This is a genomic window from uncultured Parasphingorhabdus sp. (assembly GCF_963975555.1).
GTDB lineage: Bacteria > Pseudomonadota > Alphaproteobacteria > Sphingomonadales > Sphingomonadaceae > Parasphingorhabdus.
The window spans coordinates 345,019-402,689 of sequence record NZ_CAXBHH010000002.1; the positions used below are offsets into that span (position 1 = coordinate 345,019).

General features: G+C 55.0%; 45 protein-coding genes, 1 pseudogene and 1 riboswitch (2 of these 47 only partly in view). Of the genes and pseudogenes, 18 read left to right on the top strand and 28 right to left on the bottom strand.

Features of this window, described 5'->3' with window-relative positions:
* The 3 genes and pseudogenes from AAC060_RS07045 to AAC060_RS07055 all read left to right on the top strand — a co-directional run.
* Window positions 1-26: pseudogene (locus AAC060_RS07045) on the top strand (alpha/beta hydrolase) (its annotated part extends 390 nt beyond the left edge of the window); the annotation flags it as partial.
* 197 nt (window positions 27-223) lie between these two features.
* On the top strand, window positions 224-478 hold the full coding sequence (locus AAC060_RS07050; RefSeq protein ID WP_339824338.1) for a hypothetical protein: 255 nt from the start codon (window positions 224-226) through the stop codon (window positions 476-478).
* A gap of 21 nt (window positions 479-499) precedes the next feature.
* Entirely contained in the window at window positions 500-715 is a 216-nt protein-coding gene (locus tag AAC060_RS07055) for a hypothetical protein (protein ID WP_339824340.1), read from the top strand.
* 83 nt (window positions 716-798) lie between these two features.
* Here the strand turns inward: AAC060_RS07055 and AAC060_RS07060 are convergent, their stop codons facing one another.
* On the bottom strand, window positions 799-1,467 hold the full coding sequence (locus AAC060_RS07060) for a CerR family C-terminal domain-containing protein (protein ID WP_339824342.1): 669 nt from the start codon (window positions 1,465-1,467) through the stop codon (window positions 799-801).
* Window positions 1,468-1,550: 83 nt separating this feature from the next.
* Between AAC060_RS07060 and AAC060_RS07065 the strand changes: the two genes are divergently transcribed.
* Entirely contained in the window at window positions 1,551-2,894 is a 1,344-nt protein-coding gene (locus tag AAC060_RS07065; protein ID WP_339824343.1) for an oxygenase MpaB family protein, read from the top strand.
* A gap of 48 nt (window positions 2,895-2,942) precedes the next feature.
* Here the strand turns inward: AAC060_RS07065 and AAC060_RS07070 are convergent, their stop codons facing one another.
* Complete coding sequence (locus AAC060_RS07070; RefSeq protein ID WP_339824344.1) at window positions 2,943-3,896, bottom strand: Coq4 family protein; 954 nt, start codon at window positions 3,894-3,896, stop codon at window positions 2,943-2,945.
* Window positions 3,897-3,996: 100 nt separating this feature from the next.
* On the opposite strand from AAC060_RS07070, the gene AAC060_RS07075 reads away from it, so the two are divergent.
* Window positions 3,997-4,656, top strand: a complete 660-nt coding sequence (locus tag AAC060_RS07075; RefSeq protein WP_339824345.1) for a TetR/AcrR family transcriptional regulator — start codon at window positions 3,997-3,999, stop codon at window positions 4,654-4,656.
* Between the two features lie 17 nt (window positions 4,657-4,673).
* Here AAC060_RS07075 and AAC060_RS07080 read toward each other — a convergent pair whose 3' ends face one another.
* Window positions 4,674-6,110 (bottom strand): MFS transporter, encoded by a 1,437-nt coding sequence (locus AAC060_RS07080; protein WP_339824347.1) that lies wholly within the window; start codon window positions 6,108-6,110, stop codon window positions 4,674-4,676.
* 10 nt (window positions 6,111-6,120) lie between these two features.
* Window positions 6,121-8,607, bottom strand: a complete 2,487-nt coding sequence (locus AAC060_RS07085; protein ID WP_339824349.1) for a TonB-dependent receptor — start codon at window positions 8,605-8,607, stop codon at window positions 6,121-6,123.
* 655 nt (window positions 8,608-9,262) lie between these two features.
* Between AAC060_RS07085 and AAC060_RS07090 the strand changes: the two genes are divergently transcribed.
* The 4 genes from AAC060_RS07090 (at window position 9,263) to AAC060_RS07105 (ending at window position 14,534) form a co-directional block, all read left to right on the top strand.
* Window positions 9,263-10,720, top strand: coding sequence for an alpha-L-fucosidase (locus AAC060_RS07090; protein WP_339824351.1), 1,458 nt, complete (start codon window positions 9,263-9,265; stop codon window positions 10,718-10,720).
* A gap of 49 nt (window positions 10,721-10,769) precedes the next feature.
* The gene (locus tag AAC060_RS07095) at window positions 10,770-12,194 is read left to right on the top strand and encodes an aldehyde dehydrogenase family protein (RefSeq protein ID WP_339824353.1); all 1,425 of its coding nucleotides are present in this window, start codon (window positions 10,770-10,772) and stop codon (window positions 12,192-12,194) included.
* 177 nt (window positions 12,195-12,371) lie between these two features.
* On the top strand, window positions 12,372-12,536 hold the full coding sequence (locus tag AAC060_RS07100) for a DUF1328 family protein (RefSeq protein ID WP_339824355.1): 165 nt from the start codon (window positions 12,372-12,374) through the stop codon (window positions 12,534-12,536).
* Window positions 12,537-12,614: 78 nt separating this feature from the next.
* On the top strand, window positions 12,615-14,534 hold the full coding sequence (locus tag AAC060_RS07105; RefSeq protein ID WP_339824356.1) for an AsmA family protein: 1,920 nt from the start codon (window positions 12,615-12,617) through the stop codon (window positions 14,532-14,534).
* A 44-nt stretch (window positions 14,535-14,578) separates the two neighbouring features.
* Here the strand turns inward: AAC060_RS07105 and putA are convergent, their stop codons facing one another.
* The 5 genes from putA to AAC060_RS07130 form a co-directional block, all read right to left on the bottom strand.
* Complete coding sequence (putA, locus tag AAC060_RS07110) at window positions 14,579-18,058, bottom strand: bifunctional proline dehydrogenase/L-glutamate gamma-semialdehyde dehydrogenase PutA (RefSeq protein WP_339824357.1); 3,480 nt, start codon at window positions 18,056-18,058, stop codon at window positions 14,579-14,581.
* 234 nt (window positions 18,059-18,292) lie between these two features.
* Window positions 18,293-19,204, bottom strand: coding sequence for an outer membrane beta-barrel protein (locus tag AAC060_RS07115; RefSeq protein WP_339824359.1), 912 nt, complete (start codon window positions 19,202-19,204; stop codon window positions 18,293-18,295).
* Window positions 19,201-21,030: a glycosyltransferase family 2 protein gene (locus AAC060_RS07120; protein ID WP_339824360.1), complete on the bottom strand. Its 1,830-nt coding sequence runs from the start codon at window positions 21,028-21,030 to the stop codon at window positions 19,201-19,203. The genes AAC060_RS07115 and AAC060_RS07120 overlap by 4 nt, the downstream gene beginning before the upstream one ends.
* Complete coding sequence (locus tag AAC060_RS07125; RefSeq protein ID WP_339824361.1) at window positions 21,027-22,592, bottom strand: hypothetical protein; 1,566 nt, start codon at window positions 22,590-22,592, stop codon at window positions 21,027-21,029. The genes AAC060_RS07120 and AAC060_RS07125 overlap by 4 nt, the downstream gene beginning before the upstream one ends.
* 24 nt (window positions 22,593-22,616) lie before the next feature.
* Window positions 22,617-23,882, bottom strand: coding sequence for an NAD-dependent epimerase/dehydratase family protein (locus AAC060_RS07130; protein WP_339824362.1), 1,266 nt, complete (start codon window positions 23,880-23,882; stop codon window positions 22,617-22,619).
* A 315-nt stretch (window positions 23,883-24,197) separates the two neighbouring features.
* Here AAC060_RS07130 and AAC060_RS07135 point away from each other — a divergent pair, with 315 nt between their 5' ends.
* Window positions 24,198-25,334 (top strand): endo-1,4-beta-xylanase, encoded by a 1,137-nt coding sequence (locus AAC060_RS07135; RefSeq protein WP_339824363.1) that lies wholly within the window; start codon window positions 24,198-24,200, stop codon window positions 25,332-25,334.
* A 153-nt stretch (window positions 25,335-25,487) separates the two neighbouring features.
* A complete protein-coding gene (locus AAC060_RS07140) occupies window positions 25,488-26,612 on the top strand; it encodes a TIGR03032 family protein (RefSeq protein WP_339824364.1) in 1,125 nt (374 codons plus the stop codon).
* Between the two features lie 58 nt (window positions 26,613-26,670).
* On the opposite strand, the gene AAC060_RS07145 is transcribed toward AAC060_RS07140, so the two are convergent.
* On the bottom strand, window positions 26,671-27,018 hold the full coding sequence (locus AAC060_RS07145; protein WP_339824365.1) for a hypothetical protein: 348 nt from the start codon (window positions 27,016-27,018) through the stop codon (window positions 26,671-26,673).
* A 220-nt stretch (window positions 27,019-27,238) separates the two neighbouring features.
* Window positions 27,239-27,450: riboswitch (cobalamin riboswitch) on the top strand.
* Between the two features lie 77 nt (window positions 27,451-27,527).
* Here AAC060_RS07145 and AAC060_RS07150 point away from each other — a divergent pair.
* Window positions 27,528-29,420 carry a TonB-dependent receptor gene (locus AAC060_RS07150; RefSeq protein ID WP_339824366.1) on the top strand — a complete coding sequence of 631 codons (1,893 nt, stop codon included), beginning with the start codon at window positions 27,528-27,530 and terminating at the stop codon, window positions 29,418-29,420.
* Window positions 29,421-29,449: 29 nt separating this feature from the next.
* The gene (locus tag AAC060_RS07155) at window positions 29,450-29,995 is read left to right on the top strand and encodes a hypothetical protein (protein WP_339824367.1); all 546 of its coding nucleotides are present in this window, start codon (window positions 29,450-29,452) and stop codon (window positions 29,993-29,995) included.
* 206 nt (window positions 29,996-30,201) lie between these two features.
* Here the strand turns inward: AAC060_RS07155 and lpdA are convergent, their stop codons facing one another.
* The 3 genes from lpdA to AAC060_RS07170 are packed head-to-tail and all read right to left on the bottom strand — an operon-like array spanning window position 30,202 to window position 33,329.
* A complete protein-coding gene (gene lpdA, locus AAC060_RS07160) occupies window positions 30,202-31,614 on the bottom strand; it encodes a dihydrolipoyl dehydrogenase (protein WP_339824368.1) in 1,413 nt (470 codons plus the stop codon).
* A gap of 21 nt (window positions 31,615-31,635) precedes the next feature.
* On the bottom strand, window positions 31,636-32,019 hold the full coding sequence (locus AAC060_RS07165; protein WP_339824369.1) for a hotdog domain-containing protein: 384 nt from the start codon (window positions 32,017-32,019) through the stop codon (window positions 31,636-31,638).
* Complete coding sequence (locus AAC060_RS07170; RefSeq protein WP_339824371.1) at window positions 32,016-33,329, bottom strand: pyruvate dehydrogenase complex dihydrolipoamide acetyltransferase; 1,314 nt, start codon at window positions 33,327-33,329, stop codon at window positions 32,016-32,018. Before AAC060_RS07170 ends, AAC060_RS07165 begins: the two co-directional genes overlap by 4 nt.
* Before the next feature lie 136 nt (window positions 33,330-33,465).
* Here AAC060_RS07170 and AAC060_RS07175 point away from each other — a divergent pair, with 136 nt between their 5' ends.
* The gene (locus AAC060_RS07175) at window positions 33,466-33,921 is read left to right on the top strand and encodes a universal stress protein (RefSeq protein WP_339824372.1); all 456 of its coding nucleotides are present in this window, start codon (window positions 33,466-33,468) and stop codon (window positions 33,919-33,921) included.
* On the opposite strand, the gene AAC060_RS07180 is transcribed toward AAC060_RS07175, so the two are convergent.
* The 15 genes from AAC060_RS07180 to pgi all read right to left on the bottom strand — a co-directional run bounded on the left by AAC060_RS07180 (window position 33,918) and on the right by pgi (window position 54,112).
* On the bottom strand, window positions 33,918-34,448 hold the full coding sequence (locus AAC060_RS07180) for a peroxiredoxin-like family protein (protein ID WP_339824374.1): 531 nt from the start codon (window positions 34,446-34,448) through the stop codon (window positions 33,918-33,920). The genes AAC060_RS07175 and AAC060_RS07180 overlap by 4 nt on opposite strands.
* Before the next feature lie 73 nt (window positions 34,449-34,521).
* Window positions 34,522-36,816, bottom strand: coding sequence for a ribonuclease R (gene rnr / locus AAC060_RS07185; protein ID WP_339824376.1), 2,295 nt, complete (start codon window positions 36,814-36,816; stop codon window positions 34,522-34,524).
* Window positions 36,816-38,351, bottom strand: coding sequence for a proline--tRNA ligase (gene proS, locus AAC060_RS07190; protein ID WP_339824378.1), 1,536 nt, complete (start codon window positions 38,349-38,351; stop codon window positions 36,816-36,818). Before proS ends, rnr begins: the two co-directional genes overlap by 1 nt.
* Window positions 38,352-38,384: 33 nt before the next feature.
* Window positions 38,385-39,002, bottom strand: coding sequence for a polyhydroxyalkanoate synthesis repressor PhaR (gene phaR, locus AAC060_RS07195; protein ID WP_339824379.1), 618 nt, complete (start codon window positions 39,000-39,002; stop codon window positions 38,385-38,387).
* A 177-nt stretch (window positions 39,003-39,179) separates the two neighbouring features.
* On the bottom strand, window positions 39,180-40,235 hold the full coding sequence (gene alr / locus AAC060_RS07200; RefSeq protein WP_339824381.1) for an alanine racemase: 1,056 nt from the start codon (window positions 40,233-40,235) through the stop codon (window positions 39,180-39,182).
* A 19-nt stretch (window positions 40,236-40,254) separates the two neighbouring features.
* Window positions 40,255-41,892 carry an MFS transporter gene (locus tag AAC060_RS07205; RefSeq protein ID WP_339824382.1) on the bottom strand — a complete coding sequence of 546 codons (1,638 nt, stop codon included), beginning with the start codon at window positions 41,890-41,892 and terminating at the stop codon, window positions 40,255-40,257.
* Window positions 41,893-41,918: 26 nt separating this feature from the next.
* Window positions 41,919-43,889 carry an acetyl/propionyl/methylcrotonyl-CoA carboxylase subunit alpha gene (locus AAC060_RS07210; RefSeq protein WP_339824384.1) on the bottom strand — a complete coding sequence of 657 codons (1,971 nt, stop codon included), beginning with the start codon at window positions 43,887-43,889 and terminating at the stop codon, window positions 41,919-41,921.
* A 3-nt stretch (window positions 43,890-43,892) separates the two neighbouring features.
* Complete coding sequence (gene bioB / locus AAC060_RS07215; RefSeq protein ID WP_339824385.1) at window positions 43,893-44,918, bottom strand: biotin synthase BioB; 1,026 nt, start codon at window positions 44,916-44,918, stop codon at window positions 43,893-43,895.
* Window positions 44,915-47,050 carry a methylmalonyl-CoA mutase gene (gene scpA / locus AAC060_RS07220; protein ID WP_339824386.1) on the bottom strand — a complete coding sequence of 712 codons (2,136 nt, stop codon included), beginning with the start codon at window positions 47,048-47,050 and terminating at the stop codon, window positions 44,915-44,917. The genes bioB and scpA overlap by 4 nt, the downstream gene beginning before the upstream one ends.
* A gap of 110 nt (window positions 47,051-47,160) precedes the next feature.
* The gene (locus AAC060_RS07225) at window positions 47,161-47,943 is read right to left on the bottom strand and encodes an enoyl-CoA hydratase-related protein (RefSeq protein WP_339824387.1); all 783 of its coding nucleotides are present in this window, start codon (window positions 47,941-47,943) and stop codon (window positions 47,161-47,163) included.
* A gap of 88 nt (window positions 47,944-48,031) precedes the next feature.
* Window positions 48,032-48,466: a methylmalonyl-CoA epimerase gene (gene mce / locus AAC060_RS07230; protein WP_339824389.1), complete on the bottom strand. Its 435-nt coding sequence runs from the start codon at window positions 48,464-48,466 to the stop codon at window positions 48,032-48,034.
* A 126-nt stretch (window positions 48,467-48,592) separates the two neighbouring features.
* Complete coding sequence (locus AAC060_RS07235) at window positions 48,593-49,537, bottom strand: DUF808 domain-containing protein (protein ID WP_339824391.1); 945 nt, start codon at window positions 49,535-49,537, stop codon at window positions 48,593-48,595.
* Between the two features lie 55 nt (window positions 49,538-49,592).
* Window positions 49,593-51,119, bottom strand: a complete 1,527-nt coding sequence (locus tag AAC060_RS07240) for an acyl-CoA carboxylase subunit beta (protein ID WP_339690666.1) — start codon at window positions 51,117-51,119, stop codon at window positions 49,593-49,595.
* A 127-nt stretch (window positions 51,120-51,246) separates the two neighbouring features.
* The gene (gene gor, locus AAC060_RS07245; protein ID WP_339824392.1) at window positions 51,247-52,596 is read right to left on the bottom strand and encodes a glutathione-disulfide reductase; all 1,350 of its coding nucleotides are present in this window, start codon (window positions 52,594-52,596) and stop codon (window positions 51,247-51,249) included.
* A gap of 10 nt (window positions 52,597-52,606) precedes the next feature.
* On the bottom strand, window positions 52,607-54,112 hold the full coding sequence (gene pgi / locus AAC060_RS07250) for a glucose-6-phosphate isomerase (RefSeq protein WP_339824393.1): 1,506 nt from the start codon (window positions 54,110-54,112) through the stop codon (window positions 52,607-52,609).
* A 152-nt stretch (window positions 54,113-54,264) separates the two neighbouring features.
* Here pgi and lepB point away from each other — a divergent pair, with 152 nt between their 5' ends.
* The 4 genes from lepB to AAC060_RS07270 form a co-directional block, all read left to right on the top strand.
* Window positions 54,265-55,068 (top strand): signal peptidase I, encoded by an 804-nt coding sequence (gene lepB / locus AAC060_RS07255; protein ID WP_339824394.1) that lies wholly within the window; start codon window positions 54,265-54,267, stop codon window positions 55,066-55,068.
* Window positions 55,065-55,733, top strand: coding sequence for a ribonuclease III (gene rnc, locus AAC060_RS07260; protein ID WP_339824395.1), 669 nt, complete (start codon window positions 55,065-55,067; stop codon window positions 55,731-55,733). The genes lepB and rnc overlap by 4 nt, the downstream gene beginning before the upstream one ends.
* Window positions 55,730-56,623: a GTPase Era gene (era, locus tag AAC060_RS07265; protein WP_339824396.1), complete on the top strand. Its 894-nt coding sequence runs from the start codon at window positions 55,730-55,732 to the stop codon at window positions 56,621-56,623. Before rnc ends, era begins: the two co-directional genes overlap by 4 nt.
* A gap of 183 nt (window positions 56,624-56,806) precedes the next feature.
* Window positions 56,807-57,671: the 5' portion of a diguanylate cyclase gene (locus tag AAC060_RS07270; RefSeq protein ID WP_339824398.1), read on the top strand. Its footprint extends 608 nt past the window's final position; only the first 865 of its 1,473 coding nucleotides appear in the window; it begins with the start codon at window positions 56,807-56,809; its stop codon lies off the right edge, out of view.

Genomic DNA, 57,671 nt, shown 5'->3' on the forward strand with positions numbered 1-57,671 from the left:
TCAACCCCGATCTGTTGGCGTTTATCTCGGAAGACGCCACGGCAGGCGAAGCGACCACGGCTGAACCAGGCGCTCTCCTGACCGACGAAGCTAGCTGATTCGGCATGTCGAGGATCTGCGACCATGTTTCGGGTGTCAGAAAGGTGACACCAAGCGCGCTGGGGTGTGAGGACTGTCTGAAGATCGGGCTGTTTACGCCGGTTCGGAGGGTCGGTCGGTACTCGTGCTCGATTGCCGCTCCTTCGGCGGTCAGGCTGGGGCTTCGGCGAGAATCGAGAATTATCTCGGTTTTCCCACCGGCATCTCGGGAATGGTGTTGATGGCCCGGGCCTATAATCAGGCTCAGAAGTTCGAAGTCGAAATGGTGACCCCGGATGAGGCCCTGAAACTGGAATGCAGCGCAAGCCCGCTTCGGCTGAAGCTGGATTCAGAAGAGGTCGTCCAGGCACCGGCTGCGGTCATCGCCACCGGCGCGTGATGTCGAAGCCTCAGTGTCGAGGTGCTTGAACGTTTTGAAGGTAGTTCCGTCGATTATGGGGCTTCGCCACTTGAGGCAGCGCTGGTCGAAAATGAGGAAGTCGCGCTGGTTGGAGGTGGAAACTCTACCGGTCAGGCCGCGGCGGTGGGAGATGGTGCACAGGTGGTTGCTGCCCTGCACGCAATGTTTGCGTCACAGGAACGTGAGCGAAATCTGGTTGAAGCAAATACCAACTGAACGCCCCGCAGTTTCCTCAATACTCAGCTAGACGATTTCCCGACGTCAGAGACGAAGAACTTCGCGGACGGTCAGCCGCTTTGCTATAGTGAATCAATCTGCCCATCAAGCGCCGCGATGACGAGTGCCAGATAGTCGGTTTTCCCCGCTGCACGCGCAATCACTGGGAGCCCCGACAAGAAACCTGTGAGACTGGATATCATGAGAACCGCTCTTATTTGCGCTTCAGTCTCGGAGAGACTTCCGCCGGACACCTGCATGATCAGGTTGGTCACCAGTTCGATACCCGGACGCCAGAGCTCTGCATAAAGAATTTCGAAGGCCGGTCCGGGGCTCGCAATCTCGCGCTGGACGAACAAGGCGGGATTTTGCGCTCCCGGCGTAGAGAGCAGGAAACGGGCCAACTCCGCGGACAGGCGCTTGAGCAAACTACGCGCCTCCTCCACTATCAGCGGCGAGCGCAATGTTGCGTAATATACTTCGGCAACCGGAGCCATACCGTTGCGATAGCTCGCGACGATCGCATGTGCGCAGGCCAGATAAAGGCCGCGCTTGTTTCCAAAATAATAAGTGAGCGCGGGGAGGTTTACTCCCGCTTGCTTCGCTATTTCTCGCGTTGTTACGCCCGAGAAGCCGCTGTTACCGAACGCGGTCAGCGCAACATCAAGAATGCGCGCGCGCGTCTCTTCGCCTTTGGCATAGCCATCCACGGCGGTCCGGACAGGCGAGGCGGAGGATGTGGTTTCGGTCATCAGTAAATGCTCGGTCGAATTGCTTGAAATTATATCAAATGATATATATGAAACTGCAACAAGTCGAGAGAGGAATATAACCGATGACACGCGCGGCACATGAGAGCCTTTGGAACAAAGTGGAGTCGCAGCGGGAGCGCGTGCCCGCCATGTATGGGAACATAGATTTCAGCCTCATACCCGAACGATTTACGACGACGCCGGGCGACCCTACCGCGCTTTCAGGAGAATATGATTCCGCGCGGGTCGCGTTGCTCGCAGACGCAGAGCGCGTCGATTTTATCCGCGCCTATACGATGACCGGTGATGTGGCCGCCGATGCCTATGCCAGCCTGATGCGCGATTATAGCTTTCGCGCCCTGGTCGACATGCTGACCCTGGCCTGCGACCAAGGCGTAGAAAATGTACCCGACGCTCCCCCTGAACTGATCGAATTGATCCGGGAAATGGAAGCTAGTCCCGCGTGGGTCGACATGGAGCTTGTCGAGGAAGGCGCGCGCCTCGACCGGAATTCAGCCGCCAACTTTGGCCCGTTCATCATCCGCGGCGCGTTCATAGCGACCTTCATGAACAAATATGCTGCATTGCCGATGGCGATCACGGGCACGTTAACGACCCAGACGGCTGCCAGACGCGTCAAAGATACCGCGACTTTTTTCACCACCTCGCTGTTGCCAGGCGCGCTGGAACGCTATGGTCCGGGGTTCAAATCCGCCGCAATGGTACGGTTGATGCATTCCATGGTGCGCGCGAACGTGTTGCGCCGTCCCGGCGAATGGGACGTCAGCGTTTACGGCATCCCTATTCCGCAAGTCGATCAGATGCCCGCGGGGCTAATTTCCATCTTTCTTCTATCGTATAAAATGATCGCGGAGGGACGGGAGCAATTCACGGACTCTGAGCGTGCGATGGTAGAACTGGCGCGCTATCGATGTTTCCTGCTTGGTCTTCCCGAAGACCTGCTCGCCGACACACCGCAGGGGATCGTGGATCTTATGAACGCGCGCAGCGGTACTTTGCTCAGCGGATATGATGATGATACATGTGGCGTATTGTTGCGGGCAACCATGGCTGCAGATTTACGGCCGAATGAGTCGCTGCGCGCACGCACCCATGAAACGTTCGAACGTGCTTTCGCGAAGCTGTTTTTCGTCAAGAGCTTCATGGGCAACGACAAGGAGAAAGCCGCGTCGATCGGGGTGAAGCTTACATCCGGGGATATTTGCCTCGCCGCTATAGCGGGTCTGTTTATCTATGCCAGAATGCGCCTCTACGCGCTTGCCGCACATATTCCCGGCCTGCGCGGGATAGCGGATCGCCGCCTGGTCGCCAAGCTTAAGGCCCAGCTGGCTGATTATGGTCATGCAGAGTTTACGACCGACGCGCGGCAATATCGCCCAACTACTACACCGGCGGCTGCGGATTAATCCGCAGCCGAACGGCTTCTTTCATTCAATCATTCCGGCAATCGCTATTCAAGCAGCCGGCATAAGGGCGTCCATCATCCGCATTGCGTTACTGTCGATCGGATGAATTCCCATATCCGTGCGGATTTTACTAATCGGATCGGCAATGCGCTCGTGCCATGGTACCGCAATCAATTGTCTCGTGGCGCGGCCATGACGCCAGCCATCGAACGTAACGGACAGGAACATATCCATCACCATTGGCGTATGGTTGGAAAACTTGGTCGCGACAGTCGCCAAAAAGCGCGTCGAGTAATTTTGTCCGAACTGTGCCATTTGAAAGCCCGAAATCGCCACTTCGCCGGGTCCCGTAAACCCATAGCCTCCTACCAGGTGCCAGATATCGTGAAGTTGAAGGATACGGCGGTTGGTCCTGTTTTGCGCCGGATAGTCTCCCGGCAGAACCACGTTATCGGCATCAATCACCTCGATATCATATCCGTTCGAATTCAACATCGTTAGCAATTCGGTCGCCAGCGTATCCGTCGGGTATTTTTCCAGATCGGCAGTGGTGAGCCGCACTTCGGGTTGGGCAATCAGGTCGTGCACCCCGTCAAATTCAAGAAGTGCCTCTTCGCAGCAATCCAACATCCGATCGTCGTAAAGATCGCCCAGCGCGACAACTTGCAATGTCAAATCCAGCTCGCCATCGGTCAGCAAAGGCGGCGCTTGAACAATATTCCAGAATCCGTCCCATAATGGCCGGGGCAATGCGATACGCGGCTTTCCGGTTTTTACCCATGGCAATGCCTCGGTAATTTCAGCGGCGCGCTGGGCGCTGTCGTTGCTGGCTAAAGTCGCCGCGGCGATGGCGTCGAAGATCGGCACCTGGGCAACCGGATCGACAAACGCAGCTGTCGTCATCAGCGCAGCAATCCCCAGTATAGGTTGCTCCTCGAGCGGCGGCTGGCCCGTCTCGACCCATGTTTCGAATTCATTCTGCATTGATAGATCCATCGTCATAATCACTCTCCTAAAATCCCTTTTTTTGGAGATAACACTATAAAGATAGAATGATCAAGTTAGAACTGGCGCTCCCCTGTTTATTGACTATAATGGGGCTATGTCAGAACCAGCTAAAACCAGTTTTCCGAGGCGGACCGCGACAAAAGCGCGCACACGCCAGCGCATTGTCGATGCCGCCCGGCGCCTTTTTGTCACCCACGGTTATGCCGACGCAACAATGGCGGCAATTTCCGAGGCTGCCGATATCCATATAACCACTCTGTTCACGCATTTTTCGTCAAAGCGTAAACTCGCTGCCGAGATCGCTGTTGTGGCCGGCACCCGATTTCAATCCGTGATCGAAACGCAGCGCGAACAGGGTATCCCGGTGCTGATGTTTTGGCGGAACCAGGTAGCGCGAATTGCCCATGCTTATGAGCGCGACGGTGACGGACAGATCAATCTGGGACGAGCCATTGCCGGTGAACCGGAATTATTGCCCGTCTGGTTCGCCCATCAACGCCTCCAGATTACTTTGATGACGGATTATATAGCTGACGAACTCGGGATTGATCCGGTGGAAGATCGTCGCGCGCAAATGGTCGCTGCGATGTTGGTCGCGGGTGGTCGAATGGCGTTCGACCACTGGATCGAAAGTGGCCGTGCCGGAGACCTCGTTGCAGAAAACGAGCGGTTACTGGACGCTGCCGAAGCCGTGCTCGCGAACGGCGTGCCACTGATCAAACGCGGCACAGCGGGATCCGTAGATCCCGCCTGACAACACGATCCGGGCTATCATAACGTATTCTCGCCCAGTTGCCGGATATTCTCGATATGACGCGACCGGTTGATCGGATAATATGCGAGACAAATGATCGCGAGTATCGTCGCCAACAATGTCGTGCAGATATAGACGCCGGCAAGGCTTCGCAGAACGTCATCACCGACGAGTCCGGGTTGAGCATTATCGGGGAAATTGACGAAGGCGAGCAATAGGCCCGCTAATAAAATTCCCATGCCGGAGACAGCTTTGTTGACCATCGTCGAGGCGGAAAAGAGCAGCCCCTCGGACCGGTGCCCGGTTTCCAGCTGGATTTGGTCCGTGACATCCGCAACCATTGATACCGCCAGGATGCCACCTGCGATAGTGGCCATCATCGTGAAAGCGAACTGGCCCATCAACAGCCATAACAACATCGGTTCACCATTTGCTGGAAACAGATCCGCCAGCCGCAAAATCAATGGTGTTACATTGGAAACCAGCGCCAAACTGAACATCAGCAACGCAGACGATTTTTTCCCGAAACGTACAGACAGAGGCAGGACGACGACGAAAGCGAAGACTATGCCGATGACGCTGGTAGATGCGACCATGGCGATCTGGTTTGCGCTCAGTTCCCATAGATAGGTAGAGAAATACATTTGCAGAGCCATGTTGATACCGGAGGCGATGGCAAAAAACAGGCTGGCGAGAAGGATGGAAATATAAGAGGGGTGCACCAATATGCTCAACATTTCCTTCAGCATTTGTGATGTTGATATCGCTGCGCGGGGCGGCGGTGCCGGGCGCTTCAGCACTTCTGTTTGCGTGCCCAACGACGATATGAGGACCGATACCACCATGATGGCTGCCGCGACCCAAGCGTAGACTGCATAGCCCCCGGCGTTTAGGTGACCGACCGGTTGCTCCGGCGTCGGCTGCAGAAAATAGCCGAATGTCACGACTGTCATTCCAAGACCACCGCAAACGCCAAAGAAGAAACGGGCAGCGACGAGTTTTGTGCGTTCGTCATAGTCGCTGGTGAACTCGGCGAGCAGAGCGGTAGATGGAATTTCGTAAAGGCTGATAGAGAAGCGCACAAAAATTGCGGTCGTTACTAGCCATGCAAATTGTATCGTATTTGAGGCGTCGGGCGGCGACCAGAGCAACAGGTAGAAAAGCCCGATAGGCAAAGCGGCGGCATACATGAAAGGGTGCCGCCGCCCCAGACGGGAGCGGAAATTATCAGAATATTGCCCGAGCAAGGGATCGAAAAGTGCATCTGCGATCATGGCAATCATGATCGCAGATCCTACCCAGGCAGCCGGAAGACCAATGACCTGATTGTAGAATAGCATCAGAAGAGCGTTGAATCCGTGATCCTTGACGCCAAACGCTATAGTACCCGAGCCATAAAGAAGCCGTGTTGAAATTGGCAACTTGCCTCCGGTCGCCGAACTGGTTTGTGACACCCGCCGCTACCTATCGGAAGCGAATTTCGAGTTGAACACCGAAGGTTCGGGGTGGCGTCAACGAATATGACTGCGCCACCTCCAGTGTAGGCGAGGAAGCGAGAAGATCGCCCGTAGCGCTATCGTAACCCACGCTGTCAAAAACATTCTTTACGAATGCGATAACCCGGAAACGATCGTTACGTTCAGTCCAAATCGCACGCAGGTCAACCTGATCATAGGATGGCATACGGTTATATTCGCGGTTAAAAATGTTGCTATATGCCGCGCTGCGCCAGACATAATTGCCTGACAAGGATAACGTACCCGGGTCGAAATCGATGTTATACACCGCATTCACCGCAATCTTGTGACGCGGAGCGTTCGGCAGGCGCGCACCATCAACACTTTGCGGCTGCTGTCCTGCTACGATTGCACCCGACGGCTGAGCGCCGGGCTGGATAGCCAAGGGGTCCTCGCCATCCACAAAACAGCATCCGCTGTTAACACTTGAATCACCAAAGCCGTAATTCAATCCCAGTTGCAGAGCATCGGTCGGTTGCCAAGCCAGCTCTACTTCCGCTCCGTAGCTCTTTGAACTGTCCAGATTGAAAAATTCGGTAAGCTGTGCGCCCCCGGGCTGCGAAACCGTCAGTGGAACCTGAAGTCCCTGATAATCGTAATAAAAGCCAGCCAGATTGATCCGCAATTTTGTCCCAAGCGTCCGTTTATACCCTATTTCGTACGCATTCACATGCTCCGCGCCGGTTTGTGGTAGCGCCGAAATACCGCCCGCGTTGAATCCGCCCGATTTATATCCCCGGCTGTAGCGCAAGAATGCCAGTTCATCGTCTGTCGGTTGCCATTGGGCTGCGACAGTGCCGGTTACGGCATCCCAGCTGTTGGACAAGCCGCGGCTTGCGATACCGGTCGCCGGGTCGATCGTGGCAGCAGATGCGACGCCCGGTGCGGCGGCTAATGAAATTTGCGACGCAGTAATGTCGAGCGCTGGCGTCGACGTGCCGTAGAGATCGGGTGAGAACCCACCGCACCCTAAACACAGGAGGCGGAAGAATTCAGTGCCGCTTTTCTTGTCATGGGTATACCGCAGCCCGCCTGTCACTTTAAAATCGTCGGAGATCTGATAGTCGATCTGGCCGAACGCCGCCATCGATTTGGTGGTCAACGTCGATGCTGCATATACGAAATCACTAGACGGGTTGGCCGGTCCATTGGCCGGCATTTGCAATTGCACCTGATCGGGCGCGCGGAAGTGCGTTTCCTGCTTCAGCGTTTCCTGATAATAATATACACCGGCGACCCACTGGAGAGGTCCGTTGGTGTTTGAGGTAAGATTGAGTTCACCGCTGCCGAACGACTTTCTGTTGTTCAGGTCAACTTGTGACGACGGGAATACTGTCAAAGGGGCGCATCCGGGAATAAAAGCGCAGATCCCCCCACCTGCTGCAAGCGGGAATGTATAAGATATCACGCTGGTGTCATCGAGCTCAAAAGTGTTTTCGGTAAGATATTCCTGGTAGCCGCCGAGCAGGCGAACGTCGAAGGTCGGCAATGTCCAGTTTATGTCGCCGGTCACACTAAAATTGTCGCGCAAGCGCTCGGTCTGGGTCGTGTCGGCACTGAAGCGCCTGATGTCGTCCGCACCTGGTGGTGAAGGATTCGGATTCAGAGTAACGACCCCTGGAATTAAATAGCCAAAGGCAGCACCCGGGGTGATTGCTCCCGAAGGATAAGGTGAAAAATCATAGTCGCCAATGCGGTTGATCGTGCGCGGATTGAGGTCGGTACTCGCAGTGGATAGCTTGAGCCAGCCAACCACGTCCGGGCCAAGATCGGCTTCCAGTTGCAACTCGACATAGCGGCGCTCGCCCCGTCCTCCTTCACTGACTTTGGCAGCTTCATTTTTGAAATAGCCGGTATCCTGGTTGTGAAATGCGCCAGCCAGCCGCGCACGAAGTCCCTTGACTATCTCGCCTGACGCGGAAGCTTCCAGTGTATAAAGACCGTAATTCCCAACCGTGCCGCGCAAATCCGCGGTCAGTTCTTCGGTCGGTCGCTTGGAGATCGCGTTGATAGCGCCACCGATGGAGTTCCTTCCGTAGAGCGTCCCTTGCGGGCCACGCAATACTTCTACGCGTTCGATGAAAAAGTCTGATGCGGCGATCGAGTTGGTCGAAGCATCATATATTCCATCGGTATAGGTCGAGACGCCCGGATCGCTGCCGTTCGTATCCGTTTGCCGGCCGATGCCGCGGATAAAAACACGGTCGTTGCTGGCCGAATAGCTGAGCCCGGGTGTAAAATTCGCAAAATCCTGAAGTGTATTTATACCCGCGATCTGTCGCGCATCAGCTGTATAGGCGGATATCGGCAACGGCACGTCCTGAAGATTGACACTGCGCTTTTCAGCCGTGACGACGATTTCTGCGAGGCCGGAAGCGGCTGTTTCGTCGGCCGGCTGATCTGCCCCCGGCGCCGGCTCCTGTGTTTGTGCCACAACTGGCGTCCCTACAAATGCAACACTCGCAAGCATCCATGAAATGTTTCGCATAGCCATCCTCTCCCCTCGCCAGCGATCCGCTGGTCGATACCTAGAATAGTGATCCCGCTTGATACGGGTCTCACAATATTTGTCTCCGAACATGCCTTCTCGGCATCTCCTGAAACAGATGTTATAGTAGATTTATATATTAGTCTATAATCATATAATTATCTTGATAGATAAGTGATAATACGGCGGAATTCTGCGGGACATACGCCGTCTATTCCGCAGAAAAATCAGGATATCCATTGATATTGGTTTCGAAATTAATGCTGCTGCTGCGCTGCAATTTCGGGGAAATGAGAATCCCCTCTAACCGTCAACAGTTGAACTATAAGGCGGCACAGGTTGGCGCCTCTGATTTCGACCTTTACCTATATAATAGTTGTCGGATAGATTTTTATATGACAGTAGAATTAAGTGTCTCGATGTGTTTCATCACACCGACAGCGATCAAGCCACCACAAAGATGGAGGCAGAAAATGGGGATTGGAAAAATGGCTCGACAAATGCGCCAGATGAACTGGCCGAACATATCTCAAAAAAGAAAAATAGCGGTGATGCCAGCGCGTGTTCAATATTGCTCAACGCGATTCCGGGAGACCTTAACATGAGCTCATCGTCCTCCCTCGCGGAACTTTCTGCACGCAATCTACCTGAATGGTATGATGATGCAAAATTCGGGATATTCATCCATTGGGGAGCTTTCGCCATCCCCGGCTTTGCCCCTCGCCTGGGTTCGATTGGCGAAGCATTCGCCAAAGATTATGACCGGGCCGTTGCGATGGTCCCGTATACCGAATGGTATTGGAACGCGACCAAGGTTGAGGGATCTCCTTCGGCCGAGTTTCATAAAGCGAATTACGGTGACGCACCTTATACAGATTTCAAGCAACAGTTCGAAGACGGGTTGAAGGACTGGGATCCGGCTGCTTGGGCCGAGGCATTCCGTGATTCAGGCGCTCGCTATGTCGTCCTCGTAACCAAGCATCATGACGGCCTGTCACTCTGGCCCTCGGACATTGAGAACCCGCACGAAAAGAACTGGCACACGAGCCGTGACATCGTCGGTGAACTGGCGGCAGCGGTCCGCGCAGCCGGGATGCGGTTTGGCGTCTATTATTCGGGGGGCATTGACTGGACATTCAATCGTCGACCGATACGCACGCTTGGCGACTTTTTATCCTCAACGCCCGGAGGTGACTATCCGGCCTATGCAATGGCCCAAGTTCGCGAATTGATCGATAAATACGAACCCTCCCTGCTCTGGAATGACATATCGTGGCCCACTCCTTCCAAATCACTCTATCAGCTATTTGCCGATTATTATTCGGCTGTTCCTGACGGCGTGGTCAACGACCGCTGGGTCGCCGCCAGCCTTCCGCGAAATCTGCTCAAAATTCCGCTGGTACGGAAACTGATCGATTGGAAACTGAAGTCCGTCTTGAGTAAACGGAGCGGAGAGGAATCCAAGGGTATCATCCCGCCGCCAGTCCCGCACAGCGATTTCCGCACACCGGAATATGCGGCATTTGCCGAGATTCAGGTCAAGAAGTGGGAAGCTACCCGTGGCATGAGCCATTCTTTCGGTTTCAACCGCAATGACACCGAAGCCGATTATGCCAGCGCCGAGGAACTTCTTCATGATTTTATCGATGCCGTATCGCGCAACGGAAACCTGTTGCTGAACGTCGGCCCTCGCGGGACTGATGGAGGGATCCCGAACGAGCAGCTGAGACGCCTCAAGCAATTTGGTAAATGGCTACGGGCAAATGGCGACGCAATTTATGGAACCCGGCCGTGGACTCAATCGGATGGAGAGACCGAAGCCGGCCAGGCCGTGCGTTTCACCACCTCGCCCGGACGCGTCAACCTGATCTTCAAGGGCCCCGTTTGGTCCACCCAGTTGCTGGTGAAAGATCTGAAATTAGCGGGTGAGGCATTGCGACTGGATGATGCCAGCCCCGTTACGCTGGAACAGCGGGGAGCGGATATGCTGCTTACATTCAACAGCGCATGTTCCAACAAGATCGCTACCGCAGTCTCTGTGGCGGTTTCAGGTTCTTGAGACGCGCTGATAAATTCCTGCCAGAAATATGATGAACCGGAGACGATGAATGAAAAGCTATGAGCAAAACTACATAAACGGAAAATGGATCAGTTCAGATGGCGGCACTCCGCATCAGGTAATCAATCCGGCCACGGAAGAACCGTGCACAAACATTGTGTTAGGCTCGGCAGCAGATGTTGATGCCGCCGTTGCCGCCGCCACAGTAGCATTGAAAAGCTTCAGCCAGACTTCTCGTGAAGAACGATTAGCGTTACTCGGACGGATTGTCGAAGAATATCAGAAGCGCCTGCCCGATATCGCAAAGTCACTGGCAAGTGAAATGGGCGCGCCTGTCGGCTTGGGCATGGCGGCGCAAGGGCCCGCCGGTCTTGGTGGATTTTTGGGCACGATAGAGGCTTTGAAAGGCTTCCAGTTTTCCGAACAGCACGGTCCGAACACGATAATGTACGAACCCATCGGCGTGATCGGAATGATCACGCCGTGGAACTGGCCATTGAACCAGATTGCATTGAAAGTGGCTCCTGCCATTGCCGGCGGCAATTGCATGATCCTGAAGCCTTCCGAGGAATGCCCGGGCAACGCAGCCATATTGGCGGAAATCATGGACGCCGCTGGCGTTCCGGCGGGCGTCTTCAACCTTGTGCAGGGCGACGGTCCGACGGTTGGCGCTGCTATGTCAGCCCATCCTCAAATCGACATGATCAGCTTCACCGGATCGACGCGAGCCGGTATCATGGTGGCGAAAGCTGCAGCGGATACGGTGAAACGCGTGCATCAGGAACTGGGCGGCAAATCTCCCAATCTTGTATTGCCAGGCGCGACCCTCGAAGAGGTACTGCCGCCTACTATCAGCGGCGTGATGATCAACTCCGGTCAAAGCTGCATCGCACCGACCCGGGTGCTTGTTCACCGCAGCCAGAAAGCCGATGCCATCACTTTGGTGAAAAATATCGTGTCTGGTCAGGAAGTCGGCGATCCGATGTCCGAGGGCGCGCATATCGGTCCGGTGGTCAACAAGGCACAATATGACAAAATTCAGGACCTGATCCAGTCTGCCATTGACGAGGGAGCAACATTGGAAACCGGCGGCACCGACCTGCCGTCGAACGTCAATCGCGGATATTATATCAAGCCTACGTTATTCAGCGGAGTGACGCCGGATATGCGTATCGCCAAGGAGGAAGTCTTCGGCCCCGTTGTCACCCTGATGGACTATGACGATCTTGACCAGGCAATCGCGATAGCGAATGATACCGAATATGGTCTTTCCGCGGTCATTTCCGGTGATCCGGCAGAGGCTGCCAAAGTCGCGCCCAAACTTAAAGCAGGTATGGTCATAATTAACAATTGGGGCCCCGCGCCGGGTGCACCATTTGGTGGTTACAAGCAATCGGGCAACGGACGCGAAGGCGGTGTTTTCGGCCTCAAAGAATTCATGGAAGTGAAATCTGTCTCAGGCCTTCCAGCCTGATTTGAGCGCAGGATGATAGAGGGGAGAGGTCGCTGGCCGACAGCTGGCTTGCAGAACAATCGAATTCAAGATCATGCGGCACTGTGATTTTCGTCGCGATCGGCTGAAAAAACTCTTTTGTTGCAACCATCTCCCGGGGGATGCGTAACATAGCAATCCAATAGGTAGGAGATTGATATGTTACGCTACGCCATTATCTTCCTTGTAATCGCCGTTATTGCTGCCCTTCTTGGCTTTGGCGGCATTGCTGGTGCGGCTGCCGGAATCGCAAAAATAATATTCTATATATTCCTGGTGCTATTCGTTGTCGGTCTTGTCATGCACTTGGTCCGACGGGTCTAGGCCAGTTTCTGGATATTCCTATCGTCACATCTTTTTAGACATCAGCTAGGATATTCCGTTGCTCAGCATTCGTCCGATATGAACGTCACACGCCCGGCTTTTCGAAACAAGCGATGGCTGGCTATTATCGCCGTCATAATAGTGGCGTGTGGCGTTCTCTTGGTGCTCGCATTGGGAGCGGTTCCCGCTTCCATGATCCGGGGCCTGGTCACCAGCGAGTTGCGTGGAGCATCCGACCGTCCCGTCGAAATCGGGGTGTTAAGCAGGGATAGTTTTTTCTCTTATTCCCCTGTCATCACCGTCCACGATCTGCGGATTGGACAGCCGACTTGGGCGGGAAAATCGGATTTTGTGAAACTGCAGGCGATATCGGCGCGGGTTAATGTGTTCGATATAATAGCCGGCAAAAACAGTCTCGATAGCGTCACGATAGACGGCCTGGAAATATCTCTTGTCCGTGACAAGGACGGTCGCAAAAATTGGGAGTTCGGCGGTGACGGCGGCAATGCGTTGGAGTTTGCCGACGTTGTTGTCACAAACTCCCAGTTCAGTTTCAAAGACGAAAAACGGGACCTTGTACTCGCTGGCCCCCTAGCGATTGATGCTGAAAAGGGAGTGCGGATGACTGCAAGCGGCACTTTCCTGAACAGCAAAGCGGACTTCCAGTTCACCGGGCCCGCCCTCACGGGTGACAACCTAGATGCCGATTACCCTTTTACTCTGTCACTCCGATCGCCAGCACTGGATTTAACGAGCACCGGAAAGATGGCGGGAGGCCTGAATTTAGACCGCTTTACGGCGTCGCTTTCCGCCCGCGCACCTACGCTCAAAAATCTGGATAAAATTATAGAAGCAGGACTTTTCGGCACCCAACCGATTGACCTCCACGCCACTATACGTCACCAGAATAAGGACTGGTACATCGATGAATTAAACGGCTCGATCGGGCAATCCCGGCTTACCGCCAAAGCAAATATCTTGAAACGCGACGGTCGCACGAAAATTGATGCCACGGTCCATGCATCCCGCATGGACTTCGATGATTTGGCCGACGATGAGGGTCTTGCAAGAGCGGCCGCAGAGAAGAGGCGGATAGGCCCCAGGGTTCTTCCAAATACCAAAATTAATCTGTCAAAAATGGGCCCGACGGACGGTCAAATTGACTTCACCATTGCCCGGCTTATCTCTGGCAGAGACAGTGTCTTCCGCAGCCTGAAGGGCAAGCTGACGCTGGACCACCGCATCATCAACATTACCAATCTGGTCGCCGGAATGAAAAGCGGCCAACTTACAGGCAGTGTGCGACTGGATCATCGTAGCGGAGCACCCAAACTATCGACTGACTTGACCCTTGATGGCACTTCAATTGCGGATTTGATCGGCGATGATGATATTATCTCGGCAAAAATGCGGGGCCGGATAAAATTATCCGGCAGCGGCGACACAATCAGGGCAGCTCTTGAGAAAGCGAATGGCAAGGCGACGATGGTTGCCAGCGGTGGCAGCGTGCGGGCGACCGCGGCCCATGTTCTTGGCCAAAATCTCGGTGGAGCAATCGAAAAAATAATCGATGACCCAAAAGCGCGTGTTCCGCTGCGCTGTCTGGTGGTCAATTTCAGCGCAAATAATGGTATATTGACCCCCTCGCCGGTTGCCGTCGATACGACCGTGTCAATGGGACGCGCCGAAGGCAATATTGTTCTCGACGGTGAAAAAATTGCCCTGATCATGCGTGGCGGTGCAAAGGGCAAAAGCGCGCTGCATATCGTTGACCCGATCAGGATATCGGGAAGCCTGAACGCACCAACCGTTTCGGTTGCTGGTCTGGGACTTGCTCAGAAAGCCGAGAAGCCATCGCTTGGCGATGTCTTAACCGTCGCGACCAAATCTATTGGCAGCGCTCTGGGCATCGGCAAAGACGACAAGCAGGACGCAGCCTTTATCCGGAAACCGAAATCACTGAATTGCGATGCCCTTATTGACAACGCGATGCAATAATTGCCGGCATCGGCTCGTTATTCAGCCAGTGATGTCAAAACCCATTACGTCAAAAGCGAAACATTTCCGCCTGCAGCAGTTGTATCAATGCAAACATGTCGTTCAACCAAACAACGGTGGCCAAACTTCTCTTCTGTGATGATCGGGATCAGCGCCCCGTCGCGTTTGGCAAGCGCCCCACGGATCGCACGGATATCTTCGATTTCACTCCAGCAGACAACCGCATCTATACCCGTCAACGTGGACAAAGCTTCCCGAGGTATGAAGCCGTCAAGAGCATTTTCTCCGGTAACACCGGGCACGCAGATCAGCGATACACAACCTTGCTCCTGTGTCGTCTGCGCCTGTTTTGCGGCATCTTCCGGCGTTGGCCCGAGGCACAATATAGTCCCGCGCGCATAAGCAAACAGCTCGTTCGATTCCCCGGTTGGCCCGGGCATGATTTCAGAGCTGCGCGGCCGCGTATCAACAGCCGGGAGTTTGTCGAGAGCCGCTTGAACGGTTTCGAGCTTCAATTCGTCGCCGCTATTGACCAGTGATACGGGCCGGGAGCTTTGATAAAAGCGCGGCAGGTAATGTGGCCCGCCAGCCTTGGGACCGGTGCCGGAAAGCCCTTCTCCGCCAAAGGGTTGCGAACCGACAACTGCGCCGACCTGGTTCCGATTGACGTAAATATTCCCGACCTTCATCGCACTGGTCAGCTTGTCGATACGGCGCTCGATCCGGGTCTGCAGACCAAACGTCAGCCCATATCCGCGGCCATTAATATCGGTGATCACCTTGTCGAGCTCGCCGCTCTTGAATGTGGCAACATGCAGGACTGGACCAAATATTTCTTCTTCCAGATCGTCAATGCCACTGACCTTGATGACCGCCGGTCCGACAAAATAACCATCATCGGAATAGTCGAGCTGTTTCAGCAGCCTGCCCTCGGCCTTTGCGGCGGCGATATGCGTGCTGATCTTGTCATGGGCCGCCTGATCGATGACAGGCCCGATATCGGTCGACAGCCACCAGGGATTGCCCATCTCCGTTGCGTCCATTGCACCATATAGCATGTTCAGAAATGGCTCGGCGACATCCTCTTGCAGATAGAGCACCCGCAAGGCCGAGCAACGTTGCCCGGCGGACTGGAATGCAGAGGTGATAATATCGCGAACCGATTGTTCCGGCAAAGCAGTCGAATCCACGATCATGCAGTTGAGACCACCGGTCTCAGCGATCAGAAGCGAGTCCGCCTGACCATTTTTCGCTATATTTCGGTTTATGGTCTGTGCGGTGGCGGTTGAGCCAGTGAAAACTACGCCTTGAACGCGCGGGTCTCCACTGATCGTGGCGCCCACTGTCGCACCGGCACCCGGCAGCAACTGGAGGGACTCCACGGGCACACCAGCTTCGTGCAGCAAATTGGTCGCGAGGGCTGCAATAAGGGGAGTCTGGTCCGCCGGTTTCGCCAGTACCGCATTGCCCGCGGCAAGCGCCGCAGCCACCTGACCGGTAAATATCGCCAGCGGGAAATTCCATGGAGAGATGCAGCTGATTATTCCGCGCGGCTTGCCATCGACGTATTTCTCCGCTTCCTTGGCGTAATAGCGTAAAAAGTCGACTGCTTCGCGCAATTCCGCGATCGTATCGAACTGTGTCTTTCCCGCTTCCCGTGCCAGCAACGCAAAAATTTCGCCGTGATGATGCTCGTAGAGGTCGGCAGTTCTCCGCAATATTCTGGCCCGTTCGGCTACCGGAGCATCCCAGACGCGCGCATCTTCTATGGCTGCAAGCGCCTGGCTTTCATCAGCCTCGATCACTTCGCCGACCTGACTGTCCACCCGTGCCGGATTGAATATCTTTTTTGAGGTTCCGCTGGTAACTGGCCGCACAGTTATAGCTGACGAACGCCATAGCTTCTCGGCGAACGGCGCGCGCTCTGCAACATATTCATTCATATCGGTGCGATTGGCCAGATCCCAACCGCGCGAGTTGACGCGCTCCGGCTGATACAGATCAGCAGGCCTGATGATCTTCGACTGGCTGGATTGCTGATCGGCCTTCAGCGTCTCGAAAGGATCAGTTGCGATCAATTCGGCGGCGACCGTATGATTGGCCAGCTGGTTGACAAAAGACGAGTTCGCGCCATTTTCTAGCAGGCGCCGCACCAGATAGGCGAGCAATTCACGATGCTTGCCGACCGGCGCATATATCCGTGACCGGACTTTTTCGTTGCGAAGCAATGCATCATGCAATGTTTCGCCCATGCCGTGCAGTCTCTGGAATTCGAAATCCTGATTGTTGCCCGCCATTTCCAATATGGCCGCAACGCTGTGGGCATTATGGGTAGCAAATTGTGGGTAGATGCGATCGGTCATTTTCAGCAACTGGGACGCGCAGCAGATATAGCTGATATCGGTCGCCGATTTTGTCGTGAATACCGAAAAATCGGGCACGCCATCCATTTGCGCCCGCTTGATCTCGCTGTCCCAATAGGCGCCTTTGACCAGACGAACCATGATCTTTCTGTCGAGTTGGGTCGCCAGCGAATAAAGCCAGTCGAGTACGAAGCTGGCCCGTTTGCCAAAGGCCTGGACAACAACGCCCAGGCCGTCCCAGCCGGTAAGACGCGGATCGCTCAGCACCATTTCGATCATGTCGAGCGATATGCCAAGTCGGTAAGCTTCCTCGGCATCGATATTCAGGCCGATATTGGCGTCGCGCGCAGCGCGTGCCAGTTCACCGACACGTTCGGCAAGATCGGGAACAGCCTTGGCCTGCTGACTCATCTCGTAACGGGGATAGAGAGCCGATAATTTGATCGAAAGACCGGGATTTTCCCGCAAGTCATCGGAATCCGCGACTTTTGCGATCTCCCTGATCGCATCGGTATAGGCGGCGAAATATTCATCCGCGCCTTCCTGCGTGATCGCGGCCTCTCCCAACATATCATAGGAATAGGTGGCGCCCTTGGCCTTCCACTTCTCTGCCCGCTTCAGGGCAAGCTTCATATCTTCCCCGAGCACGAATTGATTGCCCAGCTCTTTCATCGCCTGACGCACAGCGACGCGGATCACAGGTTCGCCCAAACGTTTGATTGCACCCCGGAGAGCGTCCAGCGGCCCGCGGCTTTCGGGCTTGTTGATCACACTGCGCGTCATCTCAAGCGCATAGGTGGACGCATTGACCAGCGAGCTTTCCGACTGGCCGATATGGTCGCGCCAGTTGGATGGGCCGATCTTGTCTTCGATCAGCGCATCGATCGTCTGATTATCCGGCACGCGCAATAGCGCCTCTGCCAGTGTCATCAGAGCCAGGCCCTCGTCTGTAGACAGACCATATTCACCCAGAAAGCTCTCGGTCAGCGTCGGCCCCGAAGCACTCCGCACGTCCCGGACAACCTGTATCGCGCGCTCCTGAATACGCTTGCGTGTCTGCTCGTCCGGACCGTAATTCGATATCAGATGCTCGAGAATCTCGGCTTCATCGGTGCGATGATGCGTGCGGATTTTTTCCCGGTAGTCCATCAGAGTGTTCATGGGGCGAAGCCTTCCTAACAAATTTACCTACGTGGTTTTCGGATCGAGGGGTTCGGATATAATTGTGTGAGCAGCCGCGGATCACCGGCGGCGCCGTGTGATTCCTAACTGAGAAGAAGCTGCTATCGCATTTCCAGTTTCAAACGCAACCTTTGTCACGAGATCGGCAATAACTTGCGCATATCCAATAGTGCTGCCGGTCCGTGATATTCTCGTCGCGATCGACGCACGAACCTATCTGTTTCCCAAGATAAAGCGGAGGCCTACCCGGCCGACAAAACCGTCAAAGTCCCGAACCGGCACATTGGACGCGTTGCTGACATATCCCGCCTCGCTAAATATCGAAACCTGATTCCAGACCTGATAGTCGAGACCGGCGGTAGCCCGTATATGCGTATCCGAGCGGCGCACGGGGTAAAGCGTCGAAAAATCGTCTTCATAATCGCGCTGCACGACGGAGAAACGGGCGACGCCGGTCAGCTTGTCAGCCAGTGGCGTGCTGCCCACCAGACGAAAACCATATCCGGTATAGCTGAAGCGGCCGTCATCGGCATCATGCTTCATTCCGAGCAGTGACATATTGATCGATGTTGGGCCACCGTCAGGACGCCAGTTGTGACGCAATTCGGCAAGCCATTCGGATTGATCGAAGCCGGTAAAGCGATCCTCCGACTGGTTGCGGAAGCCGTAACGCAAGCGGCCCGTAGTGGTATGTTCTCTGGAGTGGCGATGGATTATCTGCGCTTCGGCCCGCGGCCGGTCAAACACGCGTCCGTCGTCACCCAGAACATATTGATATTCAGCGCCGAGCCGCAATCGCATGGCCCCCTTGTTTGCCAAAGGAAAGTCACCGCGAATGCTGGGACCGAATGCGTAGCGATTGAAGCGGCTGTCCTCCGGGTAGACAGCGATTTCTGCACCAAAATCGACCAGCAACGCCCCTAGATCATAGCCCAGCCGGACCTCGCTCTCGATGGCGCTGGCAATGCGGTCTTGATCGCTCCCATTTTCGATGATGTCGGCCGGTACGACGTCTCGCCCTGCCAACAATTCTGCGGTGGCAAAAAATTCGTTGTCTTTTGCCTTCGCAGCACTGCTTGCAGGAACCGCCAGGGCTAAAGTCATGAGCAGAACAGATATTTTCATTGGCTTGCATCGCTTTGTGTCGAGAGAGAGGGTTTGCGGAAGGATTTGGCCGTCCGAGTAATCGGAATGGTCAGCACGGATTCCAGAGTGAACCACGCGCGCATGACGCGAAACAGCACATATTCCGGTATCGCCAATAATGCATCGGGCCTCCGGTTGATCAGAACCGCCGCGACCGCGACCAAGACCGGGGCGCCGATCAGCACCGCGGCAATCGCCTGCCACACCAGCGGACTGGTCGGATCTGTGTCGGTAAAAAAATGGAATATGCCGAAAAGAAGAATCGGAACCATCATTGCCCGGCGTGCGGAATTCAGCAGCATATAGGGCAAAATGAGTTTGCCGCGCATGGTCAAAGAAGACGAAGTGATGATGTCCTGACAACGGGAAGAGACGTGATAGACGGAACGGAACCAACGCAACCGTTGCTCGCGCAAATGCGCAAAGCTGGTGGGCACTTCCGAGACATAGTGGATGCGATGATCGACGATAGCCCGATAGCCCATTTCACCGATCCGCAATGACATGTCAGTGTCTTCGCCATTCATACCCGCTGCAAATTCGCCGACACTCTTAAGCGGTCCGGTCCGGTAAGCCGCAAACATGCCGGGCACGCCGACAAGGCCCCACAATGAGCTGAGCGCTGGAGAATAATAGCCATGCTTTACCAGCACCTCGACCAGCCGGGCGCGGTCGAAAATGGCGCCACCGGGGGGCAAAGGTATGCCGCCAACGACGCCGATTTCATCGTCGGAGAAATTCTGCACGGCAAGACTTATATTGTCAGGTCCGATGAGCGTATCTGCATCGATGCGGATGGTGATCGGATGCCGGGCTTCCTGTATACCGCGATTGAGAGCGTGCGCCTTGCCGCTTTGCGCGACATGAACGATCCGCCCTTGTAACGAAGTCGCCTCATCGATTGCTGCCTGCGCGACCGTTGCCGTATCATCTGTAGAAGCATTATCCAGCACGATGAGTTCTACGAGCTCGCCATAATGCAGCGCCGCCTGATCGATATGGCGGATCGTATCTGCGATTATATATTGTTCGTTATAGGCGGGCACAATGATGCTGACGGGGGAGCGATAATCCTCCTTTGCATCTAATCTGCGCTCGATCACGCTGATCACATATAGCTGAAGAAAAAGCAGTGGCAGAAACAGCAAAACACCCGGACCGATCCCGCCCAACAACGTGATGTCCCGCAGTCCTTCAATGACCGCAAAATTTGAATAGCCGACAAACCCCGACAGGGCTGCTGCAATCACCGCAGTCGCTGCCAAGCGCAACGCCGGACGGAGATTTTGATTCTCCCCAATATCCATATCGACTTTGTCCGGCATTGATCCGCGCTCCAGCAGCATCAGCGAAAACAAACCAAAGCCGATCAATCCGGCAAAAATCTGCACCACCCCGAGAGCATAAGGATCGCCAAACAAGGACAGGAAAATAGTGTTTATCAGATCCAGCAAGCAACAGATCAGGAGAAATCGCAGAACAAGATCAAAACCGAAAAACAGCCGGGCCAAGACAGAGCCACTGCCGTAGCAGGCAAAAGCAATGTAAAAGGAGACAATATAGGTCCGGATAGCGATCGAATTCTGTCCGGTATAAGGTGCAAAAATATAGTCGCGTTGCGGAAACAACCAGTCGACCTGCCCTGTTCCGAATATCCAGAGCTGGAACAATGCCAGAAGACAAAAAGTCAGCAGCATGGCCGGCACGCGAAATGGCGATATCGAAGTAGCCAGACCCTGCGGGCGGCTATCGACCGATCCAAATTGCGCTTCTCGCCTGGAATCGCCAGATTGAGGCTCGGTCAACCAGCATTTCCAGACTGGCGATTATCCTTGCCATTGCTCGGGATCGAAATCAGCAAGGCTATTGCAGGAGCCGTTAGCGCCTCAATCTGACTCGCAGGGCGAACAACAATTCCGACATTGCGGTCCATTGATCGGTAAATGACCCAGTCTGTAGGTTGCGCACCTTTTTTCGCAATGCCCGCAGCAAGATCACCGATCACGATGCGAATGTTTGCACCCGACGTCCCTTTTACAAAAGACAATCCGCGAGGTTCTAGTTGACCCAGCAATTGTGCCACCGCCTGGGCATCCACAGCAGTGTTGATATCGCCAACGAGCGCAACCATATTAGCAGCACGCAATTGCGCCTGCAAAATCGAGAGATTGCCTGAAGCTTTCTCCCCTCCCCCTCTCAACATCGTCTCCGGCAATAATTCGGCCATGGACTGGGTTTCGGTCCCACAGCGATTGAGGTTCAGATCAGCTTTGGCGAGGGATATTTCCAGCTTATTTTCCGATTGCTGATGTTTGGCAGGAAGCAAAAGGGATTGGCTTATGCGTTCCGTCTGAGCAGGGAGGCGACGCGAAAACAACATATGATCGTTCAGCATGACGGTGAGATCATAGCTAGCATCGTTACCGGTCGGCCCGACAGCCAGCCGCATATCCAAAGCGGAAGGCAAAATCTGTTCGGGCAAGTCCTTTGCATTATAGTGATAGCGCCAGCTGGTCCGACGATCGAATTTTCTTGTACCGCGATTTATGCTCGTATCGGCAATCGCGATTGGATAGGCTGCTCCGACAAAAGATTTGCCACGGCTTTTGGCTTCGCCGGACAATTTATTCAGAGCAGTGCTATCCAGGCCATTGGTTCCGAACTGGAGCGAATAGCCTTTCTCGACCAGACGGGCAGCGTGGACGATCGTCACCAACTCATCTGCATTATCATTTTTGGCATTCCACAAAACCGGAACACGGTCGCCCCAAAGAGCAAGCAGGTCCCTGGTCGTATCGACCGGTTTGGAAAGCTCAAGCCGCATTCCACTTTCCGGTTTGATCTCGACGACCGCAGCAATAGAATCATCGACCGAACATTGGGCTATTGGGCCACGACCCTGCAAGCTCAACCCCACATCAAGAGCCTCGGAGGAAAGTTCCGTGGCGGTCAGCTCAATCTCTACTTTCTGCTGAACTTTGCTTTGATTCAACAAAATATCGGCGCGCTTGATACCATTTATAGAAACACGCAAAACGCCTTCAACGCCATCGGAGACACGACTTGAGAATACCAGCTGATACCGGCCCTTAACCGGACGTGCATTTATGGGCAGACGGAATATTTGGCCTGTATAAGATGGCAAGCCGCTGAGGATGAGCGGAATATCCGTATTTTGTCCGGTAGTAAAAACATCGGTCCCGCTGGTAACAGAGCCTCGCTCTGCCGCACCTTCATAGTCGGAAAATTGCAGTTGATCGCTGCCGGAAAGTTTGCTCCAGCCAGTCTTGAAAGCACCGCCCTGCCCCAAAAGGACAAGAACTCCTGCCAGCAAAAAGGCCAGCAATCCTACACCGATTAATCTCATTATATTCTTCTTTTCGCTATATTATTACGCGGCTTGCCGGTTCGGATTTTGGCTTAGTGAATCGACAACCTGGCTTTTGATATCGCCTGCACTCCCAGCATCCAGAGCATTGGAACGATCTTCATTCCAGGCCGTACGGGCCGGGATTTTGGCAAGGTTGATCCGGTCCTTGTAACGCGATGATATCTCTAACGTATCGTCGAGCAGACCGGCTGCGAGCAATATCGGATCAAGGCCAAGTGACCGCAAATGCCTGTTGCTGACATTAAGATCATTTTCCTCAGCTTCCTTGCGCGGGTTCGGGACATATGCAATTTCAGCGCCGGTGAGACCCGAAACCAGTTGTGCCAGTTCCTTGACCCGCAAGGTTTCAGCAACCTGATTGAGAATCTTCACGGGGCTACCCGCTGCCGGAGGATTATTCACGGCAAGTTCGACGCAGCGAACGGTATCCTGAATATTGATGAAAGCACGGGTTTGCCCACCGGTACCATGCACCGTCAGCGGATAGCCGACTGCGGATTCGACCAAGAACCGGTTCAATACCGTTCCATATTCGCCATCATAATCAAACCGGTTAACTAGCGCCGGGTGGAGCCGGGTTTCCTTGGTCTGCGTGCCCCATACAATGCCCTGATGCAGATCGGTTATGCGCATCTTGTCGTTGTTGGCGTAAAATTGAAACAGCAACTGATCCAGTGATTTGGTCAGGTGATACACACTGCCGGGATTTGTCGGATAGAGGATATCACGCTTGTGCCGCTGGCCTTCGTCATCGGTCACTTCAACCGGAAGATAACCTTCCGGCAGTTGGAAACCAGCACCGGAATATCCGTACACGCCCATCGTGCCGAGATGCACCAGATGGGTGTCCAGCCCGAGTTCGGTCAGAGCCACAAGCACATTATGCGTCGCCGACATATTATTATCGACGGTATAGCGTTTTTCCTTCGCGCCGCGCATTGAATATGGGGCCGCGCGTTGCTCGGCAAAATGCACGATCGTATCCGGACGAAGTTCTTCAAGAAAATCGGAAAATTCCTGATAGTCCTTGGCAATATCGATGACGGCATAGTCAATCCGGTTTCCCGAGACTTCTTCCCACGCCTCTACCCGGACGTCGATTGGTTCGATCGGAGTCAGGCTGCGGATGCCGAGTTCAAGGTCGATCCGCCGGCGCGACAGGTTGTCCAGGATGGTGACGTCATGACCGATGGACGAAAGATGCAAGGCCGTTGGCCAACCACAAAATCCGTCTCCGCCAAGCACAAGTATTTTTTTGCCGTTCATATCGGGGGCCTATTCTTTTAGTGTTGCTGTTCTATCGGGCTAGCATCTCTATCGGGCTAGCTCCCTGGCCAGGTACTACTGGCGCGCAATATCTCGCTGCGCAGGTTTGATGTGCAGGTCTTTGCCCCCGACAACAAGAATCGAATACATCCTGTTAGACTTGTTTACATGTCAAGATGTCGCAGATTTCCTTATGAATTCAGAGTTAACAACCATTAACATACTGGAAAGTCGTCAGGTTTTTCGAATGACCAAGGCCGTTGACATTCCTTGTCCACACCAGCTTAATCTCCGCAAAAGGGAGCAAGATCAAAGATGATGAGGCCGGTCTTGACACGCAGGGAGATGTTGTCCGGTGCGATTTCGGCAGGATTGGCGGTCGGATCGCCGTTTCGGTCGATGGCTGCTGCCGCGCCATATAAGTCCCTTGCTACGATTGCCGGCGCACGCGGCATTTCTTTCGGGAGCGCGGTATCGGCCCGATGGCTAGATGACAAAAAATTTGCCCGCTTGGTAGCGCGCGAGTGCGATACCATCACGGCGGAAAATAGTCTCAAGTGGAAATATCTCGAACCAGAACACAATGGACGCGACAGCGGGCCGGCGAAGAAGCTTGCGAAATTTGCACGGAGCAACGGCTTGGCACTCCGCGGTCATTGCTTCCTTTGGAATCATGATGAGCGTATGCCAGCCTGGCTGGTTGAAAAGATGGATGGCTTGCCCCGTGATCGAAGACAGCGACTGGCCGAGCGGATGTGGCGACACGCGGCTTATCTTGGCCGGGCATTTCCGGAGATCACGTCCTGGGATGCGGTCAATGAAGCTATTGATCCTAGAAGCGGTCAAATTCGGGCTACCGCTTTGAACAGATTGATGGGCGAACGCTTCATCGATCTAGCCTTCAAAATGATGAAGGCGAAAGCACCCGCGGCACAGCTTGTTTATAACGACACGATGAGCTGGGAGGCTTCACCAGTCCATCGCAATGCGCTTCTGCGCTTGCTTGAGCGTCTGCTGGCACGCGATGTGCCGATTGACGCTCTCGGCATCCAGAGCCACCTCGGTAATACGCTGGGCAGACCCCGGGATGAAGTCGGCTGGCGCCTTTTTCTGGAAGAAATCGCGGCTATGGGGCTGGATGTTATCGTGACCGAACTGGATTGCAGCGATCGCAATATAGAGAATATGGACCCTGAATATCGTGACGAGGAAACCGCGGCCTATACCAAAGCCTATCTCGACCTGACGCTGGACTTTCCGAATGTAAAGCAAATCATAACATGGTCTCTGGCGGATCAGGTCAGCTATATGAACCGTCCCGGCTATCCGGATTACAAGCGCAGGACCGACGAGCTGCCATTGCGCGGCCATCCGTATGACGAACGTTTGCGTCCGAAGAAGATGCGCACAGCAATTGCCGACGCCCTGCTCTCGGCTCCGCTTCGCCGATGATTATTCCACGCATCCGCAGCAGTGGTTAGTTGCGGATAAAGGGCCGATCGGTGATATGGCCCGGGACCAAGGGATTAACGGTCAAAATTCCCTTTTATCTTGTGACCGGATGACGGATTTGGCACATGCATTGGAAATCAGTGGGGGCATGGTGTGGCAAAAGAAAAACCGGCGGAGGCAGGAAAGAGCGTAAAAGCTTCGCAGAAAAACACCACTAATCCAACACAGGCGGCCCCTCCGACGCAGCCGGACGCGGCCAAGATTGACATAGATTTCTCGCACGGGCTCGCCGCGTTTCTCGCCGCGAACGATATCTCGCTTGGCTTCACATCCTATCAAACCGGACGCCTGTATCTGATCGGCTCCGGTCCGGATGGAAAGCTTGCCCTGCATGAAGCGCAATATCCGCAAGCCATGGGCGTCGCGGGCGACAGCGAGCGGATATACCTGGGGACCTTGACCCAGGTTGTCCGGCTAGAAAATGTGCTCGCGGCGGGTCAGACCGCCAATAATGTGCACGACAAGGTCTATGTGCCGCGCAATATGCAGACCACCGGCAATATCGACATTCATGAACTGGGCATCCGCAAGAACGGGCGGTTGGTCTATATCAACACGCGCTATAGTTGTCTGTGCGAACCCGATATCAAGCATAGTTTCAAGCCGATCTGGAAACCGGATTTTATCAGCAAGCTTGCGCCGGAGGACCGCTGCCATCTCAACGGGCTGGCTATGGTGGACGGCGAACCTAAATATGTCTCGGCCGTCTGTTGCAGCGATGTCGTCGATGGATGGCGTGACCGGCGCCATGATGGTGGCGTAATCATTGATATTGATAGCAACGAGATCATGGCGGAAGGCCTGTCGATGCCGCATAGTCCGCGCTGGTACGACGGGAAATTATGGGTACTCAATTCCGGCAGCGGTGAACTTGGCTGGATCGACCCCGAAGACAAGAACTTCCAGTCCGTGGCCTTCTTCCCTGGCTTCCTGCGAGGGCTGGCGTTTCACGGCAATTTCGCCGTCACAACCTTATCAAAGCCACGCCATGGCCGTTTTGAAGGGCTGGCACTGGACGACAAGCTGGAGGAAAAGGATGCCGATGCTTGGTGCGGTGTGCATATCCTCAATCTGGAAACGGGTAATGTCGCCCATTGGCTCCGCTTTGATGGCGCGATCACCGAATTGTTCGACATCTGCGTATTGCCCGGCGTACGCAACCCGATCACCTTAGGCCCGAATTCAGCCGAAATCAGGGATTTTATCACGTTTGAATGAACGGTCGTTATTCAAAGACCGACACCTCTGGAAAACTAGTTTCCCAGAAGCGACGCCATCAATCCTCCTTGACGGGTCGCGTGCTCGAACTTGCAAATCCGGCATAACCGTCGGTAAAGGCAAATAATACGCCATCGGCTTCTTCGGTCGCATAGCTAGTCGCTTCGCTTTGCGAACTGCCAAATTCCATTTCGTCCTTTTTCATCGCGGCGATCATGGCATTGCGTTCGTCAGAACAAGCGGTCTGGACGGCCTTTTTGAAAGTACCAGTCCCGACTTTTTCATCAAGCTGGGCGTTTGTGAATTCGACCAGGCAATTGGAATAGGCGACACGTGCGGTTCCCGCGTCGGCTACATTGGTGGCGGATGCAGCGCTGAACAAGGCTATACTCAAAAATGCAAACATGACGATCAATCCTCTAATAATGACCGACTATAGCATATTTAAAATCGGTGAGCGAAGCAGATTCAGCATCCCTTATCTCAGATATTATCTCAATATATCAGCCTATTATAAGATCGCCATGATATTCCCTCAGCCTGTTCTCGGAGAGATTGAACGCATCCGCGCCCGACTCGTGCTCTAAAATCCAGTTTGGGCTTGCAACCCGGATGGTTTTGAGAGAATGGGGCCCCAGATATAGGGTTTCTCTTAATTGAGAATTCAATGGGAAATCGGTGAGAATGGGGTTTGCGCCCGGTTCAATCCCGGTACTGCCCCCGCAACTGTAAGCGGCTAGCTGATATGCCACAAGCCACTGGATCTCCGGATCTGGGAAGGCGCATGTTCAGCAGCGATCCGCAAGTCAGGAGACCTGCCCTATATCGTCGTTCTTCAGCCGGACGGGGTGTGTCGGGTGAACGGGGATTTCCCCTGCGTAGCGGCAACTATGTCGTTAACAAAAGGGACTCCCAATGTATAAATTACGAACCTTAGCCACGCTTTTGGCGTCTTCCGCATATTGCTATGCTCTACCGGCAATGGCCGCTGATGATCGTGAGATCGTCGTTACCGCCACCGGCATCGAACAGGATATAGAAGATACCGGTGCCGCCATATCGGTGATTACCGAAGCGGACATACGCGACCGGCAGATTGTTTCAGTTGCCGATATTCTGCAGGAACTGCCGGGCGTCAATGTCACCCAGAGCGGCGGATTGGGCTCGCAAACTTCGGTCCGCATCCGCGGCGCTGAAAGCGACCAGACCCTCGTTCTGATCAATGGCATCAGAGTTAATGACCCCTCCTCGCCGGACGGCGCTTTTGATTTCGGCAATTTGCTCGCAGGCAATATTGAGCGCATCGAAGTATTGCGCGGCGCAAGCGGCGTAACCTGGGGCAGTCAGGCTGTAGGCGGCGTGGTCAATATCACAACCAAAGCTCCGACCGAAGATCTTACCCTGTTCGCCCAAGGCGAATATGGCGCGCATGATACGGTGCGTCTGGTCAGCAACGCCTCTGGCAAGATCGGGCCCGTTGGCCTGAGCATCGGTGGTGGCTATGTGCGTGCGGACGGTATCAGTGCCTATTCCGGAGGAACCGAACTGGACGGCTATCGCCAATATTCGGCGTCAGGACAGTTGCAGGTTGAATTGACCGATGCGATCCGTTTTGAAGCCAGCGGCTATTATGCGGACAGCCGGGTCGACAATGACAGCGTTTTTCCGCCCTTTAGTTCGGACAATGCCCAGTTTTCTCTCGCAGAGGAAATTTACGGAAATGCTGCCATAGTGGCCCAGGCATTTGACGGCCGGTTCCAGAACCGCTTTGCCTTCAGCATTTCCGACATAAACCGCGATATCATCAACCCCTTCTTCACCTCGCTGCCTAGAGGACGGACAGAACGGTTCGAATATCGGGGTGATTTTGCCGTGGTCGAACAATTGCGTCTGGTTTTCGGGGCCGAGACAGAAGACAGCCGTTACGAAAATAGCGGCGTTACCGACTCCACCGGTATCGATTCCATCTTTTTCCAGGCCGTGGTCAAGCCGCTCGACGGACTGACCCTGACCGGCGGCGTCCGGCACGATGATCATGAAGACTTTGGCGGAAACACAAGCTTTTCCGGCAACTTGGCTTATCGCATCGGCGAAGACGGACCGACTATTCGTGCAAGCTATGCCGAAGGTTTTCGCGCCCCATCCCTGATTGATCTCGATGATCGCCCTTTTGGCTATGGCACGCCGGACCTCGTACCAGAGACCGCGAAATCTTATGAGATCGGCATTGATCAATCGCTTATCGGCAACGCGGTACAGGTCTCGGTGACCCTGTTCCAGCGCGACACGAAAAACCAGATCGCCTTTGCCGCCTGCCCCGTAGCACCCGATCCTGCGCCAGAAGTCTGCACCAACGGCAGCCGTCCATTTGGTACGACCCTGAACATCGAGCGCAATCGCACGAAAGGCGTCGAGGCCATTTTGTCTATCACTCCGGTCGAAAGACTGCGCTTCGATGCGAATTACACCTGGCTCGACACCGAGAATCGTTCATCCGGCGCAAATTTCGGCAATGAACTCGCCCGCCGTCCGGCGAGCAGCCTCTATTTGAACGCCAGCTACCAGACGGACTTTGGTCTGAATCTGGGCGCCGACTTGCAAATGGTTGGCGACAGTTTCGACGATCTCGCCAACAACCGCCGCATCGACGGCTATATACTCGCCGGAACACGCGCGAGCATACCGGTCTCCGATATATTTGAAGTCTTTGGACGTATCGACAATCTGTTCGATGTCACCTATGAAACAGCCACTGATTTTGGCTCTCCGGGGCGTTCTGCGTACATTGGAGCGCGCGCGCGCTTCTGATATCCAATAGCAAAAGGGAATATGATCACATGCAACTCCGTCAAACTTCATCATCCGTCCAGAATATCTGGGCCGGTGTGCTGGCAACGTCGTCGGTTCTGGGCAGCCTTGCATTGGCCTGCATATTCCCTTTCGCTGCGATCGCGACCTTGCTGGCGGCAACATTGCCGTTCCGCAAGGCAGCGGTCTGGATGGGCGCGGTATGGTTTGCCAATCAACTGGTCGGCTATCTGCTGCTCGGCTATCCGCAGACGGCCAATAGCTTCGGTCATGGCCTCGCCATTGGGGCCACAGCGATAGCAACCCTGTTCGTCGCGAAGAAGGTCTTGGACTTTCGTTCAGACCGCAGTTTCCTCTCGCTCGGCCTTGCCTTCGGCGCGGGCTTTATCACTTATCAAACGCTGTTGCTGGTCGCAGCAACGTTCCTTGGCGGTGTCCAGAATTTCATGCCTTCCATCGTCTGGATGGTTGCAAAAAATGACATCCTCTGGTTCGCTGGCCTCGGCATTCTTTACATGGTGCTGGACGGCACTCTGTTTGACCGGATCGGCAAGCAGACAACCCCACAAGGTTGAACGCGCTATAGCCTGATCCGCCGAGCAGAAATTGGCTCAGACTGCACTTCGCTTCGGCGTTCAGAACGCCCTCATCCAACTGCGGCTAATCCTGCCGGATAAGCCTGCCGATCCTTCTCCCTCACGGGAGAAGGCAAACACGGCAAAAGTCTTCAAGGGCAAGGTTTGTTCCCCGCCCGGCGGAGGGGAACAGTTCCTAACCAATTCTACATATGCAAAACACGGCCATAAGCGTCGAGCACGCTCTCGTGCATCATTTCGCTGAGCGTCGGGTGCGGGAAGACGGTGTTCATCAGTTCCGCTTCCGTCGTTTCGAGCGTCTTGCCGATGGTATAGCCCTGGATCAGTTCGGTCACTTCTGCGCCGATCATATGCGCGCCGAGCAATTCACCCGTCTTGGCGTCAAACACGGTCTTGATGAAGCCCTCGGTCTCTCCCAGTGCAATCGCCTTGCCATTGCCGATGAAGGGGAATTTGCCGACCTTGACGTCATGGCCCGCTTCTTTTGCTTTGGCTTCGGTCAGACCAACGCTGGCGATCTGCGGGTGGCAATAGGTGCAGCCGGGGATATTGTTTACATCCATGGTGTGCGGATGCCCGTCCTTGTCCATCGACTGGGCGATTGTTTCGGCCGCTATAACGCCTTCGTGGCTAGCCTTGTGCGCCAGCCACGGGCCAGCGGTGCAATCACCAATCGCGTAAATACCGTCGATATTGGTCCGGCAATATTCGTCGGTCTTGATATGATAGCGGTCGTCCGGCTGGACGCCGAGCTGGTCGAGGCCGATGGTTTCGATATTGGGCATGATCCCGACGGCGACGATGACATGGCTGAAGTCATGGCTTTCCTTCTTGCCCTTGCTGTCCTCGATCTCCGCCGTGACGCCTTTATCGCCGGTTTCAATGCTCTTCACGCCGGCGCCAGTCATGATGGTCATGCCCTGCTTTTTCAAAGACTTCTCGAGGAACTTTGAGATTTCCTCGTCTTCCACCGGCACAATCCGATCGAGCATTTCGACGACCGTCACGTCGACGCCGATGTCATTGTAGAAGCTGGCAAATTCGATGCCGATCGCGCCTGAGCCGATGACCAGCAATTTGGTCGGAGTTTCACTTGGTGTCATGGCATGCCGATAGGTCCAGATGCGCTTGCCGTCCGCCTTGGCAAAAGGCAGATCGCGGGCGCGAGCGCCAGTGGCGATGATGATATTCTTCGCCTCCAGCTCGACATCACCCTTATCAGTTTTCACGCTAAGCTTACCCGGAGCGGTGATCGTGCCATCGCCCATGACGACATCAATCTTGTTCTTCTTCATCAGGCCTGTGACGCCCTGATTGAGCTGCTTGGCGACGCCGCGCGAGCGTTTAACGATCGCATCAAGATCTGCGCTGATATTCTCTGCGACCAGACCATAATCCGCCGCATGTTTCATATTGTGAAACACTTCGGCCGAGCGAAGCAAAGCCTTGGTCGGGATACAACCCCAGTTGAGGCAGATGCCGCCAAGATTTTCGCGTTCGACAATGGCGGTTTTGAGACCCAGTTGCGAAGCGCGGATTGCGGCTACATAGCCACCGGGGCCGGAACCGAGAACGATGAGGTCATATCCGTTTGCCATGTTATTCCTTTTCGATAATCTTTAGACTAGTGCGGGAACCTGCACCGGCTTGCCTTCGCCGTCCACCGCCACAAATATGTAGACGCCCGACGCCGCCTTCATCATTTCATCTTCATGCCGGTCGCGGCGATAAGCCTCGACCTGCACGGTCATCGAACTGCGTCCGATCTTGATGAAATCTGCATAGACGGACAATTCGTCGCCAATACCCACCGGTTGGCCAAAACTGACATCATTGGCACCAACAACAACCGATTGGTGCTTGCTATGCTGAGCTGCCAGAGCGCCTCCGGCCTGTGCCATCTGTCCCATCAGCCAGCCACCAAAGGCCACCCCGTAGGGATTGCCTTCGGTCGGCATGACTATGGTCCGGATCGCCGGGATTTTTTTGGCCAGATCGGTCAAGCGAGCATCCCCAGCGGATTTTCAACAGTTTCCTTGAACGCCTTCATGAAGGCCGCACCGGTTGCACCGTCAATCGCGCGGTGATCGAAACTGCCGGTAGCGGTCATGATCGTGGCGATCTGGACACTGTCATCGATGACAACCGGTTTTTTAATACCGGCGCTGATCGCCAGGATCATGGCCTGCGGCGGATTGATCACGGCATCAAATGTTGTGACCCCGAACATGCCCATGTTGGACAAGCTCGCCGTGCCGCCCTGATATTCGTGCATCTTCAGCTTCCCTGCCTTGGCACGCTCGGCGAGATCTTTCATCTCGGTGGCGATGGTGCTGAGCGATTTGCTGTCGGCACTGGTGATAATCGGCGTAATCAGGCCGCCGGGAATGCTTACCGCCACCGAGATATCAGCGCGCGAATAGCGGATCAGATTTTCTTCGGTAAAGCTGACATTGCTGTCAGGCGCCTGCATCAGCGCCACCGCCTGAGCCTTGATCAGCAGATCATTGACCGACAGCTTGACGCCACGCGCTTCGAGCGAAGCGTTGAGTTCGCCACGCAATTTCAACATTTTGTCGATATTAATATCGATACTGACCCGGTAATGCGGGATCGTTTGCTTGGCCTCGGTCAGGCGGCGGGCAATGGTCTTGCGCATGCCCGACAATTTTTCGGCCGTGTGCGGGATGTCGAAGTCGCCGGTAGCTGCAGCAGGTGCTGGGGCTGAAGAAGGCGCAGTGCTTGCAGCCGGGGCAGAGGTTTCGCTCTTGACCGGAGCCGTGCCGCCTTCTGCCGCATCAATATCGGCCTTGATAATACGTCCACCGGGACCCGAGCCGGACACAGCGGTCAGGTCGACACCTTTCTGGTCGGCCAGACGGCGGGCCAACGGACTGACCTTCAGGCGGTCATCGCCGGAACCCGTTGCGGCCTTTGGCGCAGGGGCGGGGCTCGCTTTTGGTGCTGGCGCATGCGCAGGAGCAGGAGCGGGTTCTTCCGCCTTGGCGGCAGGCTCTGCTGCCTCTTTCGCTTTTGGCGCGGGAGTGGCTTTCGCATCGCCGACATCTTCGCCCTCTTCGGCGATAATCGCGATCACCGCGCCGACCTTCACATTTTCAGTGCCTTCCGGAACGACGATCTTCGCGATCACGCCCTCGTCAATCGCTTCAAATTCCATCGTCGCCTTGTCGGTCTCGATCTCGGCCAACAAATCGCCGGAAGAAACGCTGTCGCCTTCCTTCACCAGCCATTTGGCAAGCGTCCCTTCTTCCATCGTCGGGGAGAGCGCAGGCATTTGGAGATTGATGGGCATGGCCGGTTATCTTTCCTGATTTGGTCCAGTTGTCACTAAAAGCTGTCTAACATTGAGCCAATGGCGTCAAGGGCGCTCGCTTGCCTTGTGGCCATTTTTATCGCAACAGGTGTTTCTGACAGGGCGAGGAGGGTTCATGCGTACATATCTGGTGGTAATCGACGAGACCGACGAGGCTAGCATCGCGCTGCGCTTCGCTTCCCGACGGGCGATGAAGACAAACAGCGCCCTCCATATTCTTGCGCTCGTGGCAAGCGAGGGCTTTGTTGCCTGGGGCGGAGTTCAGGCAACGCTGGAGGAAGAATCGAAAAGCCGGGCCGAAGCGCTTGTTTCGAGCGCGGCCGGAACTTTATTTGACGAAACAGGCATAAGGCCTTCAATAACAGTAAAACAGGGTAAGGGACCAAAGGTCGTCCGTGAGATGATGGCTGAAGTCGACGGTCTCGCAGCCCTCGTGCTCGGAGCAGCGGCGACCGGTTCGCCCGGACCGTTGGTAAGCCATTTTGCCGCCACCGAGGCAGGGTCACTGCCCTGCCCGGTGATGGTTGTTCCCGGATCATTGACCAAGGAAGAAATTGACCGGCTGAGCTAGCGCTTTTTCGCCAGTTCGCCGCGGGCTGGGTAATCATTTTTCAGCGCAAAGTCGATTCCCTGCAACAGTTGATCGAGCGGAGGACGGGTGAACGGCATGCTCTGGATGCTCGCGAAATAAAGCGTCTGGTCCGGCTTGACGAGGAGCATTGCGGGTTCGGAGAAAATCTCGGGCTCCGAGCTGTCGGGACGACCCGACGAAATATAGAGGTCAAAATCGCGAGCCTGATCTTCGCTGAGGCCATAGCCGAGCAGAAGTTCGTCAACTTCCCATTCTTCGACCGATTTCTGGGCCCGTTCCTTGCTATCCATACTGATCGCGACAACCGTAATTCCGCGCTCAGAAAAATCACCGAGTTTGCGCTGTAATTCGCGCAACTGCATCTTGCAGATCGGGCAATGCACACCGCGGTAGAACAGCAACAGAGTAAAATTATCGCCGAGCCGCTGGCTCAGCTGAAACTTGCCACCGTCAATAAGCGGAACGGTAAAATCGGGCACGGCTTGGGCTGGTAGAATATTGGGCATCGGGGGATTTCCTTTTTCTTGTTCAATCTACAACCCTACCCAAGCCCAATGGTTGCCCGATGACAAACAACTATTACTTTCGGCGAGCCTTACCCATCTTGCCACGAACATTCGCGGGACGGCCGGGTTTGCCCTTGCGATGGGGCTTTCCCTTGCCAGCGCGAGCGGGCGCCGGACGACCCGGCATATGATTGGCGCCTTCGGCCAGTTCGAACAAAAGGCTGCCGGTGGCGGCATTGGCCTCGACCAGACGCAGTTCGATTTTCTGGCCGATGTTATAGGTCGTACCGCTATCCATGCCGGTCAGCTGTTGCTTGGCCTCGTCATAATCAAAACGTTCTGCCCCCAACGTTCTAACCGGGACAAGCCCGTCGCCGCCCAGTTCGTCCACGGTGGCAAAAAATCCGAAATTCTGGACGCCGGTGATCCGGCACTTCACCACTTCGCCGATCCGCTCCGCCAAGTGCGCCGAGATATAGCGGTCGATGGTTTCCCATTCCGCCTTCATCGCACGGCGCTCGAGCTTGGAGATTTTCTCCGAGATTATTTCGAGGCGGCCTGCCTCTTCCTTGCTCAATCCTGAAAATTCCGGAATGGCGCTGTTTTTGGGTGCCGGCTGTTCCAGCTTGCAGGCGCTGACGAGAGCGCGGTGGACGATCAGATCTGCATAGCGGCGGATCGGGCTGGTGAAATGGGCGTAACTTCCCAGCGAAAGGCCGAAATGGCCCATATTGGTGTGGCCATAATAAGCCTGCGTCTGGCTCCGCAATATCTGTTCCATCACCAAAGGCAGCAGCAATTCGTCGTCAACCTGTTCGATCAGATTATTGAAGACCGCAGGTTTGATCACCTGCCCCATGGCAAAGCTCATATCGAAGGTCTTGAGATAATCTTTCAGCGCGATCAGCTTCTCTCGCGACGGGGTTTCGTGAACGCGGTAGATCACCGGCGATTTTTTCGACTCCAGCATCTTCGCGGCTGCGACATTGGCAACGATCATATAATCCTCGACCACACGATGCGCGTCGAGCCGTTCGCGGATGGCAATTTCTACAATCTTGCCCTGATCGTCCAGCACCACCCGCTTTTCGGGCAGATCGAGATTGAGCGGTTCGCGGGCATCGCGCGCCTTGGCGAGCAATTTCCAGCAGGCCCAAAGAGGCTCGAGAGCGCTGCTTCTTAGCGGATGATCCAGCTTCCCGTCCATCGCCGCCTGCGCATCTTCATAGGCAATATTGCCGGCCAGTTTTACGATGGCGCGGGTGAAGCGCGAGGCAATCACCTGCCCCTTGCTGTCTATTGTCACGTGACAGACGAGAGCTGCCCGGTCGACGCCCTGCTTCAGCGAACAGACATCGGTGGACAAAGCTTCCGGCAACATCGGGACAACCCGGTCGGGGAAATAGACGCTGTTGCCGCGCTTATAGGCTTCCCGGTCGAGTTTGCTGCCCGAGCGGACATAATAGGAAACGTCAGCAATGGCGATCAAGGCTTTGAAACCGCCCTTGTTATCCGGACTGTGATCCGCTGTGGCCCAGATCGCGTCATCATGGTCACGGGCATCCGCCGGATCGATGGCGACAATCGGCAGATCACGAAGATCCTCGCGCTTCTCTTGCGAGATTTCCAGCTTGATCGCCTGTTCCGCTTCTTCGACCACGGCATCGGGAAAATGCAGCGGAATTTCGAATTTGTGGATAGCAATCAGGCTGAAGGATTTGGCGGCGAACGGATCGCCCAATATTTCCTTTACCCGCGCCTTGACCTCCGAGCCGCGCTTGATCGGTTCGGCCAGCACCAGATTGCCCGGTTTTGCCTCGCCCAGTTCGATTATCGGCGTGCTGCGCCGGATTTTGCGATCCACCGGCTTCAGCCAAAAACGGTCGCGTTCGTCTTTCTCGACGATACCCAGCAGCATTTCGTTGCTCTGGGCGAGTTTCTTCATCAGGAAGGCGACATGCCCCTGCCCGCGTTCTTCGGTTCGTGCCAGTATCCGGTCGCCGATCGCCAATGCGGCGCGGCGGCCCTTTTCCTTGACCCTGATCTTGGGCGCGGGTCCGCCTTCGTCTTCCCAGCGTTCGGGAATGCCAATGGCTTCATTGCCGTCAATCTCGACAATCTTGAGCACGGTCACCTTCGGCAGGCCGCCCACCTTATGCAAGGCCCGCCCCAAATCTCCGGCGAGCAGCCCTTCTTTGGTCATGTCCTTGAGCAAAGCCTTGAGCGCGATCTTGTCCGGTCCCCGCAATGCAAAGGCTTTTGATATCTCTCGCCGTCCCGCAGGTCGCTCCGATTGCTCGATAAAGTCCAGTATCTGCTGGCGAGTGGGAACCTGTTTCGGTTTGTGAGATTTTTTGGGACCTGCCATTAATAAGCTTTACCTATGATTATGCGCTCGACCGCCGGTTTGCCGGTAAAGATGCATTTGCCATCTGCGGCTTCAGCATCAACCGGAACATTGCGGAAGGTCAGCTTCAGTTTTTTGAGCCGCTCTTCGATTTCTTCCAGTTCTTCGCCGGTGGCCTTGCACCATTGCACTTCCAGCCATCCCGGATGTTTCTTTTTCGCCGCGTAGAAACGTTCTACGTCCGACCAATATTCAACACCCTTCTTGACGTTGCTATCGAGACGGTCTTGCGCTTCGGTGTGCAATGCGGTCTGGATATCGGACAATAGAGCAGGAATTTCAGGGATAAAATCCTCCTTGTCGAGAAACTTCGTGTCCAGCTTGCCGCTGTCCTGATAGAGTGCATCGCGACGGATCATCGCGACCTTGCCTTCCGCCATGTCGCGCGGTCCAATTTCGAGAATGATCGGCGCGCCCTTCTTGATCCAAGACCAGCGTTTGGTCTGGGTTTTGGCGCCGCTGATATCCAGCTTCACCCGGACCGGTTCGTCAAAGGCTCTGAGCTGGGCGATTTCCTTCGCCAGTGCCTTGCAATATTCGAGCACTTCTTCATCTTCCGGCTTGTCGCGCAGCATCGGCACGATCACCACCTGATAGGGCGCGATCAACGGTGGCACACGCATGCCGTCGTCGTCGCCATGGGTCATGATGACGCCACCGATCATCCGCGTCGACGTGCCCCAGCTGGTGGTATAGGCAAACTGAAATTCGCCATCCTTGTCCTGGAAGCGGATATTCTGCGCCTTGCTGAAGGTCTGGCCAAGGAAGTGGCTAGTGCCCGCCTGCAATGCCTTGCCGTCCTGCATCATCGCTTCGATCGAATAGGTCGCATCTGCGCCGGGAAAACGTTCATTTTCCGGCTTCTCTCCGGCCACAACCGGCATCGCCAGCACGTTTTCCGAAAACTCGCGATACATTTCCAGAGCGTTGAGTGTTTCTTCCATCGCCTCGGCTTTGCTGGCGTGGGCCGTGTGACCTTCCTGCCAGAGAAATTCGGTGGTCCGCAGAAACATTCTGGTCCGCATTTCCCAGCGCACGACATTCGCCCACTGGTTGATCATCACCGGAAGGTCGCGCCAACTTTGCACCCAGCGCGCAAAGGCCGTACCTATCACGGTTTCCGAGGTCGGCCGAACGACAAGCGGTTCTTCCAACTTGGCATCCGGATCGACGATCAGTCCGCCATCTTCGCCCTTCTTCAGGCGATGATGTGTGACAACCGCCATTTCCTTGGCAAAGCCTTCAACATGCTCGGCTTCTTTCGCGAAATAGCTGAGCGGAATGAACAGGGGGAAATAGCAATTTTCATGGCCGCTGGCCTTGATCCGCTGGTCCATCAGATATTGCACCCGTTCCCAGATGCCATAGCCCCAGGGCCGCATGATCATTGAGCCACGGACACCGGATTCTTCGGCCATGTCGGCTTCAGCAATTACTTGCTGGTACCATCCCGCGAAATCATCTTCGCGGGTGATTGTAAGAGCATTTTTCTTCACTTGGTTTTCCTGCGGATTATAGTTTTCCGATAATCAAATATCGAGTTTATCAATCTTGGACTGGATATCGGCCAGTTGCTTTTTCAGCTCCATGATCTCGACATCTTTTGCGGATGGTTTTTCTTGTAGTTCGTCTTCCGTCTCATCCCGACCATTTTGGCCAAGGCTGAGCGCTTTTTCAAACACGCCGGCGAGGGGGCTTGCCTTCAGGGCGTTTTCAACCGCTTCCTGAAACTGCTTCTGGTTTTTGACCGCCATCTGGCCCAGCGGGTTTTTGTTGAGCGCGCCTTCGACTGCTTCCTGAAACTGTTTCTGGTTTTTGCGGAAATTATCCATCGACGCTTCCAGATAGGACGGCATCAGCGACTGCATGCTGTTGCCATACATGGAAATCAGCTGGCGCAGAAAATTGACCGGCAGCATATGCTTGCCGTTGCTTTCCTCGTCGACGATGATCTGGGTCAGCACATTGTGAGTGATGTCGTCTCCCGTTTTAGCATCAACAACCACAAAATCTTCATCCTTGCGGGTCATTTCGGCGAGAAAATCGAGGGTTATATAATTGGATGTCTGGGTGTTATAGAGACGCCGATTGGCATATTTTTTAATGACTATCGGTCCGTCCTGAATCTTCTTTTTCGACTTAGCCATATAAGCTCCCGATCGGTTAGAAATACTGAAGGCTGTCGGGTTTCTAACCGTCCTTTATTGCATGTTGCACAAGCACTAAACCTATTTGTGCATTGCCGCAACTTCTGTTGTTATCCAGTATTTTTGCGCAGCATTTATCTGTTGTGCAGCTGCGTTCGAGTATCGGCTTCTACAACGCTATGTCCACTGTCTCGCCAACCGGTTGCCGAGACCGGTGATCAGTTCATATTGCGACAGACCGGATTGCGATGATGCGATCCCGAGATCATATTCGCAATCAACCCAGTCGCCCTCTTTCAGATCAGGTGCGTCCGAAAGATCTATTGCGATCAGGTCCATCGAGACACGGCCCAGCACAGGAAGCACAATGCCGCCGTGCAGGAACATACCGCTATTCGAAAATCCCCGCAAATATCCGTCGGCATAGCCCATCGCCAATATCGCAACATCATGGCTATCCGCTGCAATATATTGTGCGTTATAACCGAGCTTGGCACCGCTATGAAGCGAACGAATCTGAATAATTTCCGCTTGCGGAAATGCCACCTGCCCGATGATGTCGTCCAAAGCCGGGCGTTGAATACCGCCGTAGAGCGACAGACCGGGGCGCGTTACATCGAAATGATAGTCACTGCCTAGCGCTATGCCGGCGCTATTAGCAAGGCTATTGCGCTTGGCCGGGACAATTTCGATTGCAGCCTTATACTGTGCGAGCTGCGCTGCATTTTGCGGCCCGTCTTCGTCCGCCGAAGCCAGATGGCTCATCGCCATATCGATCGCCATTCCGGCAAAAAGATCTCCATTGAGATCCTCCGGATTTATGCCGAGGCGGTTCATTCCGCTGTTAATCATGATATCACACGCCCTGCCCGATGGCTTCCAGCGCCCAAGCTGCTCGAGACTGTTGATCACCGGCTTGGCCGGAGATTGCAGAGCAAAGGGCATGTCAGACTCGCGCACGCCGTTGAGCACCGAGACCGATGCCTTGCTGGCGGTCAGGTCTTCAATTTCCTGCGCTTCCTGCCAGTTTGCTACAAAAAAGTCTGTGCATCCTGCTGCGACCAGCCTCTGCACAACTTCCCGCACACCTAGACCATAGGCATTGGCTTTTACCGCAGCCCCTGCTTTTGCCTGTCCCGACAGTCGGTCGAGAGCACGCCAGTTTGCCACCAGCGCGTCGGAATCGAGCTTTATCGTCGCGGTCGGCGGTATGATCGGTTTTGCGTCACTCATGGAGCGACCGATACGGCCTTTATGGTGCTTCGTCGAGAGCTGCTTCGGGGTCATTGGGGATACCCCACCACGCCACGACAACCCCGAATGCAACGATGACCCATGTATACCAGAGACCGGCATATATATCACCTGACCGCGCGACAATATATCCGGCGATCAGCGGCAGGAAGCCACCCAGATAACCCGCCCCGATATGATAAGGTATCGACATGGAACTGTAACGGATTTTGGCCGGGAACATTTCCGACAGCAATGCTGCAACGGACCCATAGGTCAAGGCACTCAGACCACCCAATACCAGCAATATCGCAACAATTCCCAATATGCTCGTCATGCTGGGCTGCTGTTTGGAAAAGTCATAACCGTATTTAGTAAGTGCATCACGAATACCGCTCGTCCGGGCTGCGCCATCCGCCAACCATGCAGGATCGATGGCGATCGCATTGCTACCGGCGCTCAGGCGCAATTCACTGGCATCGGTCAACGAGTAGGAAACGCCGGCAGATGTCAGAGTTTCCAATATTTTACCGCAATCGCTCTGTTCCCGGCTGAACAGTTCGGCAAACGGGTCTGTGCTGCAAGCATGGCCTTCAACCCTGACCGGGCTTGCCTTAGCTGCCTCTGTCAGTCCGGGATTGGCGAGTTGGCCCAGTCCCCAGAATGCTGGAAAAAGTAAGAGCAACGAAAGCAGAGCGCCCACGATAATCGGTTTTTTGCGTCCTACCCGGTCGGACCATTTCCCGACCAGAAGATAGAATGACATGGCGATCAGCCCGGAGACAAATAATATGATGTCGACGGTCCCTGCGTCCATGTTCATCGGCCCCCGCAAGAACGACATGCCCGAGAAAAACGCCGTGTACCAAATGGTGGTCAGAATGCCTGTAATCCCGAAAAGAGCGACGAAAATGCGCTTCTTGTTGCCGGGATAGGTAAAGCTTTCGACAAACGGATTGCCAGCGGTTTCACCCGCCGCTTTCATCGCTTGAAAGACCGGGCTTTCGTTAAGTTTTAGCCGCATCCACAGCGATATCACCAGCAGCAGAATCGAAAGCAGGAACGGTACCCGCCAGCCCCAGTCGTTAAAAGCCTCTTCCGGGATCAGGAAGCGGCAGGCTAATATGACGCCGATCGACAGAACAAATCCGCCGGCGACGCTCGCCTGGATATAGCTTGTATAATATCCGCGTTTTTCGGTCGGGGCATGTTCGGCCACATAAATGGCCGCGCCGCCATATTCACCGCCGAGCGCAAGCCCCTGCAATATCCGCAGGAAGATCACGATCAGTGGAGCCGCCAGCCCGATCGTCTCGGCGCTCGGGATGAATCCGACCCCGGCGGTCGCTATGCCCATCAGGGTGACCGTGACCAGAAACGTATATTTGCGCCCCAGCTTATCGCCCAGAAAACCGAAAAGAATGGCACCGACAGGACGGAAGCCGAAGCCGATGGCGAAAGTCGCCCATACCATCAGGATTTCGAGCGTCGGGTTTCCGCTGGGGAAAAAGGTTGGCCCGATAATATAGAATAATGTGCCATAGATGAAGAAGTCATACCATTCGAAAATGGTGCCGGCGGAGGACGCCGCGATGACCAGACGGATTTCCTTGGTCGTCGGTTCGCCCTGCCCCGCCATTGCTACTTCACTGGCCATATTTTACCCTCCCCAAGGCGTTTATTCTATTCCAGTTCGAGTATCACGGCATCGACGGCAAGACTATCTCCTTGTGCGGCTTCGACCGATTTCACCACGCCATTTTTCTCGGCGCGCAGGATATTCTCCATTTTCATGGCCTCGACAACAGCGAGAGGCTGGCCTTCGACCACCGCATCGCCTTCGGCAACGTGCAGCGCGACTAGCAGGCCGGGCATCGGGCAGAGTAGATATTTAGACAAATCAGGTGGAATCTTTTCGATCATATGCACGGCATGCTGCGCAACATGGGCTGGCAATATGCGGGCCTTGTGGGTCGCGCCATGGCTGTTCAGCGCAAAGCCGTTGGCGGTTTTCGCAATCTTCACCGACAGCGGCTTGCCCGCTATCTCGGCGAGGATCAGGCTGTCGCCGGGCGTATATTCCATCGACAGATCGACCGGCGCGCCATCGACCGAGATTTCCTCTTCGGAGATAGACACGTCCATGACCTTTTCGCCGATCTTGACCTGCCATTCCGATGGCGGATCAAGCCGCTTGCCAAGCTGGTTATCGACCCGACGGGCGCGATCAGCATGGGCTGTGGCGGCAAAGGCACCGATTGCGGCAAGATTCGCCAGCAACTCGTCGGACGCCGGAGCGCCCTGAAAACCGTCAGGATATTCTTCGGCGATAAAATTGGTGGTGATATTGCCTTCGCGGAACCGCTCGTGCTGCATCAGCGCCGAGAGAAAATCGATATTATGGCCGGGGCCGACCAGCTCGAACCGGTCGAGCGCGTCGATCTGGCGGTCAATCGCCTCGATGCGGGTCTCACCATAAGTGATCAGCTTGGCGATCATCGGATCGTAGAAGATCGAAACCTCGCCGCCTTCGGCTACGCCATCGTCAACGCGAATGCCTTCTTCGGCTTCGGGCGGACGATATTTGACCAGACGACCGGTGGAAGGCAGGAAGCCGCGATAGGGGTCTTCCGCATAGACGCGACTTTCGACCGCCCAGCCTGTTAGCTTGACCTCATCCTGCGTCAGTGGCAATTTCTCGCCATAAGCGACACGGATCATCTGTTCGACCAGATCGAGACCGGTGATATATTCGGTGACCGGATGCTCGACCTGCAGACGGGTGTTCATTTCGAGGAAATAGAAGCTCTTGTCCGCCCCGACGATCAGCTCGACCGTACCGGCGCTGTAATAGCCGACAGCCTGCGACAAAGCGACGGCCTGTTCGCCCATCTTCTTGCGCATTTCCGGATCGACGAAAGGCGATGGCGCTTCTTCGACAACCTTCTGGTGGCGACGCTGGATTGAACATTCGCGTTCGCCGAGATAGATGACATTGCCATGCTTGTCGCCCAGCACCTGGATTTCGATATGGCGCGGCTGTTCGATGAATTTCTCGATAAACACGCGGTCATCGCCAAAGCTGGCCAGACCTTCGCGCTTCGTCGCTTCAAAGCCTTCGCGGACGTCTTTTTCATTCCACGCGAGCCGCATGCCCTTGCCACCGCCGCCGGCGCTGGCCTTCATCATCACTGGGTAGCCGATCTCACCGGCGATCTTCACCGCATGTTCGGTATCGTCAATCTCGCCAATATGACCGGGAACAACGCTGACCCCTGCCTTCTCCGCGAGTTTCTTCGACTCGATCTTGTCGCCCATCGCTGCGATCGCGTTGATCGGCGGGCCGATGAAGGCGATGTCATTGTCATCCAGTTGCTGGGCAAAGCTGGTCCGTTCGGACAGGAAGCCATAGCCCGGATGCACCGCTTCCGCGCCGGTTTCCTTGCAGGCTGCGATGATCTTGTCCGCGATCAGATAGGATTCACCGGCGGGAGACGGACCGATATGGACAGCCTCATCCGCCATTTTGACATGCGGCGAGCGCGCGTCGGCATCGGAATAGACAGCAACCGTCTTGATCCCCATTTTCTGGGCAGTACGAATGACGCGACAAGCAATTTCGCCGCGGTTTGCGATCAGGATTTTCTTGAACATAGTTTATTCAGCTGCCTCTAGTTGAATGTCTCTCGGCTCTGCTTCCATCGGAACCAGCCCCAGTTTTGCAAATAATGTCTCGTCCGCATCATCGCCGGCATTGCCGGTGGTCAGCAATTTGTCGCCGGTAAAGATGCTGTTGGCACCTGCCAGGAAGCACAAAGCCTGCGTGCTTTCGCTCATGCTTTCGCGGCCAGCGGACAGGCGCACCATCGATGCGGGCATGGTGATCCGCGCCACCGCGATCGTGCGGACAAATTCGATGTCGTCGATTTTCGCCAGCGGTGTGTCGGCGAGCATGTCGCCAAGCACGGTGCCCTTGACCGGGACGAGCGCGTTGACCGGAACACTTTCCGGATGGCGTGGCAGGGTTGCCAGAGCGTGGACAAAGCCGACCCGGTCTTCACGGGTCTCGCCCATGCCGACGATGCCGCCGGAGCAGACGTTGATGCCGCTGTTGCGGACGTTCTCAAGCGTTTCGAGACGGTCGCCAAAGGTGCGGGTGGTGATCACCTTCTCATAATGTTCGGGCGAGGTATCAATATTGTGGTTATAATAATCGAGGCCGGCTTCGGACAGCATTTCGGACTGTTCCTTGGTCAACATGCCCAGCGTCATGCAGGTTTCCATGCCCATCTGCCGCACGCCCTTGATCATCTCGATGATCGCCGGCATGTCGCGGTTCTTGGGGTTGCGCCATGCTGCACCCATGCAGAAGCGCGAGGAACCGCGATCCTTCGCCTGCGCCGCGGTTTGCAGCACAGTGCGGACGTCGAGCAGCTTTTCCGCTTTCAATCCGGATTTGGCGCCCGCTGACTGGTTGCAATAGCCGCAATCTTCCGGGCAGCCGCCGGTCTTGATTGACAGCAGAGTCGAGAGTTGCACCTGCCCTGCCTTGTGATTGGCACGATGGACGGTAGCCGCCTGAAAAACGAGGTCATCGAACGGCAGGTCGAACAGAGCCGCTATTTCCTCGCGTGACCAGTCCTGCCGCACTGCGTTTTCTTCAGACTTTATCACTTCATTCATTCCGCAGCTTCCTCTTCAGGGGGCATGTTATGACCCAGCAATCTCAATATGTCCGCGGCACATTCCACAATATTGCTGCCTGGTCCATAGATTCCGACAACACCGGATTTCCGCAGAAATTCATAATCCTTGGCCGGAATAACCCCGCCGGCAAAAATCTTGATATCGCTGCGTCCGGATTCTTTCAGCAGGTTGATCAGTTCCGGGATCAATGTCTTGTGACCCGCCGCCAGGCTGGACGCGCCAACCGCATCGACATTTTCTGCCAAAGCAAGATCGCGGGTTTCGCCGGGCGTCTGGAATAACGGCCCCGAAATCACGTCAAAGCCCATGTCGGTAAAGGCGCTCGAGACGACATTGGCACCACGATCATGGCCGTCCTGCCCCATTTTCGCGACGAGAATCTTGGGCTTGCGGCCAAGCCGTTGCGACACGGCATCGACGCCTTCGATGACCATCGCATAACGGGCATCGCCTTCATAGGCCTTGCCATAAATGCCTTTGACCGGCGTCGGTTTGGTTTCGTAGCGGCCAAAGACCGCTTCCATGGCATCGGATATCTCGCCGAGCGAAGCCCGCTTGCGCGCCGCGTCAACCGCGAGCGCCAGCACATTGCCGCTACCCTTCGCGCCTTCGGTAAGCGCCTTAAGCGCTGCCTGACAGGCTGCTTCGTCACGGTCGGCCCGCATTTTCTCGAGCCGCTTGATCTGACCGTCACGAACCATCGCATTGTCGATATCGAGCGTTTCCATCGCGTCTTCTTCGGCCAGGCGATATTTGTTCACGCCGACGATCACGGCATCGCCCTTGTCCACTGCGGCCTGACGACCGGCAGCGGCCTCCTCAATCATCGCCTTCGGCCAGCCATCGGCAACCGCCTTGGCCATGCCGCCTTCGGCATCGACGCGTTCGATAATCCCCCAGGCCTTTTCGACCAGTTCGCTGGTCAGTGCCTCGACATAATAGCTGCCACCGAGCGGATCGACGACTTTGGTTATGCCAGCCTCTTCCTGCAACACGATCTGGGTGTTGCGGGCAATACGTGCGGAGAAATCGGTCGGAAGCGCAATGGCTTCGTCGAGCGCATTGGTGTGCAGCGACTGGGTTCCGCCCAGTGTTGCCGCCATCGCCTCGATCGTCGTGCGGATCACGTTGTTGTAAGGATCCTGCTCTGTCAGCGAGACGCCCGAAGTCTGGCAATGGGTGCGCAGCATTTTGGATCGTTCGGATTGCGCGCCCAGATCGGTCATCACGCGGTGCCACAATGTCCGCGCGGCGCGGAGCTTTGACACTTCCATGAAGAAATTCATGCCGATGCCAAAGAAGAAGCTCAGACGGCCCGCAAACGCGTCGATATCAAGCCCGGTCGCCATCGCCTGTTTGGCATATTCCCGGCCGTCGGCAATGGTGAATGCCAGTTCCTGCACCGCTGTCGCGCCGGCTTCGTGCATATGATAGCCGCTGATCGAAATGCTGTTGAACTTTGGCATATGTTCGGACGTGTATCCGATAATGTCGGAGATGATCCGCATCGACGGCGCGGGCGGATAGATATAGGTATTGCGGACCATGAACTCTTTGAGAATGTCGTTCTGGATTGTGCCTGAGAGCTTCTCCTGAGAAACCCCCTGCTCTTCCGCGGCGATAATATAGAAAGCGAGGCACGGAATGACCGCGCCGTTCATCGTCATCGACACAGACATTTCGTCGAGCGGAATCTGGTCGAACAGGATTTTCATATCCTCGACACTGTCGATCGCCACGCCGGCCTTGCCGACATCGCCAACCACGCGCGGATGGTCGCTGTCATAGCCACGATGCGTAGCGAGATCGAAGGCTACCGAAAGGCCTTTTTGCCCCGCCGCGAGATTGCGGCGATAAAAGGCGTTGGATTCCTCAGCGGTCGAGAAACCGGCATATTGGCGGATCGTCCAGGGACGCCCGGCATACATGCTGGCCTTGACGCCACGGGTGAACGGACCAAAGCCCGGCAATCCCGGATCACCGGCGTCTTCGGAAGTATAAAGCGGCTTAACGGCGATACCCTCGGGTGTTTCCCAGGTGAGGTCGCGGCCCTTCACTTCCTTGTCGGCGAGTTCCTGCCAGTCCTTGATCGTCGGTTTATCGGTCATATCTGCCCTGTGTATCAAAATTCGAATATATTAGCCTTTGGTGGCTAGCCTGTCGAACCACCCCACTCAAACGAGCAGCGCCCGTTCGACAAGCTCGGGACTAACGGTCTTTATTCACCCTTGAATTCCGTTTTGCGTTTTTGCAGGAACGCAATCGCTCCCTCGCGCGCATCCTTGCTATTACCCGCAATCCGCTGTCCTTCAGATTCCCGCACCAGCGCCGAAGCATAGTCGCTTTCGAGCGCCGCCGCCAGATTTTGGCGCATCACGCCCAATGCTACGGTAGGACCGCCTGCCAGACGTTTTGCCAACGTGCCTGCCTCGGCCATCAACGCATCATCGTCGACGCATTTATAGACCAGTCCCCATTCTGCGGCTTTTTCACCGTGAATTTTCTCGCCGAGCAGCATCATTTCTGTTGCCCGGGCCTTGCCGACAAGACGGGTCAACATCCAAGAAGCACCGCCATCCGGCACCAGTCCGATATTGACAAAGGCCTGCAGGAAATAAGCCGACTTCCCGGCAATCGCGAAGTCACTGGCCAAGGCTATGGAACATCCGATGCCGGCAGCCGGCCCGTTGACTGCACTAATGCTAGGAATATCAAGCTTCGCCAGTTTCAGCATCAACGGGTTATAATGTTGATTGAGCGCGGCATAGCTTGCCTGTCCGCCCGAGAGCGCGCCGTCATTCTTCGCCTGAAGATCGGCACCGGCGCAAAATGCTCGGCCTTCGCCGGTTATCACCACGACGCGAGCGTCTTCCAGCTTGTCGAGCGCAACATAGATATCATCCGCCATGCCCAGCGAACAGGCGTTGAGCCGTTCCGGCTTGTTGAGCGTGATCGTGGCCACCTGATCGGTGATATCCAGCTTGATGTTTTCGAATTCCATGTGCGGTCCTTTTGAATATTTCGTCATCCTGAACTTGCTTCAGGATCTCGCAGGGTCCTGAAACAAGTTCAGGATGACGATTGTATAATTAATGCCCTTTGGGCGTTTCCATAATCTCGGTTAGCATCCCGCCCATATCCTTGGGATGCACAAAAAAGATAAGCGTGCCGTGCGCGCCGATGCGGGGTTCGCCCAGAACGCGCTTGCCCATCGCTTCAAATTCCGCCTTGGCGGCATGAATATCGGGCACTTCGAAACAGATATGATGCTGGCCGCCGAGCGGGTTTTTCGTGAGGAACCCGTATATCGGGCTGTCTTCGCCAAGCGGTTCGATCAGTTCAATCTGGGTGCCGTTGGTCGGGCCTTCCGCCGGCGTATCGACGAAACAGACCTTCACGCCCTGCGCAGGCAAATCAAAAGGCTCGCAAATCGACGTAGCGCCCATGACATCACGCCAATGGGCTATGCTGTCGGTGATGGACGGCGTGACTACGCCGATATGGTTCAGTCTGCCTAGTTTCATATCAATTTCCTAGTTCGTCATTCCAGCGAAGGCTGGAATCCAATCCAATCTCCGCGTAATTCGCAACATTGGTATAGGCCCCAGCCTTCGCTGGGGCGACAGGACAGCCGAATGAGTGAGCAGCGATCAATGTGCTTCTCCATGCGGTATGAATTTATGTACCAGCGGCGCTATTCCCGCGCCGACAAGGACGCCCAATATGCCCGACAGTAGAGCAAAGGCGATCCCGCCAACCAGCAGCTTTGCCGAAGCCGGGAACAGGCCTACCAGAGGATGCGAAACCAGATCGATCAGATGTTCGGGGCCATGCCAGCCAATGGCTGCAATATTGTGGACCAGCAACCCGCCGCCAACCCAGGCCATCGCCAGCGTGCCGATAATCGACAGGGCGGAGAGCAGTTTCGGCATCAGCCGGACCAGACTGCAACCAAAGCTTCGCAATGCGCCATCATTATTCTGCGCGATATGCAGGCCGATATCATCCATCTTCACGATCAGCGCGACCGCGCCATATACGGCGACCGTGATCACGATGCCGATGATCGCCAATATGATCGCCTGCTCCCACCAGACCTGATTGGTCAGTTCCGACAAGGCGATGGCCATGATCTCGCCCGACAGGATCAGATCGGTACGGATCGCGCCCGATACCATGTCTTGCTCCCGGCCTGGGCCCTCGACGATCGCGGGCTGGTCATGTTTTGTGGACTCGTCAACGTGGAAGAACTCCAGCACCTTCTCGGCGGCTTCGTAACAGAGGAACAACCCGCCAAAAATCAGGATGATCGGTATTAAAAATGGCGCGAATTGACCCAAAAGGACCGCTGCGGGCAACAAAAAGACCAGCTTGTTCTTGAACGATCCCTTGGTGATTTTCCAGATCATCGGCAATTCACGCGACGGATCAAAACCGGTCACATAGGTCGGGGCCACCGCCGCGTCATCGATCACCACGCCAGCAGATTTTGTGCCAGCACGCGTCGCGGCAACACCGATATCGTCAATCGATGCAGCAGCGACTTTCGCAATGGCTGCGACGTCGTCGAGGAGGGCTACTAATCCTGTTGGCATAATCTATCCAACACTGCAGGGCAGCGATGCATCGATCGAAAAATCTGCAAGCGCATCACAACGGAATATTATCATGCTTCTTCCAAGGATTCTCCAGCTGCTTGTTGCGCAACTTCCGTAACCCCAGAGCCACCCGGCGCCGCGTTGCATGCGGCTTGATCACTTCATCGATAAAGCCCTTTTGCGCCGCGATAAACGGGTTGGCGAAGCGCGCTTCATATTCCGCTGTATGTTCGGCAATCTCTTCCGGCGTCTTGCCGCGGAAAATGATTTCGACTGCGCCCTTGGCGCCCATCACGGCGATTTCCGCGGTCGGCCAGGCATAGTTGAGATCGCCGCGTAAATGCTTGGAGGCCATCACGTCATAAGCGCCGCCATAGGCCTTGCGGGTAATGATGGTGATTTTCGGCACCGTTGCTTCGGCATAGGCAAAGAGCAGCTTTGCGCCATGTTTGATGATGCCGTTATGCTCTTGGCTAGTGCCGGGCAGGAAGCCTGGAACATCGACCAGAGTGATGATCGGAATATTGAACGCATCGCAATAGCGGACAAAGCGCGCCGCTTTCTTGGACGCGTTGATGTCGAGGCAACCGGCGAGGACCATCGGCTGGTTGGCGACCACACCGACGGTGGAGCCTTCCATCCGGCCAAAACCGCAGATGATATTGCCGGCATGGGCGGGCTGAACTTCAAAGAAATCGCCTTCGTCGACCATCTTGCGAATGACTTCGTGCATATCATAAGGCTGGTTGGCATTGTCGGGTATCAGCGTGTCGAGACTTTCTTCCAGACGATCCCACGGATCTGCGGTCGGGCGCTCGGGCACTTCTTCGCGGTTGGACAAGGGCATGAAGTCGATAAAATCACGCGCCGCGAGCAATGCTTCGATATCATTTTCATAAGCGACATCGGCAACGCTGGTCTTGGTCGTGTGCGTTACCGCTCCGCCTAGTTCTTCCTGCGTCACAATCTCGTTGGTCACGGTCTTGACCACATCGGGGCCGGTGACGAACATATAGCTGCTGTCCTTCACCATGAAGATGAAGTCAGTCATCGCCGGTGAATAGACCGCGCCGCCAGCGCAAGGTCCCATGATCAGGCTGAGCTGCGGAATGACGCCACTGGCCAGCACGTTCTTCTGGAACACGTCGGCATAGCCGCCGAGCGATGCCACGCCTTCCTGAATACGCGCGCCGCCACTATCGTTGATCCCGATAACCGGAGCGCCGACCTTCATCGCATTGTCGAGGACCTTGCAGATTTTCTCGGCATGGCGTTCGGAAAGCGATCCGCCGAAGACCGTGAAATCCTGCGAGAAGACAAAGACCAGACGGCCGTTGATCGTACCGGAGCCGGTAACCACGCCGTCGCCGGGAATATGCTGCTCATCCATGCCGAAATCGACGCAATTATGTTCGACATACATGTCGATTTCTTCGAACGAGCCGTCATCGAGCAATATCTCGAGCCGTTCCCGCGCGGTCAGCTTGCCCTTGGCATGCTGGCTATCAATCCGTTTTTGCCCGCCACCGAGCATGGCTTCGGCGCGCTTGGCTTCCAATTGTGCGATAATGTCTGACATTAAACCCCCGGCTGTGAATCACTTGGTGCGGTAGGCCCTAGCCAATGCACAGCCGGTTAGGCAATCGTCAATAGTAATTAATCACGCGATTAAACCTCAGCTTTGGCCGCGCGTGCCGTAACGTTATCTATTTAAACAGGACAAGTTCCTCAGCCATGCTAGGATGCAGGGCAACCGTATCGTCAAATGCCTGTTTGGTCAGACCAGCTTTCACCGCGATCGCCGCCGCCTGTAAAATTTCTGGCGCATCGGGACCGATCATGTGCAGACCAAGTATCTTCTCGGTCGGATGTTCCACGATCATCTTGTAGAGACTGCGCTCTGCCCGGTCCGCAAACACGTTCCGCATCGCGCGGAAATCGGACGAATAGACCTTGATATTGCCATATCGCTCGCGCGCTTCGCCTTCGGTCAGGCCGACGGATGCAATCGGTGGCTGCGAGAAGACCGCCGAAGGGATATTCTCATAATCAACCGTACGCGGATTATCACCGAAGACGGTATCGGCAAACGCCTGCCCTTCGCGAATGGCTATCGGGGTCAGTTGGACGCGGTCGGTGACATCACCGACTGCATAGATATTCTCGACGTTGGTCTGGCTATAGTCGTCGACTATGATGGCACTCTTGTCATTGGTTGCAACGCCGGCATTTTCGAGACCGAGCCCATCGATTTTCGGCCGTCGACCGGTAGCCGCCAGAACCACGTCAGCGCGAACCGGCGCGCTTTTGCCATCCATATAGACGTCCAGCGCCCCGTCATCCCGCTTTTCGATTCTGTCGAATGTGCAGTTGAACTTGAAGCTGATACCCTTGGCGAGCGAGATCTGGATCAAACGATCCCGCACGCTTTCATCATATCCGCGCAGTATGATATCGGAACGGTTTACGACGGTGACATCACTGCCCAGACCGTTGAAAATCCCGGCAAATTCATTGGCGATATAGCCGCCGCCCGCGATGATGACGGTTTCTGGGAGTGTCTCAAGATGGAACATTTCGTTCGAGGTCGACATATGCTCGCTGCCCGGGAACTCGGCTACGGCAGGCCATGCGCCAACGGCGATCAGAATATATTTGGCGGTTACGGTCTTGCCGTTAGCCAGTTTGATTTCATGCGGCCCGGTCAGTTCGGCCCGTTCGAGAATGATCTCGACACCGTGATTTTTCAACGTGTCGGTATAGGCATTGTTAAGCCGGTCAACGTCCTTGAGAATATGATCGCGCATCGTTGGCCAGTCGAATTTGGCATTTTCCCAGGTCCAGCCGAAATTCTTGCCATCTTCCAGTTCTTCGGAGAAATGGGAGCCGTAAACCAGCAACTTCTTCGGTACACAGCCGCGGATTACGCAGGTGCCGCCAACGCGATATTCCTCGGCCACCGCAACTTTCGCGCCATAGGACGCGGAAACCCGCGCAGCCCGCGTTCCCCCGGAACCTGCACCGATAACGAACAGGTCATAATCATATTCTGCCATGTAAATTTCCTTATTGCCGCGGTCCGAAGGCCCGCTTTTTCAGTTCTTCGGTCGAAGCGTCCAATTGGTTACCATCGTCAGCGGCTAGCGCGTTTGCCATTTGTTTTCCAAGCTCCACGCCAAATTGATCGAACGGATTGATATCCAGTAAAACCGCGTTCACGAAAGTGCGATGCTCGTAAAAAGCGAGCAGCGCCCCCAGTGAACATGCTTCCAAATCTTCCAATAATAGGGTCATCGATGGTCTGTCACCCGGATAGTTTCGATCACTGTCATCGGATTTTTTACCGGCCATCAATGCAGCGCCCTGCGCGAAGCAATTGAGCAGCAGGCCATTATGATGGGCAGGGTTAAGCGAATCGCCCGGCTCGATAACGGCGAGAAACTCGACCGGCACCAGATGGGTTCCCTGATGGAGCAGTTGGAAAACCGCGTGCTGGGCATCGGTACCGACGCCGCCCCATACGATCGGGCTGGATTGAAGTTCCAGCGGCTCACCATCCAGCGTTACCGATTTGCCGTTGCTCTCCATTTCGAGCTGCTGAAGATAATCGGGCAGCAGGCCTAGGCGCTCGTCATAGGCAAACACCGCCCGCGTCTCGCATCCCCTTACCTGAGTATAATATTGATCGGCAAAAGCCGCGAGAACCGGAATATTCTGTGCCCAGGAGGTGTCCCGAAAATGCTGATCCATCATGGCAGCGCCGGCGAGCAAGTCTTCGAACGCCTCATATCCCAGCGCCAGAGCGACGCTGAACCCGATCGACGACCATAAGGAATAACGTCCGCCAACACTTTCCGAAAAGGGCAGAACGCGCGTTTCATCGACGCCCCATTCAACCGCCTGATCGGGAGCGGCCGTCAAAGCGACGACTTGCCCCAGCGGATCGGTAATGCCGTCTTCGCGCATCCAGTCCAGTACCGCATTTGCGTTGAGCAATGTCTCTGCGGTCGTAAAAGTCTTGGATGCAATCACCAGAAGCGTTTTACTCGCGGTAAATCGTTCGAGCACCGGTTCAAGCGCCGCACCATCGATATTGGAGACGACGGCGAGCTCATATTTCTCGTCGCCCAGCTTGAGCGCCTGATGGAGCATTTTTGGACCCAGTGCAGAGCCGCCAATGCCAAGATGAATGATCTGGGTAAAATCGCCCAGAACACCCGTTTCAATGACGTCAATCAGGCTTTTCATCCGCTGATGCAGCATGTGGGCATTGTCGACACTTGCCGGGTTCCCTGTTCCGCGCTCGGCGCTATGTTCCGCTGCCCGGCCTTCGCTGATATTGATCGGCTCTCCCGTCAGCAAAGCCTCCACTTTCGCGGACAGGCCCATTTCATCGGCGAGTTTTTCAAAGGCCTGAATGGCTCTCTCGTCCAGGTGCGTTTTTGAAAGATCAAAATAAATGCCAGCCTGTTCCAGACCGAGATTGGCTACCCGATTGGCATCTTTTTCAAAAAGACCGGTCAGCGGGATTTGCGGGAGCGCTTTGATGGTCTGCCAATGGTCTGAAATCATTTCATCATCCGATCTTTAAATCATAAAATTTCGTGCGTCCCCTGAACTCCTTCGCCCTATCTGTCTGACAGGCCGGTCTCAAGTTGAAAATCTTGCCCGCCGGAGAATGCAAGAAATCTTGACGCCAACGCCAATGTCGGCGAAGGGGCGCCATGGCGCGAAATAAAGCAGAACGATCCGAAACGCGGGACTTTGTCGCGTTCCTTGTAAAACTTGCACTGTTCATCCTGATATTGCGCAGTTTCATCATTTCGCCGTTCAATATACCGTCGGAGTCGATGCAACCGCGTCTGGTCGTAGGTGATTATCTGCTAGTTGCAAAATGGCCTTATGGTTTCTCCAAATATAGCCTGCCATTCAGCGTACCCCTGTTTCCCGGGCGTGTATTGCCCGATTCACCGGAACCAGGCGATGTCGTCGTGTTCAAGGCACCGCCAAACGCACATGATGATTATATCAAACGGGTGATCGCCCTGTCGGGTGACATCGTGCAGGTGTCCGATGGCGTGGTCTCGATCAACGGTGCAGCCGTAGAGCGGAAAAGAATCGAAGATTTCGAGCATCCGGTCACGCCCAACAGCCCCTGTTACCGCGAAGAATTTGAATCGGCCGCAGGAAATGGCGAGACGATCTGCCGTTATCCGCAGTTTCAGGAGACTCTGCCCAACGGAGTGACCTATCGAATTCTCGATATTTACGAGAATTCGGAAGGCGATAATACTCAGGCGTTTGTTGTGCCGGAAGGTCATATGTTTTTGATGGGCGACAATCGCGACCGTAGTGCCGACAGCCGTTTTCCCGCTGTAGAAGGTCAGGCTATCGGGATGGTACCGCAAGAAAATCTTGTGGGCCGCGCTTTGGTCTCGGTCTTTTCAACCGATGGTTCGGCTGAATGGATCAAGCCGTGGACATGGTTCACCGCTGCTCGGTGGGAACGCATCGGAGAAGGGTTTTGAACCGCCCGGACTTTCGCGACTGGATTGTCGAAATCACTGGCGAACAGCCATCGTCACCAGAGCTATACGTAAGAGCAGCAACCCACGGCAGCCACGGTGAGAAAGACTATCAGCGGCTGGAATTCCTGGGTGATCGTGTACTCGGGCTTGTCATAGCGGATCATCTTTATCAGAAGTTTCCGGAAGAACCGGAGGGACAATTATCACAGCGCCTCAACGGGCTTGTATCCGGCCCAGTCTGCGGTGCTGTTGCAAAGCATATCGGCGTTGGCAATCATATCCTGCTCGGCAAACAGGCGCGCGATGACGGTGCGCGGCAAAGCGTGAAGGTCCTAGGCGACGTCATGGAATCGCTCATCGGCGCGGTTTACCTTGATCATGGCATGGAGGCCGCCCGAAGCTTCATATTGCGCCACTGGGACAGCCGGGTAACGGCAACCGTGGCTGATGTCAGGCATCCCAAATCTGCGTTGCAGGAATGGGCAGCCGCCAATAATCGCAAGATTCCGGAATATGAACTGGTCGACAAAAGCGGCCCGCATCACGATTTAAAATTCACCATACGGTTGAGCGTTCGCAACATTGGCGAGGTCGAGGCTACCGCCTCTGCTATTCAGGCTGCCGAAACCGCAGCCGCAAAGAAATTTCTGGAAAAATTCACATGACACAAAAATGCGGCGTAGTAGCATTAATTGGCGCACCCAATGCCGGCAAATCAACCCTGATCAACGCTTTGGTCGGCCAGAAGGTCGCGATTACCAGTTCCAAGCCGCAGACCACGCGGACGCGCCTGTTGGGCATCGCTCTCGAGGAAGATACACAGCTTCTGCTGGTTGATACCCCGGGCATCTTCGAACCGCACCGCCGGCTTGACCGTGCAATGGTCTCCGCTGCCTGGGAAGGCGCCGAAGACGCGGATATCATCGTGATGCTGGTCGATTCTCGCGCCGGGCTTGGGACAAAAGTCACCTCGATTGTCGAACGGATCAAACACCGGTCGGAAAAGACCATATTGGTCATGAACAAAGTCGATATTGCCGCCAAAGACAAGATGCTCGGCCATGTCGTCAAGCTGCACGAGTTGGCCGATTTCGACGAGACATTTTTTGTCAGTGCCAAAACCGGTGACGGCCTAGAAGAACTGCGAGCCTATCTGGTCAACGCCATGCCCGAAGGCCCTTGGCATTTCCCCGCCGATCAGGTCTCGGACGCCAGCGAACGTATCCTCGCTGCGGAGATCACCCGCGAGCAGGTTTTCCGGCAGCTGCATGCGGAGTTGCCTTACGCCACCGCCATTGCGATGGAACAATATAAGGAGCGGCCGGATGGCTCGCTCGAGATTCACCAGCAGATACTGGTCGAGAAAGCCAGCCAGAAAGCGATCATCCTCGGCAAAGGCGGGCACCAGATCAAGGAAATCGGCGCTAAAGCGCGTGCGGAGCTATCCGGAATATTGGGCAAGCCCGTCCATCTTTATCTCCACGTTAAGGTCAGTGCGAACTGGGACGAAGATAAAAGCCTTTATCAGGATATGGGGCTGGATTGGGTAAAGTAGATTCCACCTTATCTTGAAGCGAACGTCGCCAAAGGCACGCCTGAAATTCCATTCAGTGGCATCGGATCGCCTCGATCCGCCTATATCCAAGCTTAAAAGATTAAAAGACTGGTAATCTTAGCGATAAATTAGCCAATTACGACGATGGTCTCCTGCAGGAACGAATGACGTTCTGCATAGGGAATGATATTGCAATATCTGGCTTCAGACTTAACCGGCATCCGACATATCATTGCGCGCACCGTGCTTGTTGTGGCCGTATTCTGCGTCAACTCAGTGATCGTTATCGCTGCATCGGATTACACTGGAGGTTTTGCAGCTCTTTGGTCTGCGAATGCCAGCCTGATTTTCATGTTGATGCTATTCCCGCGCAAAGAGCATATATTATACTGCGCAGGCGTTTTTCTGGCGAGCCTGACGGTCAATCTATTTTCGGACTTTCCACTGCAAACGGCGATATTCTATTCACTGTCGAATGTGCTGGAGGCAGTGCTGGCGTATCATATTATCGTGCGACTGGGCTTCCCCAAGACAGGCCTCTATAATCCGGCACAATTGGCTAAATTCGGTATCGTTGCGGTGATTGTTACGGCAATTTCGGCCACCACAGCGTCCTTGGGCAGCAATGAGGGATTCGGAAAATCCTGGTTGTCCTGGTTTGGATCGGACCTGCTCGGTCTTCTAATCTTCTTGCCCTGTTTCAATATTGTTCACGCGACGTTGACGGGCGCCGAAAAATACATCTGGCCAAATAACCGGCGGCTCGAATTTGCAGCTGTCCTGTTACTCGTGTTCGCGGTTTCATCCGCGGCGCTTGTCCAATCGATTATCCCATTATTGTTCCTTACCGCGATACCGGTCTTTATCGCCGTGTTCCGTTTCGGGCCATTGGGAGCTATGGCATCGACAATCATCGTCGCCATTGTGGCGGAGTTTTTAACTATTTCGGGATTTGGCCCGATTGCCGCACTGGATGCGAGCCAGATCACCAAAATATATGTTTTACAGGCCTATATCGCCAGCCAGCTGATGTTGGCGCTGCCCATCG

What these genes read in the sequence shown, in the direction of transcription:
- AAC060_RS07150 (WP_339824366.1), top strand. Translation starts at nt 27,528, where the DNA reads ATGTATAAATTACGAACCTTAGCCACGCTTTTGGCGTCTTCCGCATAT.
- AAC060_RS07145 (WP_339824365.1), bottom strand. Translation starts at nt 27,018, where the DNA reads ATGTTTGCATTTTTGAGTATAGCCTTGTTCAGCGCTGCATCCGCCACC.
- AAC060_RS07225 (WP_339824387.1), bottom strand. Translation starts at nt 47,943, where the DNA reads ATGGAATTCGAAAACATCAAGCTGGATATCACCGATCAGGTGGCCACG.
- scpA (WP_339824386.1), bottom strand. Translation starts at nt 47,050, where the DNA reads ATGACCGATAAACCGACGATCAAGGACTGGCAGGAACTCGCCGACAAG.
- AAC060_RS07205 (WP_339824382.1), bottom strand. Translation starts at nt 41,892, where the DNA reads ATGGCCAGTGAAGTAGCAATGGCGGGGCAGGGCGAACCGACGACCAAG.
- bioB (WP_339824385.1), bottom strand. Translation starts at nt 44,918, where the DNA reads ATGAATGAAGTGATAAAGTCTGAAGAAAACGCAGTGCGGCAGGACTGG.
- AAC060_RS07135 (WP_339824363.1), top strand. Translation starts at nt 24,198, where the DNA reads ATGATGAGGCCGGTCTTGACACGCAGGGAGATGTTGTCCGGTGCGATT.
- alr (WP_339824381.1), bottom strand. Translation starts at nt 40,235, where the DNA reads ATGAGTGACGCAAAACCGATCATACCGCCGACCGCGACGATAAAGCTC.
- AAC060_RS07060 (WP_339824342.1), bottom strand. Translation starts at nt 1,467, where the DNA reads ATGACCGAAACCACATCCTCCGCCTCGCCTGTCCGGACCGCCGTGGAT.
- AAC060_RS07175 (WP_339824372.1), top strand. Translation starts at nt 33,466, where the DNA reads ATGCGTACATATCTGGTGGTAATCGACGAGACCGACGAGGCTAGCATC.
- AAC060_RS07240 (WP_339690666.1), bottom strand. Translation starts at nt 51,119, where the DNA reads ATGTCAGACATTATCGCACAATTGGAAGCCAAGCGCGCCGAAGCCATG.
- phaR (WP_339824379.1), bottom strand. Translation starts at nt 39,002, where the DNA reads ATGGCTAAGTCGAAAAAGAAGATTCAGGACGGACCGATAGTCATTAAA.
- AAC060_RS07115 (WP_339824359.1), bottom strand. Translation starts at nt 19,204, where the DNA reads ATGAAAATATCTGTTCTGCTCATGACTTTAGCCCTGGCGGTTCCTGCA.
- AAC060_RS07065 (WP_339824343.1), top strand. Translation starts at nt 1,551, where the DNA reads ATGACACGCGCGGCACATGAGAGCCTTTGGAACAAAGTGGAGTCGCAG.
- AAC060_RS07180 (WP_339824374.1), bottom strand. Translation starts at nt 34,448, where the DNA reads ATGCCCAATATTCTACCAGCCCAAGCCGTGCCCGATTTTACCGTTCCG.
- AAC060_RS07170 (WP_339824371.1), bottom strand. Translation starts at nt 33,329, where the DNA reads ATGCCCATCAATCTCCAAATGCCTGCGCTCTCCCCGACGATGGAAGAA.
- putA (WP_339824357.1), bottom strand. Translation starts at nt 18,058, where the DNA reads ATGAACACTCTGATGGACTACCGGGAAAAAATCCGCACGCATCATCGC.
- AAC060_RS07070 (WP_339824344.1), bottom strand. Translation starts at nt 3,896, where the DNA reads ATGACGATGGATCTATCAATGCAGAATGAATTCGAAACATGGGTCGAG.
- lpdA (WP_339824368.1), bottom strand. Translation starts at nt 31,614, where the DNA reads ATGGCAAACGGATATGACCTCATCGTTCTCGGTTCCGGCCCCGGTGGC.
- AAC060_RS07130 (WP_339824362.1), bottom strand. Translation starts at nt 23,882, where the DNA reads ATGAACGGCAAAAAAATACTTGTGCTTGGCGGAGACGGATTTTGTGGT.
- AAC060_RS07105 (WP_339824356.1), top strand. Translation starts at nt 12,615, where the DNA reads ATGAACGTCACACGCCCGGCTTTTCGAAACAAGCGATGGCTGGCTATT.
- AAC060_RS07100 (WP_339824355.1), top strand. Translation starts at nt 12,372, where the DNA reads ATGTTACGCTACGCCATTATCTTCCTTGTAATCGCCGTTATTGCTGCC.
- AAC060_RS07210 (WP_339824384.1), bottom strand. Translation starts at nt 43,889, where the DNA reads ATGTTCAAGAAAATCCTGATCGCAAACCGCGGCGAAATTGCTTGTCGC.
- AAC060_RS07095 (WP_339824353.1), top strand. Translation starts at nt 10,770, where the DNA reads ATGAAAAGCTATGAGCAAAACTACATAAACGGAAAATGGATCAGTTCA.
- AAC060_RS07090 (WP_339824351.1), top strand. Translation starts at nt 9,263, where the DNA reads ATGAGCTCATCGTCCTCCCTCGCGGAACTTTCTGCACGCAATCTACCT.
- rnr (WP_339824376.1), bottom strand. Translation starts at nt 36,816, where the DNA reads ATGGCAGGTCCCAAAAAATCTCACAAACCGAAACAGGTTCCCACTCGC.
- AAC060_RS07125 (WP_339824361.1), bottom strand. Translation starts at nt 22,592, where the DNA reads ATGAGATTAATCGGTGTAGGATTGCTGGCCTTTTTGCTGGCAGGAGTT.
- gor (WP_339824392.1), bottom strand. Translation starts at nt 52,596, where the DNA reads ATGGCAGAATATGATTATGACCTGTTCGTTATCGGTGCAGGTTCCGGG.
- mce (WP_339824389.1), bottom strand. Translation starts at nt 48,466, where the DNA reads ATGAAACTAGGCAGACTGAACCATATCGGCGTAGTCACGCCGTCCATC.
- pgi (WP_339824393.1), bottom strand. Translation starts at nt 54,112, where the DNA reads ATGATTTCAGACCATTGGCAGACCATCAAAGCGCTCCCGCAAATCCCG.
- era (WP_339824396.1), top strand. Translation starts at nt 55,730, where the DNA reads ATGACACAAAAATGCGGCGTAGTAGCATTAATTGGCGCACCCAATGCC.
- AAC060_RS07075 (WP_339824345.1), top strand. Translation starts at nt 3,997, where the DNA reads ATGTCAGAACCAGCTAAAACCAGTTTTCCGAGGCGGACCGCGACAAAA.
- AAC060_RS07235 (WP_339824391.1), bottom strand. Translation starts at nt 49,537, where the DNA reads ATGCCAACAGGATTAGTAGCCCTCCTCGACGACGTCGCAGCCATTGCG.
- lepB (WP_339824394.1), top strand. Translation starts at nt 54,265, where the DNA reads ATGGCGCGAAATAAAGCAGAACGATCCGAAACGCGGGACTTTGTCGCG.
- AAC060_RS07155 (WP_339824367.1), top strand. Translation starts at nt 29,450, where the DNA reads ATGCAACTCCGTCAAACTTCATCATCCGTCCAGAATATCTGGGCCGGT.